We start from the raw sequence: 57,671 nt of genomic DNA, 5'->3' as shown, positions 1-57,671 counted from the left end.
TTTGGGTTCCACAAAAACGCATCAGCCAGCCGCTTGATTTCGGGCGCCATCGTCGCCGAGAAAAACAGCGTCTGGCGCGGCTTGGGCAGAAGCGACACGATCCGCTCGACATCCGGGATAAAGCCCATGTCGAGCATCCGGTCCGCCTCGTCGATCACCAGCACCCGCACATCGGACAGCAGCAGGCCGCCGCGATCAAAAATATCGATCAGCCGCCCCGGTGTCGCGATCAGCACATCGACGCCGCGGGTCAGCACATCGCGCTGCTCACCCATGCTCTCGCCGCCGATCAGCAAGGCATGGGTCAACTTCAGGTGTTTCCCATACTGAACGAAGTTCTCGGCAACCTGCAGAGCAAGCTCGCGCGTCGGCTCCAGGATCAAGGACCGGGGCATCCGCGCCCGTGCCCGCGAACCCGATAAAATATCGAGCATCGGCAAAGTGAAACTCGCCGTCTTGCCGGTGCCGGTCTGGGCGCAGCCCAGCACATCGCGCCCCATCAGCACCATGGGAATCGCCTGCGCCTGGATCGGCGTCGGCGAGAGATACCCTTTCTCGACCAGCGCCTTCAGCACCGGCTCGGACAGGCCGAGTGCTGCGAAACCGGCCGCTTCAACAACAGCGTCGCTCTCAGGCGTTTCGTTCGCATCATCGGGTGCTGCCGCATGCTCATCAGCATCCGCAGGCTGCGAAATCGAGGCTTCGAAATGTTCAGATTCGGGCAAATGGACGACCAGTTCGGATAAGAGGGCTGCGACCGGCCTCATGAAACGACCGGATCAGGCATGAATGAGTCGGCGCGTTTTGCCTCGCCAACGTTTACTTATATCTCGATAAATCATGAAAAAGTCAAGAGATCGCGGCCCGTGCCGGGCGCTCGGAAGGACGGTGAAGGGGCAAAGCGGAAAGCATGTCCCCCTTTGCTACGCGCAAAAAACAGCGTGTCCGTCACCCGATCGCTCCACTGTCCGACAGTGCCATATCCAGCGCGCCGATATCCACCTCGGTCCGCAGCATGTGACGCGTCCCGAGCGGCAACCTCGCTTTTACCGGATACCGCGGCGGGCCGGCGGCAATCAATCGCCATTCCAGGCCGAACAGGCGGGCAACCGCGCCGATCGCGGTGTCGGTCCAGCCATCGATCCCAAGCTCAAGCACCAATGCGCCCGGATCACAGAAACCGAGCAACGCCGCCTGCGCCGGATCATCGATCACGATGATCCGCGCCGCCGCCAACACCGCGATCAGATCCACCAGACCCAGCTGATCCGTGCCCAGTTTCATCGCCCAGGCATCGAGCGTAGCGAACGATTGCGCCCGCAGCCAGCCGTGCAGACTGCCCTGGTTGATCCTGCCGAACCGTGTCCGATCCGGCGAGGCCAGCATCGCGATACGTGTGCTGACCTCATAGGGTTCGACACCGAAGCGCAACGCCTCGATCGCGGGACGGATCATGCGTGACAAGCCGCGGCCAACCGGCCGGGTGAGTTGAAGCCGCGGCACCCGCACCGGTTCCGCGATCGGCGTGTAGCGCCCCAGCAGGCCGAGCGTGACCAGCGCGTCGATCTGGCACGGCACCAAAGGCGCGCCGATCAACCCGATATCCGCGTCCACGGCACCGTGCATCGAGGCAATGGCCAGGCTTTCGCTCACGAACCGGCCGAGTGGTACGGTCGAGCCGGCGGCAAGCGGCACCAGCACACCGCCATCCCCCGGCATCGGCGCGGGCGCCGCAATTGCCGCCGGCATCGCCCCCTGTTGCAGACGGCCTGCGGCGTCGAACACGGCAAACGGTGCCGGAACGACAATCCCATCCTCGAGCACCACCGTCTCGATCCCTTGCATCGGGGCCTGCACCGCCGCGGGCCCGCGCGGTGCCACGTCGAACCACCCCGACCGGGCATGGCGGAATGGATCGGGCACACTCATGGCGCGCCGAACACCCGCGCGAGTGCTGCCCGGAACGCAAGCGGATCGACCCGATAGTCAAACGCGCGCGCCGCCCCATCATCGGGCTGGTCCCGGCAGATCGCAAAAAATACCTGCCAGCGCAGCCCGAACAAATGGCACGCGGCCCGGGTCCAGCCATCGGAAAAACACGACGGCTGGATTTCCAGCACACTGGCGCCTGGATCGCAGAACCCGAGGTTGGCAAGCGCCGCGCCCGATTCACCGATCACGCAACGCGCGCCGGCGAACCGGCGCGCCTGCGCGGCGACGCTCAGCCCCCCCGGCCGGATCGGCTCGAAGCCGAACGCCGAAGCAATCGCCAAAATCTCGTCGCGATTGACCATCACCCGGCGATTGCCCGGTTCATCCCGCACGATGAACAGCCGGCTCCCCTCATCAGGGCCGGCCCCAAACCGGAACCGCAGACGATCGAACGCGGCACGGACGAAGCGGTTGGGATAGGACACCGTCCACGACACCATCGTGCTCGTCACCAGCTTGCGAAACCGGGTCGGCCGCTCGATCGCACGATAGCTGCCGAGCAACCCGAGCGCATCGAGAATCTCCGCCTGCCACGCTAGCAGCGGCCGGCCGACCACGAACGCGCGCGTACCCAACAACTGCCGATGGTGCAGCGCGGCGGCCAGCCCGTCATACAGAAAATGACCGTAGTTGACACAACCGACACCGCCGACCGGCAGGGCGATCATCCCATCATCGACGGTATCCTCGATCGGATCGCACAGGCGCCAGCCGCCACCAGTTTCACTGAACGCTCGATCAACCGTCGGCAGATGGTGGTTCCACATCGCCAGATTATCCACCGACGGACCAAAGAACCGCTCATGCGCATCGATCACCGCCATCGAATCCGGCGCCAGCACCGCATCGTTGAGCAGCACGCTCGACACGCCGGCAAGCCGATGAACCGGGTCACTCCGCAGCGCAGCAATCGCGGGCACGCCCTCGCCGAACACCGCAACACCTTCGATCAACCCATGCGGCACCACATCGACAAATCGATCCGGCGCATGGCTGAACCGGCCGTCCGCACCATCCGGATCGAGCGCCGCGCGCCGAAACGCTGCGAATCCCGGCGTTGGCGCGAGCGCATCTGCTTCGAAGCGCCCGAAGGCACCGGCCGTGATCCCTGGTCCGTCCATGACTCCCCATCGTTATTCGCCAAACCGCGCCGATGAACCAAGCAGATTGACCCAATCCAATCGACTAAGGTTTTTGTACCGGATGTCTAATTTGCAAGATCAGCGCGCGGCCTATGGCATTCCACGGCAGGATCGGCAATTCTCTTGCCATGTCATTGCGAAGCTTGATGTCCCGATCCGCCATCGCAGCACTCATCGCCGCAGGCGCCGCGGCGTGCGGCCAGCTCCCGCGTGCTCAGGCCGCCGGCCCTAGTGCCACCACCGAACTCACCCTGTCCGTCACCGGTCAGGCCAGCCACGCGCCGGATGCCGTGGTGGCCACAATGGCGGCGCAGGCATCCGCGAAAACCGCCGCCGCCGCGCAATCGGCGGTCAACCGCACCATGGCCGCCGCGCTCGCCGCCGCGAAACCGATCAAGGCGCTGCACGCCACCACCGGCGCGTACGAGGTCTATCCCGCCGACCCGAAACAGGCCGCCTGGCATGCCAGCCAGACAATCGATCTGCGTCTCACCGCGCCACCCGGCTCCGATCAGGCGAAGCAACTGCGCCAGCTGGTCGGCATGTTTCAGGCCAAGGGCATGGTTCTCGAGTCGATCGGCGCGACATTGAGCCAAAGCGCCGCACGCGAAACCCGCGCCGAAGCGATCAAGGATGCGGTGAACCAGATGCGCGCCGAAGCCGATGCAACGGCCGAATCGCTCGGCGATCACGTGATCGCGATCACCAAACTCGCCTTGACCACGCAATCGCCGTTCCGCCCGGTCATGATGGCGGCTCGCATGACCGCCGCCGCACCGCAAATGCAATCAGGCCCGATGACCGAACGGATCAATCTGTCCGCGACAGTGACGCTACGCGCGGCACCGCCATAGCATCGACCGGTTGGGCGGCGCCCGACTCCACCGCGGCGATAATCGCCGCAGCACTATCGGCCCATGACGGCGGATAAAATTCGTGGGCGATCCTGGCTTCCAGCACCGCAACCCGCTCGGGTTCCAGAATGAGTTGGGTGATCACACGATACGCATCGCTCATGTCTTCAGGATCGAAATAGACGCAGAAATCCCCACCCGCTTCCGGAACCGATGCCCGGTTCGATGCCGCCACCGTCTTGCCAAAAGTAAGGCTCTCGGTGACCGGCAGGCCCCAACCCTCATAAAACGAGGGAAACACCGTAAACAGGCAATGCTGATACAGCGAGGCCAGATCCCGATCGCTCGGGCTTTCGACAATCTTGAGCTTTCCCTCGAGATACGATGAATTCTCGATCTGCGCCATCAAATCCTGAGTCAGCCAGCCAATCTTGCCGGCGAACACCAGATTCGGCACCTGGTCGCGTGGCAGGCTGTTCAGCATGCGTCGCCACAGGCGAAACATCAGGATGTGGTTCTTGCGCGTCTCGATGGTGGAGACGAACAACACGTAGGGCTGGAACTGAATCGGCGGCAGCGGCGTGCGATCGGGGAACGTCACGCCGATCGGCACGATCTGCGGCACATTGATCGTTATTTCCTCCCGCGCCGCAAATGCGATGATATCGACCGCCGTAGCGTTGGAAATCGTGAACAAATTATCCGCGAGCCCGATGATCGGGCCCAGCCAGTCGATAAACTGGCGCCGCAACTCTTTCACCGCCCATTCCGGCCAGTTCAGCGGGATCAGATCATAGATCATGACCGCGAACCGCACGCCGTACTGCTCTTTCGCCGCCGCGATCATCGCCGCGTAATAGCCGCCGGGCCAGGATGCACCGATCGACAGAATGACATCCCCCGGTTCGGGCTGGATCGGCCTCCCGTTCACGATCTTCGAAGGTACCGTGACTGCCGCCGATTGATCATCGTTGGCAGGCTGCAGCATGGGCGATGGCACAGGCGCGGCGGCCGGCATCAGCGCGCCCCCGCCACCGAGCCCGGCACACCGGCGCCCGCCCTTTAGAATATCAAGTAACGCGCGCGCCGCGTGCCGCTGGGCGCGCAGCGCCATACGCGCCATCCGCACGCTGGCCCGCAGCGCCTGACCACTGTTGGTCTGCGCCCGCACGAAGGCGGCAACCGGCGCACGCACATCGGCCGGCAATTGCCTGCCCCACTGCCGCAAGGATGACACCGGCGGGGTGCTGGGAGGTTCCGGTGCCGAAGTGTCGCTCGCCACTGGCGGCGGAGCTGGTTCAACCGCGGCATGCTGGCTCGCCACCGCGCTCGAAATATGCTGTTCGACGTCCGGCCAGTAAATCTCCTCGAAGTCGCGCCCGTTCGGCAAGTGGCGGATGAACCGGATCGGTTGTTCATCAGTATGGCTCCGCCACAACTCGCGATAAATCTCAAAACAAAGACGCTGAATGCCGCTCGGCCTGCTGGTAGAGTAGAAGTGAACCAGCAGATCTTCGATGTCGATCCAAATTGTCATTTCAATAGTTTCGATTCACTCAAATTAAGCCCTCGGTTATTAACTATGCGTTACGGTATCCTACCGTAGCACATCCCTCTAGCCAGCGTGACCAATTCCGTCCAGAACGGCACCGGATTTTAAACTGAGTTCAATACATAGGATCGAGTGGAGCCAATATGAAGACAGCCTTGATCACCGGCATCACGGGCCAGGACGGCGCCTATCTGAGTGAATTTCTGCTCGGCAAGGGCTATCGAGTGATTGGCCTGATGCGTCGCTCGGCATCGTCGGATGTGATCGGCGAGCGGCTACGCTGGCTGGGCGTGATCGACCGGGTCCAACTGGTCGAAGGCAACCTGACCGATCTTGGCAGCCTGATCCGCACGGTGCAGACCTACGAACCTGACGAGGTTTATCATCTCGCCGCGCAGAGTTTCGTCGCCACCTCCTGGCAGCAACCCTCCCTCACCGGTCTGGTGACCGGCCTCGGCGCCGTCACCATGCTCGAGGCGGTGCGCATCGCGCGGCCGCAGGCCCGCTTCTATCAGGCATCCTCCTCGGAAATGTTCGGCAAGGTCCAGGCGATCCCGCAGTCCGAGACCACGCCGTTCTATCCCCGCAGCCCCTACGCCGCCGCCAAGCTCTATGCCCATTGGATGACGGTGAACTACCGCGAGAGCTTCGGGATGCATGCGTCTTCAGGCATATTGTTCAACCACGAAAGCCCGCTGCGCGGCATCGAATTCGTCACCCGCCGCATCACCGACGCTGTCGCCCGCATCAAGCTCGGCCTCACCGACCACCTCACGCTCGGCAATGTCGAAGCCAAGCGCGACTGGGGTCACGCGCGCGATTATGTCCAGGCGATGTGGATGATGCTCCAGCAGGACGAGGCGGACGATTACGTCATCGCAACCGGCCGCACCATGCGCGTCGCCGATTTCTGCGAAATGGCGTTTGCCGCGGCCGGACTTTCGATGGCCGATCATATCCGTACCGATCAGGCCCTGATGCGGCCGGCCGAGGTCGAACTGCTGCTGGGCGATCCGTCCAAGGCCGAGCGCAAACTCGGCTGGAAAGCGACCGTCACCCTCGAGCAACTCGCCGCCGAAATGGTCGAGGCAGACCTCGCCCGCCTGTCGCGCTGACACGGGCATGACGCCCGATCGCATCCTCATCACCGGCAGCACCGGCTTCGTCGGCGGCTACCTCCGGTCGGCACTAGCGGCCGAGTGGCCGGCTGCGGCACTGATCCCAGGCGATGCGGACGTGACCGATATCGCCGCGGTTCGCCGCATGATCGAGCAGGCGCGGCCGGATGCCGTGGTGCATCTGGCCGGCATCGCCTCGGTGCCGGCCGCGCGCCTCGCACCGGACCGGGCGTTCGCCGTCAATCTGGGCGGCAGCATCGCGGTCGCCCGCGCAATCATCGAAACGGCGCCGAACTGCCTGATGGTGCATGTCGGCAGTGCCGAATGCTACGGCGGCAGTTTCCGCGCCGGCACCGCGCTCGATGAAAGCGCCGCCTTGGCACCGCTGAACACCTACGCCGCGACCAAGGCCGCCGCCGACCTCTCCCTGGGTGCAATGGCGGCGGAATCCGGCCTGCGGCTGGTCCGGTTCCGCCCGTTCAACCACACCGGTCCGGGCCAGTCCGATGCCTTCGTCATCCCAGCCTTTGCCGCCCAGATCGCAGCGATCATGGCCGGCAGCCAGCCGCCGGTCATCAAGGTCGGTAATCTGGATGCGGCGCGCGATTTCCTCGACGTGCGCGATATCGTTCGCGCCTACACCCTCGCCATCGCACATGCGAACGACCTGATGCCCGGTGCCATCTTCAACCTCGCCTCCGGCACCCCCCGCCGGATCGGCGATATCCTGCACACCATGATCAGTGCTGCCGACCGCCCGATCACGGTCGAGATCGACCCCGCCCGCCTACGCCCCGTCGATATCCCCAGCGCCTTCGGCGACGCCACGGCAGCGGACCGGATCCTCGGATGGCGGCCGACCATCGACCTGACGACCACGCTGCAGGACATGTTGACGGCAAATACACGCCCGGAACGGACGCAAATTCCATAACGAACAGCGCCTTCCGGGATCAGCGATCCGCTCAGCCGCACCTCACCCGATGCCGGCGGCGGCGATCATGATGACGCCGAGGCCGACCATGACAAGTCCGGTGATTTCGCCGGGTTTGGTGCGCTCTTTCAAATAGAAATGGCCGACCGCCAGGGTGAACAGGATTTCGATCTGGCCGAAGCCGCGCACGAGAGCGACGTTGGTGAGCGCGAAGCCGATGAACCAGCAGCCGGAACCAAGCGCCGATAGCACGCCGATCGGCGCAGCGCGGCGCCAGATGAGCAAGGTCTTGCGCAGCTCCGCAGGGCTGCGGATCGCCATGAAACTGCCCTGGGCCAGGGTTTGCAGCGTGTTGGCCAAGGCAAGGACGAGCATGGCTTTGAGCAGGATGGGCGTGGTCGGGGGCAGCACCAGGGTCGCATTGCGCAGCACGATGGCGGTGATGGCGAAGGCGAAGCCGGACCCGAGGCCACACAGGGCGGCGGGTTGGACGGAGGCGCGCAGCAGCGCGCGCGGCGCCATCGACTGACCGGCGAGCGAGAGCGCGAGAACCCCGGCCACCGCAAGCATGATGCCGATGATGGCGATAGCCGGGATGTGGGCACCGAACAGCAGCACCGAGACGATGACGAGCTGGGCAGCCTCGGTCTTCGCGTAGGCGGTACCGACCACGAAGTTCCGGTGCGCGAAAGCCATGATGAGCAGGTTGGTGCCAAAAATCTGAGCGATCCCGCCGACCAGGCAGAGAGCGGTAAAGCCCCAACCGAACGATGGCAAGCCAGCCCCCAGCGCGGCGAGGGTTGCGGCGAGTAGGGCGTAATCGACCGGCAGCGCATACAGGTACCGCACGAAACCGGCACCGCCGGGGCTGAGCGTGCCGCGCAACCGGGCTTGCAAGGCGGTGCGCCAGACCTGAAACAGCGCGGCTGCAATCGTGACTGGAATCCAGGCGGGTATGAGGCTCATGGCTGGGCGGCGGCGTGATCGCAAAAACGCGCGACCAGGGCGACGAGATCTTCAACCACGGCGGCACCGAGCGCGGCGGTGGCCCTTGTGGCGTCGGCGGTGGCCGAATTGGGTGCGATTTCAGGGTATTCGAGCGGCGCGTCGATCTCGATATCCTCGAAGCCGATGGCACCGAACCCGGCAACCGGGCAGCCGAACGCCTGTGCCGCGGCGGCGGGCGACACAGCGCGGTCGGGCCTCGCGTGATCGGGACGCAACGCCAGGGTGATCGAGGCCAGGGGCTCGCCGCCGTGCCCGAACCTTTCGCCAGCCGGGCCGATGCGGCGTTCCATCAGGCGGCGGGCGATTTTCCAGAGATAGACCGAGGGAATGATCGGCCCGCCAGCGCGGCGGATGGCGAGGGTGACTTCGTGGATCAGCGGCACGTTGCCGCCGTGGCCGTTGAGAATGATGACGCGGGTAAGTCCGTTGCGGCGGAGATCCGCCAGCAGATCGGACAAGACGGCGCGGAAGGTGGCAGGGGCGAGCGCGAGACCACCGGGGATCGCGCCGAAATGATCGGCGGCGCCGAACGGCAGGGTGGGCGCGATGAGGGTGAGCGTGCCTGCATCGGTGGCGCGGCGGGCGATGTGTCCGGCGATGATTGAGGCAAGCCGGAAATCACCCATCGGCGCGTGGGCACCCTGGTCTTCCTGGCTGCCGAGGGGGAGCAGGACAAGCGGGCGTTGGGCAAGCAGGCCGAGCAGGCTGGCGCTGGTCAGGTCATCGAGCTGCAGAGTTTGTTGTGGTGCGGTCATGAAATCCCCCTCGCCATGCTGGACGCAAAGCGTATCCGCTGGCAATGAAGCGCGCGTGATCGATGGGGATATGCATGGCTGATGAGACTGTGACGCGGAACGAAACGATCGTGCCGGTGATTTTGTCGGGTGGCACGGGGACACGGCTGTGGCCGGTTTCGCGCAAGGCGTATCCCAAGCAGTTCTGGCCGCTGATTTCGGCGCGCACGATGTTGCAGGAGACTGCCGGCCGCGCGACCGGTTCCGGGTTCGCCCCGCCGGTGGTCGTGGCGAACGAGGAGCATCGGTTCATCGTGGCTGAACAGTTGCGCGAGGCGGGGGCGGTCGGGGCGCGGATTCTGCTCGAACCGATGGGGCGCAACAGCGCGCCGGCGATTACCGCCGCGGCGTTTCTGGTGGCCGAGGTCGATCCCGACCAGGTCATGTGGATCATGGCGGCGGATGCCGCGATTTCGGATGGGGATGCGTTGCAGGCGGCGCTGGCGATTGCCGCGAGGGCCGCGCGGGAGGGGTTCATCCTGACATTCGGCATGCATCCGACGGCGCCGGAAACCGGCTATGGCTATATCGAGCAGGGCGCGGCCCTGGCCGGGCATGACGGGGCGTTCCGGATTGCGCGGTTCATCGAGAAGCCGGATGCAGTGACGGCGACGAGCCTGTTGGCGGATGGGCGGCATTTCTGGAATTCGGGGATGTTCGTGGCGACCGCGCGGACACTGCTTTCCGAGATCGAACTGCATGCACCGGAGGTGGCGCGGGCGGTGCGGGTGGCGTTCGATGCGCGCCGGCCAGACCTGGATTTCATCAGACTGGATGCGGCGGGTTTCAGCGCGGCGCCGGATATCAGCATCGATTACGCAATTGCCGAGAAGACCGATCATGCAGCTGTGGTGCCGGCGGCGATCGGGTGGTCGGATGTGGGCTCGTGGGCCGCGATCTGGGAGGTTGCGGAGAAGGATGCGCGCGGCAATGCGGTGATGGGCGATGCCGTGATTGAAGAATCCGACGGTTGTTACGTGCGCAGCGAGGGTGCGGTTACTGCGGTGCTGGGGCTGAAGGACGTGGTGGTTGTGACCACCAACGACGCGGTGCTGGTGACGCATCGGAGCCAGACGCAGAACGTGAAACGGGTGGTCGAGCGGTTGAAGCGCAACAAGCGACCGGAGGCCGAGGCGCATACCAGGGTTTACCGGCCCTGGGGCTTTTATGAGAGCTTGATCGAGGGCGACCGGTTCCAGGTCAAGCGGATCGTGGTGCTGCCGGGTGCCAAATTATCGCTGCAGAAGCACTTTCATCGGGCGGAGCACTGGGTGGTAGTGGCGGGATCGGCGCTGGTGACGCGGGATTCCGAGACGCATCTGGTGCGGGAAAATGAAAGCCTCTACCTACCGCTCGGCTGCATTCATCGGATGGAAAATCCTGGAAAGATCCCCTTGACGCTGATCGAGGTGCAGTCGGGGGCCTATCTCGGTGAAGACGATATCGTTCGCTATGAGGATACGTACGGTCGCAGTTGAGCCGGCGGCCGCACGACCCGATTGAATGCCGCATGAGTTGGGATTATGCGACATATATGATATTCCTCTGGGCTTTTAATTATTTATCAATTTATTGCGCGCATTGTCCACCTCAATGGAAGGGGCTGGACAATGCTGGGTTGCTTTCTCGGGCTTAAAAGGCTGGGCGCCCAATGAACTCGAGCGTCATCATGTTCTGCATCGATGCGGCACTGATCGCGATCGTCTGGCCGTTCGCTGCGTGGTACGCGCTACCGCAGCGACTGCCGCAGGTCGATCTAGAGATCGTGGTCATTCTCGCGCTGTATCCCGCCGCCAATCTGATCGCGCTTTATGCACTCGGCCTTTACCGCCGGGACGTGATTCTGACGGTTCGGCGATCGATCCGGCGATTGCCGCTGGTGGTCGGCATCGGAACTCTGGCAGCGTCGGCAGTGTTTCTGCTGCTGCCGTTCGTGCTGGCGACGAACCATCACGGCTGGCCGCGGCATCTGCCGGACCCGCTGTTCGTGGCCGCGTCGATCTGTTTTACCGGCTGCGGTGTCACAGCGCGGCTGGCATTTCTGCGATTGCGCAAATCCGGGCTTCTGAAACGGCGTTTGCTGGTGATCGGTGCGGGGAAACGCGCCTGGGACCTGGTTTGGATGCTGCAAAGCGAGGGGCGCAACCTGCATTACGACGTTACGTTCGTGCATGATCCGAGTTTCGGCCCGATCGATCCGCGACTGGAACATGAAAATACGCTGCGGGTGATACAGGCGCCGGACGGGATATTGCAGACGGCGCGGCGCCTGCGCGCGGAGCAGATCGTCATTGCGCCGGACGAGCGTCGCGGCATGGCGCTGGACCGACTGATCGACTGCAAAATGGCCGGATACCCGGTTTATCAGTACATGAGCTTTCTGGAGACCGAGATCAGGCGGATCGATATCAAGCGCCTCGACCTCTCATGGTTACTATATTCTGACGGATTTTCCTTCAACATGTTCGACCGGGCGCTGAAGCGTGCGCTGGATGTTTCGGTCAGCCTGATTCTGCTGGTCGGCACATCTCCCTTTCTACTCGGCGGCATGCTGGCGGTCTGGCTGCAGGATCGGGGTTCACCCTTCTACTCGCAGATGCGCGTGACCAAGGGCGCGCGTCATTTCAAGATCCTGAAGCTGCGAACCATGCGACTGAACGCTGAATCGGCGGGCGCGGTATGGGCCGATGCCAAAGACCCAAGAATCACGCGGGCCGGCAATTTTCTCCGCCGCACCCGGATCGATGAGATTCCGCAATTGTTCAATATTCTGCGGGGCGACATGTCGTTTGTCGGACCGCGGCCGGAACGGCCTGAGTTCACCGCCAAACTGGCCGCCCAACTGCCGCTGTACAACGAACGGCACATCGTGAAAGCCGGGCTGACCGGCTGGGCGCAGATCAATTACCCCTATGGCGCCTCGCTCGACGATGCGCGCTCCAAGCTGAGCTATGATCTGTATTATGTGAAAAATGCCTCGATCGCGTTCGATCTGCTGATCATTCTACAGACCTTGCGCGTGGTGCTCTGGCCGTCCGGAGTTCGATAGCCGCGAAACAGATTTGTTCGTATTTTGTTCTTGACTTTCGATACTGTTCCAATGGTATGATCCGAACATATCATGAACGCACGCACAATCATTCCCCGGCATACCACATTCGAGAAACGCGGCATCGCGCAGGACCCGGCCAACCGGTTTGAGTCCAGCCATCGCGATTCATTCGATGACGGGTGGGAAACCCTGGCCGAGGCAGGACCCGCCACACCGACCGTTCTGATCCGCGACGCCACCCGGTCGATCATCAGCCGTAACGACAGCCCGGATCTGGGCTTCGACCGCGGGCTCAACCCGTACCGAGGCTGCGAACACGGCTGCATCTATTGTTACGCAAGGCCGACCCACGCCTATCTCGGCTTCTCGCCGGGCCTCGATTTCGAAACCAAGCTGATTTTCAAGCCGGATGCCGCATCGCTGCTGGAACGGGAGTTGTCGCGCAAATCCTATATCCCCTCCCCCATCGTGCTCGGCTCCAACACCGACCCGTATCAGCCGGTCGAACGCCAGTTGAAACTGACCCGCGCGGTGCTCGAAGTCCTGGACCGGTTCAATCACCCGGTGAGCGTGATCACCAAATCCGCCGGCGTGCTGCGCGATGTCGATATTCTACAACGCATGGCATCACGCAATCTGGCCCGCGTGCATCTTTCGATCACCACACTCGATCCGCGACTCGCCCGCGCCATGGAACCCCGCGCCGCCAGCCCGGCCCGGCGGCTGGACGCCGTTGCCGGATTGGCGGGCGCCGGCATTCCCGTCGGCGTTCTCGCCGCACCGATGATCCCCGGTCTGAACGACGCCGAACTCGAAGCCATCCTTGAATCATCCGCCAACGCCGGCGCCACCTCCGCCAACGCGATCCTGCTGCGCCTGCCTCACGAAGTCGGCGCGCTATTTGAAAAGTGGCTGAACCGCACCATGCCGGATCGGGCCGCACGCATCCTGAGCCTGATCCGCCAGACCCGCGGCGGCGCGCTCAATGACCCCAATTTCACCAGCCGTTTTAAGGGAACCGGCCCCTACGCCAATTTGCTCACCGCACGATTCAAGCGCGCCGCCCGACAGTTCAACCTCAGCGAAACACCGCCCCCACTCGACTGCGCGCGCTTCGCCCGCCCCCTCCCCGCGCAAGGCCCAGGCACGCAGATGTCGCTGTTCTGATCGGGCGGATCGCGCCGATGTCGAAAAAGGCCAAGGGCGTCGCGGCCCCTGGCTTTGCTCGAGCACCGACACAACTCTACGACGCTGTGGCAGGAGCCGCCGTGGTGCGGGTCGGGCGGAAGAAAATGATACCCGCGACGAGCCCACCAATGCCGACCAGATTGGTCACCAGATTGAACGTGGTGATGGCGTAGAGGCCCATGGCGAACAGAAAAATGGCGCTAAGGGCGGGGAACAGACACAGGCCGATCCATAACGGGATCGATTCACGGTAAATATCGCGCATCACCCAGGCCGCCACGAGCCCGGCAAGACCGTAATAGTAGGCCACCTGGATTCCAATGGCATTGACCGAGTCGGTGATGATCGCGTTGATCGAGGGCATCAGCGAAGAGACCCACAGCACGACGAGGCCGACGCCGATCAGCAGATACATGGCACGAACCGGAGTTTCGGTACGTTCGTCGACCATGCCGAAGTGGCGCGAGAGGGCGCCGTCCCGGCCCATGGCGAACAGGGTACGCGAGAATTGCAGCATCGTCGTCTCGAGTGTTGCAATCGACGAGAGGATGACGGCAATCGAGGCAATCAGACCGCCGGTACGCCCGAGGCCCGAGGCCACCGCGATGTTGTAGATGATGTTGTCGCTGTACCCTTGCGCCGCCTTGGTCGTGAACAGCAGCAGCGCGGCGAGGGTGAAGGCGACATAGTAGGTAATGGTAACGAACACGCTGCCAAAGCCGCCGTTGCCGGCGTTGATTTCGGCGTCCTTGGTCTCTTCGGCGAGGTTGGCTGTCACGTCCCACCCCCAGTAGAAAAACACCACGACCAGAGCGGTCGCGGCGAACCCGCCGGCGGTATAGTGAAAGCCGAACCACGACCACGAAAACGGATTGACCGCGCCGTGGGCAGCAACGTGGACGAACGCAGCGATCGCCACGACCGCGAGGATGACCAGTTCAATCGTGCTCATCACCAGCTGGATTTTGCTGGTCAGTTTGATGCCGGCGATCAACACGACGGCGATCAGCAGAAACCAGAGCGTTGCGACGCTGGTGGTAGCGAGCACGCTTTTGGTCAGCGCGGGGGCGATGAAATTCAAGGTGGAGGTCGCAATCGGCAGGCTGCCGGTGACCATGAACACCATCGAGGCGACCAGCAGTGCCCACCCCGAGAAGAAGCCGAACAGCCGACCGAACACGCGGGTGGTCCATTCATAGGCGGCCCCGGCGTTGGCCATTCGCTTGGTCAGCGCCTTGTAGGCGACGGCGATGCCCAGCATGGGTACCGCGAAGATGATCAGGCTGCCCGGCGATAAAAATCCGGCGGTGCCGATCAGCGCCGCGGTGGTCACGGCGATGGTATAGCCCGGCGCACTGCCGGCGATACCCATGACGATCGACTCGATAAACGACAATGAATTCGCTCTCAACTCCGTTCGCATCGTTGCTCTCCTGTACGGTTGAAGTCCCTGGCGTCGTTTTGGTTTCTTGTTATGTCATGTCGTGACAATGGCTGGCATTATCAGGCATTTTTCAGATAGGCATCGTACTCGACATCCGATATACGCCGGCGGAACTCATCGATTTCCTGGCGTTTGCAGGCAGCAAAAATGCCCTGGAACGCGGCGCCAAAAATGGCGGCGCTGCGGGCCGATCCGGCGAAGCGATCGGTGGCGGCACTCCAGGCAATCGGCAGCCTCGGCGCGGCCGCACCGGTTTTATCGCCGATCGATTCCGGACCAGGGTCGGCTCGGTCCGCAATTCCATCGAGCATGGCCCCAAGCATCCCGGCGAAGGCGAGATAAGGGTTGCAATCGGCACCGGCGACACGGTGCTCAATCCGGGCGGCGCGGGGCTCAGCATTGATCACGCGAACGGCCGAAAGCCGGTTGTCGTGCCCCCAGTCGCCGAATACGGGGGCGTGCGTGCCCGGCGCGAAGCGGCGGAACGAGTTGGCGTGGGGGGCAAGCACCAGCATGGTATCGGGCATCGCAGCGACCAGCCCGCCGAGCGCATGATACAGAACAGGGCTGGGCTTTTCGGCATCGCCGGTAAAGATGTTCAAACCCTTTCGATCAAGCACCGACATATGCACATGCATACCGCTGCCCGCCCAGTTGCCGAACGGTTTGGCCATGAAGGTGGCGGCGAGCCCGTGCTTGCGGGCAATCTGCTTGACCGCGCGCTTGAACAGCACCGCATCGTCGGCAATGCGCATGGCATCCGGTGCGTAGCGCAGGGTGACTTCGAACTGGCCCGGGCCGTTTTCGCTGATCAACGTGTCGAGCGCGATACTCTGGCTGGAGGCGGCACGCAGCAGGTCGCGCAGGATCGGCTCATAATCGTGGATTTCCCACAGGCCCATCGTATCGGTCTGCCAGCCGCGCCAAGCACTTTCATCGGCGCCGCGCGGGGCGATGCGCTGGCCGCCGGTGCGGTTGGGATCGACCAGATAGAATTCGAGCTCGACCCCGACCGACGGCGTAAGCCCCTGGGCGGCGTAACGGTCGAGCACACGGGCCAGAACGCCGCGTGGGTCCGCATAGAACAGCGAGCCATCGGCTTCACGCATGGTCAGCAGCGCCTGGGTCGCATGACCTTCGGCCCATTGCATGCGGGTGACGCTGTGCGGCACGGCGATACAGGTGCCATCGGGGTCGCCGGTATCGAACGCGATGCCGCCTTCGACAATATCCCGGCCCCAGATGTCGAGCAGATAGGCCGAGCGCGGGATCGCGATGCCCTCGCCTAACAGCGCGCCAGCCTTGTCACGTTGCAGCCATTTGCCGCGCGGCACGCCGTTGACATCGATAATGAAGGCTTCGATCAGCTCGCTCTGCCCCAGCAGCGCGAGCCTGTCTTCATGCGATGACACGATATCCACTGCGCCCGTCACAGGATTTCGGAACGGATATCGGCCTGGGTCGCCATGATGGCGGTCGTCGCCCGATCGACCAGATCGTCCATCTCGGCATCCGTGATGGTCAGCGGCGGTGAGAACACCATGGTATCGCGCACCGCACGCATCACCAGATTGTTAGAAAAACAATGATCGCGACAGAGCGCACCGACGCGGCCGCGCTTCTCGAAGAACCGCCGTGTGCGCCGATCAGCGGTGAGTTCGATCGCGCCGATCAACCCGGTGCCACGAATTTCGCCGATGATCGGCTGGTCGCCCAGCGCCGCGATAAGTTTGGCACGCAGCTTGATGCCGCTGGCCTCGGCGCGAGCGGCAAGGTGCTCGGATTCCAGAATATCAAGATTGGCAAGCGCAACCGCGCAGGCGACCGGATGGCCCGAATACGTGAAGCCATGATAGAATTCACCCGTATCATTGATCAGCACATCCGCCACGCGGTCCCCCACGAGGACCGCGGAGAGCGGAATGTAACCCGAGGTGATCCCTTTCGCGAGGGTCATGAGGTCGGGCGTAATGCCGAAGGTTTCGCTGCCGAACATGCGCCCGGTGCGCCCGAACCCGCAGATGACCTCATCGGCGATCAGCAGAATATCGTGCGCGCGGCAGATCCGCTGGATTTCCGGCCAGTAGGTCTCTGGCGGGATGATGACGCCGCCGGCCCCCTGGATCGGCTCGCCGATGAAGGCGGCAACATTCTCGGCACCGATTTCGCGGATTTTGTCCTCGACCTGGCGTGCGGCAAAAAGGCCGAATTCCTCCGGACTCATCTGACCGCCATAACCATACCAATACGGCGGCATGACATGGGCGAAATCGGGCAGGGCCGCGCCTTGGCGATGCATGTCGACCATGCCGCCCGCAGCGGCACCCAGCGTGGTCGAACCGTGGTAGCCGAATTCGCGGCCGATGATGACGCGCTTGGACGGCTGGCCCTTGGTGATCCAGAAGGTGCGGGCCATGCGCAGCGCGGTATCGACCGCTTCAGACCCCGAACACGCAAAAAAAGCGTGGTTGAGATCGCCGGGGGCCATCGCCGTAAGGCGTTCGGCAAGGCTGATGACCGGGCGGGTCGCGGTTTTGAAAAACGTATTGTAAAACGGCAGAGTTTTCATCTGCGCGGCCGCGGCATCGACCAGTTCCTGGCGGCCGTAGCCGATCGCAACACACCAGAGGCCGGCCATGCCATCGAGAATGCGGTTACCCACATCATCGGTCAGATAAACGCCCTCGGCGCTCGTGATGATCCGAACTCTACCCTGGTGGAGGGATTTATGGTCGGAAAACGGGTGAAGATGATGCGCGGCATCGGCCGCCTGCCAGTTGAAATCACTGTCCGAGACGGTAGAAGCGAGATGATCAAGCATGAAATAACTCCGATGTTAGAGCTGAACAAGCGGCACAACGGCCGCCGGGCTGAAACGATCAGGAGCGGTGCGGGCTGTAGCCGATGCGCGCGCAAAGCCGAAGAAGCTCAGCATGCGCGTCGCGGTCATATTTGTTCGGAAAACACAGCATTATTACTGTTTTATCAACATATCGGTTCTGGTTCAAGCAATTTCGTATTTAAGGCAAAGCAAGCGCTTCTTTTTTGAAAAAAACCAGCAAAAAACTTTCTGTGATCTGGGGCACGGGCGTTTGAACCGGCACAGGCCCAGATCAACAAAGTTTTGTTTGCTTCTTTTTTGTTCACAAAAAAGAAGTGCTTGCCCTCTCTACCCTTCCCTTTTCAAAAGCTGGGCGGTGTATTCGCACTGATGACTTCACATAATTCATCGAACGGATTGCGAAACCGGTGCGGAATGCGGCTTTTGAAGTAATAGGCATCGCCCGCGCCAAGCGCTTGTTCCTGATCCCCCACGGTGACCAACAAGCGGCCACGCACGATCACGCCCGCTTCCTCGCCATCGTGGCGAAGCATCACTTCGCCGGTGTCGGCACCGGGGCGGTAGGTTTCGTGCAGCATCTGCAGCGCGCGCTCCTTCAGGCGGCGGCCCACCATCCGGAACGAGATCTGATCCTCGAACGCAATTTCAGTAAGGTCCGACGCCCGGAAAAACACGTCTTCGGGCGCTGCGAGATCGATCGTGAAAAATTCCGCGAGCGACATCGGAATACCGTCGAGAATTTTCTTGAGCGAAGAGATCGAAGGGCTGACCCGCGCCTGTTCGATCAGCGAGATGGCGCCGTTGGTGACGCCGGCGCGCCGTGCGAGTTCGCGCTGCGTCAAGCCGAACACCTGACGCATCCGTTTCAACCGCGCGCCCACCCCCACTTCCTCGGAACCGGCTTCCATGGACCCCGCGATGCGTGCGTCCACGGCCCGATCAGGCCGCCGCGAGCACGAGATCCGCCGTCAGAACCACTTCACCCAGTGCTGTGGCAACGGCCGGATGCACGATACGGCCTTCCGCCACGTTAAGCCCCGCGCGAAGATGCGGATCGCTGCGCAGCGCCGCTTTCCAGCCGTGATCGGCCAGTTTCAGCGCGTAGGGCAGGGTCGCCTGCGCGAGGGCGAAGGTGGAGGTGCGGGGCACCGCGCCAGGCATGTTGGCGACGCAATAATGCACGATCCCGTCAACAATATAGGTCGGATCATCATGCGTGGTGGGCTTGCTGGTCTCGAAACAGCCGCCCTGGTCGATCGCGACATCGACCAGCACGGCACCCCGGCGCATCTGGCCGAGCATGTCGCGCGTCACCAGCTTCGGCGCGGATGCACCGGGTACGAGCACGGCGCCGATGACAAGATCGGCGTGGAACACCGCATCCTCGATCGCCTCTGCCGTGGCGAACAGAGTTTTCAGGTGCGGGCCATACAGATCGTCGAGTTGGGCGAGGCGGCCGATCGATTTATCGATGATGGTGACATCCGCCCCCATGCCCAAAGCGATGCGCGCAGCGTTGGTGCCGACCACGCCGCCGCCCAGCACTGCCACGCGCGCGGGCGGCACACCGGGCACGCCGGCGAGCAGCACGCCGAGGCCACCGTTGGCCTTTTGAAGCGACACCGCTCCAACCTGCACGGCCATGCGGCCGGCAACTTCACTCATCGGCGCCAGCAGCGGCAGGCGGCCGCGTTCATCCGTCACGGTTTCATAGGCGATCGCAATGACACCGGACTGCATCAGCAGCTTAGCCTGCTCGGGGTCCGGCGCGAGGTGGAGATAGGTGAACAGGATCTGGCCGGGGCGCAATTGTCTGCATTCGGCCGGCTGGGGTTCCTTGACCTTCACGATCATTTCGGCGCGGGCGAAAACGCTCGCTGCGTCGGGCACGATTTCAGCACCAGCCTTGGCGTAAGCGGCATCGTCCATGCCGATGCCCTCGCCCGCACCGGTTTCGATCAGGATTTGATGACCATGGGTGCGGAGTTCGCGCACCGAGGCAGGCGTCAGGCCAACCCGGTATTCATGATTCTTGATTTCCTTCGGAACGCCGATCAGCATGCAGAACTCTCCTCGTCACCAGGATGCCGTTTAGAATAATCAACAGCTTTACTAAGGCTGACGCGGCGGCGCAATATCATTTCGCCGGCCTGGGGGCGTCAGGCGCGATAAGACGGCGATCACGAAACGGTCATTCGCGTATTGTTGATTATTCTTGACGATGCGGAAAACTTTGGCGATGCTTCGCGCTAGGGAGCGACCTCAGCACGAGAACAACGCCACCTACCCGCGAGACGCGGCACGTGGCCAGGGAGATTTGATGCGCGTGCCACCTGATCCGAACCGGCCCGAGCCGCCCCGGCAGCCCCCCGGAAGCCCGCATGGCTGAGCCCGCCATGCTGCCGCGAATCGCAGGACAGGCCGATGCCGCAACGTCATCGGCCCCAACGTCAGGTATCGCGCCGCGCGGCGCGATCCGCCTCGAAGGCATCAGCCGGGTATTCGGCGGCGGCGTGGTCGCGGTGGATCGGATCGATCTGGACATTCAGGCGGGTGAATTTTTCACACTGCTGGGGCCATCCGGTTGCGGCAAGACGACCCTGCTTCGCATGATCGCCGGGTTCGAAACGCCGGATGCCGGACGCATTCTGATCTCCGGGCGCGAGATGCAAAGCGTTCCGCCGCACAAGCGGCCGGTGAACACGGTGTTTCAGTCCTACGCGCTGTTTCCGCATCTGTCGGTCGCCGAGAACATCGGATTTGGCCTGCGAATGCGCGGCGTGGCAAGGCCAGAACGCCTGGCGCGCACCGAGCAGATCATGGCGCTGTTGCAGATCGATGCGTTCGCCCGGCGCAACCCGGCACAGCTGTCCGGCGGCCAGCGCCAACGCGTAGCACTGGCGCGCGCGCTGGTGAACGAGCCCGAGGTCGTCCTGCTCGATGAGCCGCTCTCGGCACTCGATGCGAAATTGCGGGCGGAATTGCAGGTCGAACTGATGCGGATGCAAAAGCGCCTGGGCATGACGTTCATTTTCGTCACGCACGACCAGCATGAGGCGCTGGTGATGAGCGACCGCATTGCCGTCATGGAACAAGGCCGCATGTTGCAGGTCGGCCCCGTGCTCGATGTCTACGAACAGCCACGCTCGGTATTCGTTGCGGAGTTTCTCGGCCTGTCGAACATCTGGAAATTCACGCCGCGGCCCGGCAACATGGCCGAAACCGCGATCGGCGCACTCTCGATCGCAACACCGATCACCACGCAGCGGACGGCGATGATCCGCCCCGAGAAAATCTGGCTCTACCCCGAGGCCGACGCGCCGCGCGACCGCCCGAACATGTTTGCCGGCGTCGTGCGCGAGGCGATCTACATGGGCGCGTCCACGCAATACAATGTCGCTCTGGCCGGCGGCGCGATCGTTCTGGCGCTCGACACCAATAACCAGGCCGCCGAGCGCAGTTGGGGGCCGGGAGAGCGGGTGGTGCTGGAACTCAAGCCCGCCAACATCATGCTGATCGACGGATGAAGCAAGGCTGGCCATGTCCGCGATAACCGGCGGCGCATCGATCCAGGGCAGCGCCGAGCGGGCGGAACGGCTGGCACGGGCCTGGCGACTCTGGATGACCGCCGGGCCCGGATTGTTCTGGATCGTGGTGTTCTTGCTGCTGCCGAGCCTGATCCTGCTCGGGATCGGTTTTTTCTCGATCGGCAATTACGGCAATCCGCATCTGCCGCTGTCGCTCGAGCCAATGCGCGAAGTCGCCGGGTATTCGATTCTGGGCTGGAGCCCGGATAACCTCGCAACGATCCTGCGCTCGCTGTTGCAGGCGATATCGGCGGCGGGGTTGACGATTCTGCTGGCCTATCCGGTGGTGTTCTTCATCATCACGCGCCCGCCGGCGCTGCGTCCGCTGCTGCTGCTGTTCGTCATCCTGCCGTCATGGACCAATCAGGTCGTGCGCACCTATGCGTGGATGGAGTTGCTCGGGCCGGGTTCCACGCTGTCGCATCTGGCGCAAGGCGCGGGGCTGATTCCGCCGCATCTCGGCCTGATGCCCGGGATTTTGGCAATGCAGATCGGCCTGACCTACAATTATCTGCCCTACATGGTCGTCCCGCTCTATGCCGCGGCAGAAAAACTCGATTGGAGCCTGGTCGAGGCCGGGCGGGATCTCTACGCCTCGGGGCGGCGATTGTTCTGGAGTGCGGTATTCCCGCAGACGATCCCCGGACTGCTGTCGGGGATCATCCTGGTCGCGATTCCAGCGTTCGGCGATTACGTCGTGCCGACGCTGCTGGGCGGCGGCAAATCGATGATGATCGGCTCGCTGATCGCCTCGCAGTTTCTCGACACACCAAACTGGCCCTACGGCGCGGCGCTGACGATTTTCATGCTGATTTTCACCTGTGCGGGGCTGATCGTATTCCGCGTGATGAGCAAGCGCCTCGGCAGTTCCGAAGGCAGCATGATATGAGCCAGAACCTGGCGCCGCCGATCCGCCGCGCGCTATTGCTGACCAGCCTGCCCGTGTACGGACTGTTATATGCGCCGCTCGCGCTCATCGCGGTCTTTTCCTTTGCACCAGCACCGGGCAGCACCACGGCGGGTCTGCACTGGTACAACGATCTGCTGCACGCGCCCGATGTGCTGGCGGCACTGCGCCGGTCACTCACGCTGGCGTTGGGATCATCGATCCTGGGTACCGCGCTCGGAACGTTGATGGGGTTCGGCCTCAGCCGCTTTCGCAGCCGCGCCCGATCGGGGTTTGCCGCGGCATTGCCGAGCCTGATCATCTATACGCCGATCATCATGCCCAGTCTGGTTTTCGGCATATCCGAGCTGATCTTTTTCAATTTGATGCATAAGGCGACCGGGCTGTTCGCGGCAGGGCTACTGACCATGGGCATCGCCCATGTGACGTTCCAGGCCCCCTATGTCGCACTCGTCGTATTCGCGCGCATGGCGGGGCTGGACCCGAATTTGTTCGAGGCGTCGCACGATCTCTACGCCAATGGCCGGCAATCGTTCCTGTATCTGACGGTGCCGGTGATCCGCCCCGCGATCATCGGCGGCTTCCTGCTCGCGTTCACATTGTCGATCGATGATTTCACCATCAGCTACTTCACCGCGGGGCCGGGCAGCACGACGCTGCCGATCTATATCTACAGCGCCGTGGCCCGCAAAGGCATCTCGCCCGACATCAATGCGCTCGCAACGCTGATGATTGCCACGGTGATCGGCATCGGCCTATTGCAATATGGTTTCACCCGGCAAAAAGATCGGCAAACTGTGCCACGCACCGGCGACTGAGCGACCAGATCAACAGGAGGTTAACAATGAAATACCGTAGCGACATCATCAAAAGAATCGTAGGGTCGGTGGCCCTGATCGGCAGTGTGATCGCCGGCACGATGGCAATGGCCCCGCCGGCACAGGCGGCGGGCAAAACGCTCTACCTGTTCAACTGGCAGGACTATATCGGCAAGGGGCTGATCAAGAAATACGAGGCGCATTGCGGCTGCACCGTGGTGCAGACTTATTACGATTCCAATTCGGCGCTGGCGGCGAAGCTGAAGGCGGGTGGCGATTCGCAATACGATGTCATCGTGCCGTCGAGCTATTACGTGCCGCAGCTGATCCATGAAGGTCTGATCGCCAAACTCGACAAGAAGGAAATCCCGAACTTCCGCAACCTCGCTGCTAAATTTCAGAACCCTTCCTATGACCCGAACGATGAATACACAATGCCCTATCAATGGGGCACGACCGGCATCGGCTATTTGAAAACCAAGGTGACCTCGCTGCCGGAAAGCTGGGCGGTCCTGTTCGACCCGAAGCTGAACCCGAGCTATCCGTTCGCGCTGATGGGTGGGTCCGGTCGTGATACCATCGGCGCCGCCTGTGCCTATCTGGGCTACCGGTTTACCTGCAACAAGAAAAGCGAGTGGATCAAGGCGGCGAAGCTGATCGAAAAGACCGAAAAGCGCAAGAACTTCACCGGCTTTGTCGACGGCGACCCCGCGATGGGCCAGATCAAGAAGGGTACGATCGCAATCGGCATGACGTTCAATGGTGCGGTTGCCGAATGTTACGATGACAAATCATGCCTGAATTCGGGCTATCTGCTGCCAAAACAGGGCAGCGAAATCTGGGTCGATACCATGGCGATTCCAAAGAGTGCGCCGGACCCGAAACTCGCCTATGATTTCATCAACTTCATTCTCTCAGCCAAGGCGGGCGCCGAACTTTCCAACTACAATCTCTATGGCAGTCCGAACGCGGCGGCCGGCCCGATGCTGAGCGATGCACTCAAGAAACCGCTGATCAAGCCGAACGCCATGCAAATGAAGTATCTGCATTTCCTGCCGGCGCTGGCAGGGACGAAATTGCAGACGTTCAACGCAATCTGGACCGCGGTGCGCCAACACTGACAGCGATTACGACGGCGCGCCCATTCCGGGCGCGTCGCTTCTATCCGAGGCTGATATGATCGATCTGATCGAATGGTTCAACGAACATCGCATTACCGAGGTCGAGTGCCTGGTGCCCGATATCACGGGCATTCCGCGTGGCAAGATCATGCCGGCCCAGAAATTCCACCAGGGCGGCGCACCGCGCCTGCCCGAGAGTGTTTTCATCCAGTCGGTCACCGGCGAATATCCCGACGATCCGGATGATATTCTGAGCGATCCCGCGATCATCGACATCAAACTGATCGCCGATCCTTCGACGGTTCGTCTGGTCCCCTGGGCGCATGAGCCGACCGCGCAGATCATCCATGATTGCCATTATGCCAACGGCAAACCAGTGCCGATCGCGCCGCGCCAAGTCCTACGTCAAGTGATGTCGCTCTACGCCGAGCGCGGCTGGAAACCGGTACTGGCACCGGAGCTTGAGTTCTATCTGGTCGGGCGCAACACCGACCCCGACTATCCGTTAGTGCCGCCGATCGGGCGGTCCGGCCGCCAGGAAACCGGTCGGCAGGCCTATTCGATCGATGCAGTCAATGAATTCGATCCGCTGTTCGAAGAGATGTATGATTTCTGCGAGATCCAGGAACTCGACCTCGATACGCTGATCCACGAGGAAGGTGCCGCACAGGTCGAGATCAATTTTCTGCACGGCGATCCATTGAACCGCGCCGATCAGGTATTTCTGTTCAAGCGCACGGTGCGCGAAGTGGCACTGCGCCACGATATCTACGCGACATTCATGGCCAAGCCGATGGGCCAAGAGCCCGGCAGTGCGATGCATGTGCATCAAAGCGTGGTCGATGCCGAAACCGGTGAGAACCTGTTCGCCGACCGCGATGGCAAACCGAGCGCGCTGTTCTTGTCCTTCATCGGCGGATTGCAGAAATATATTCCAGCAATCATGCCGATTTTCGCACCGAACGTGAATTCCTATCGCCGGCTCACGCGATTTTCCAACGCGCCGATCAATCTGCAATGGGGGCACGACAACCGCACCTGCGGCTTGCGCGTGCCGTTCGGCGAACCCTCAGCCATGCGGGTCGAAAACCGGGTACCCGGCGCGGATGCCAACCCCTATCTCGCATTCGCCGCCTCGCTCGCCTGCGGCTTTCTCGGCATGACCGAGGGATTGGGTGCGACACCGCCGTTCAAGGGATCGGCCTATTCGCAACCTTACAGCCTGCCGCGCGAACTTTCGCACGCGCTGGAAATGATGGAGCAGTCCCGCCCGTTGAACGATATTCTGGGCGAAAAGCTGGTACAGGTGTTCGTTGCGGTTAAACGTCTTGAATACGAAACATATTTGCGGGTTATCAGCTCTTGGGAGCGTGAACATCTGCTGCTGAACGTCTGAACGCCATGGCGCTGGCGAATTACTACGAGGCGACGGCTCGCTTTCCAACCACGACCGCACCATTATCCGGCGATCTGCGTTGCGACGTCGCAATCATCGGCGCCGGCATGACAGGATGTTCGGCAGCGTTGCATCTCGCCGAGCGCGGCTACCGCGTCGCGGTACTCGAAGCGCAGCACATCGGATTTGGTGCCTCCGGGCGCAACGGCGGGCAGGCGCTGCCGGGCTTCGCCGCCGGCCAGACCACCGTGCGCCGGCTGATGGGCGCGGGTGCCGCACGATCGCTGTGGGACATGACGGTGGAAGCGGTCGATCTGCTGCACGCGCAGATCGCGCGCTTCGCCATCCCGTGCGAGCCGCAGCGCGGCTACCTGCATGCCGCCGTCAAACCGCGCCAGATCCGCGAACTTCAAGACTGGCAGCAAGAACTTCACGAACTCGGCGCCGAGGGTTTCACCCTGCTGCAAGGGTCAGCGTTGCAGGCCCGGCTCGCCAGCCCGCGCTACAAGGCCGCGTTGCACGACCCGATCGCCGGACACATCCATCCGCTGAACTACACGCTCGGGCTTGGCCATGCGGCGGTGGCGGCTGGGGCGCAGATTTTCACCGGCACACGCGTCAGCACAATCGGCCAAGGTGAGCGCGTGACGCTGACAACACCGCAAGGCGTGGTGAGTGCCGATTACCTGCTGCTGTGCGGCAATGCCTATCTGGGCACGCTCTCGCGGCCGATCGCGGGCCATGTGATGCCGGTGGGCACCTACATCATTGCAACCGAATCACGGCCGGACATAAAGTCGCTGATCCCGAACAACGAAGCCGTGGCCGATCTGAATTTCGTGCTCGATTATTTTCGCCGCAGTACGGATGACCGGATGCTGTTCGGCGGCCGCGTATCGTATTCGACGCTGCCGCCCCCCAATCTCGCCGCCTCGATGCTGGGCCGCGCGAGGCGGGCATTTCCGCAACTCGCCGATGCGCGGGTCGATTACGTGTGGGGCGGCAATGTCGCGATCACGCGCAACCGGCTGCCGCATTTCGGGCGGCTCGGACGAAACATTCTCTTCGCGCAAGGATTTTCAGGCCACGGCGTCGCGTTGACCGGGCTGGCCGGCAAGCTGCTCGGCGAGGCCGTGGCAGGCCAGGCCGAGCGGTTCGACGTATTCGCACAAATCCCCCACGCGCGCTTTCCAGGCGGCCCGATGCTGCGAATGCCGAGCCTGGTGCTCGCCACCAGCTGGTTTCGTCTGCGCGACATGCTATGAAAACCGCCCGATCCGGTGCGCGGGTTCCGCTCGCCACGGCGATCGGCATTGCTGCAATCATTCTCCTGGTTATCGCCTGGTGCCGTGGCGGCGAGTACGACGAATATTACAGCATCTTTCTCATCGCGGGTCATGCCAGGCCGGACTGGCCGATTGTGCCGGTGCGCGTTGCGGCACTGCGCGGATGGTATCACGGCCATGCTAGTCTGCTCGAAATCGTCCGCGCACTGCGCCGGGGTGACGTTCATCCACCGCTCTATTTCTGGCTTTTGTCGTTCTGGCGCGATCTGGTCGGAATGGATCTGTTTCGACTTCGCATCTTATCGATACTCCTGACGCTGCTGGCCTTGGCAACTCTGGCGCGGGTCGCCCGCCACCTCGGCGTGGCGCCATCCCTCGTAATCGTTCTGACCGTGCTGTGCTACTGTTTTGCCTATACCGGCGTGGTTGCGCGCAATTTCGCGCTGACCGATGCGCTGTCACTCACCGGCGTCATGCTGCTGCTGGAAGCCGCGGCACAGCCAACCCGCCCGATCGCGCTGCTCGGCGGAATCGCGCTCGGCGCCGCCTGTTTTTCGAATTATCTCGCCAGTTTCACAACGATTGCGGCCCTCGGATGGTTCGCCATCATCAACCGCCGCCGTCCCGGCATGGCGCTGCTGCCCGCACTCGGCGCCGGCTTGTTCATCCCCGCCGGTGCGTGGTTCTTTCTGGCGCAGGCGGAGAGCCGCAAGGGGCAGTTTCACGCGTTCAAACCGTTACGCGCCCTGATCGATCTCGGTCGTGATCAGGCAGGTGCCGTGCTCGGTGCGTTGCCGCGCTACGCCCCGCCGCCGTGGTCGGTCGCGCTCGCGGTGGCGCTCGGCTTGCTTACTTTGCTGCTATCGATCATCGTGATCCGCGATGGCCTGCCACGGCTGGCACCGCGCCATCGTGAATTGGTGGTGAGCCTGATCCTCGCACCGCCCCTGGGCCTGCTGGCACTCGGCGCCGCCTTCAATAACACGCCGATCGAGGTGCGCTACGTCTGGCTCGGCCTGCCCTATATCGGCCTCGCCCTGGCGGCGGGTTTGCGCAACCGGCCCCGGCTCGCTTCACTGGTCATTGCGGTCCAAGCCGCCGCGATCATCGGGCTGGCGATCGCGCCGCAGACCATGCAGCCGGCGGCGCGCACCGCACGCGATGCGGCGGCGCTGGCGGCTGCCGGCACGCTGGTTCTGGTGCCGTTCGGCAACGACGGGGTCGGGATTCCCGGCCCCTTCATCGCCGCCGCCCCTTCGAGCCTCATGGTGCAGATCGTGCGCGCAGCCACCCCTACCCTGCCCGCCGACAGCGCGCGATTCCATCGCGTCATCATCGCGAATATCGAAGTGGATGCCGCAAGCCGCGCCCTCGTTCCACGGCTGGTCGCGCTGTTCACCGCCGCCCCCTGCCGCACGTTGCAGGACTCTCCGGCCGATGTCATCGTGTTCGACAATAACTGCCAGGGGCCGCAATGACCGATCCGTTCGATGCCTTCACGCTCCGCCACATCACGCTCGATGATGGCCGAACCTTCCGCCTGCGAACCCACGGCAGCGGACCGGCCCTGGTCATGCTGCACGGCATGCCGCAGACCCATTACATCTGGCACAAGATCGCCCCGGCTCTGGCCGAGCATTTCACCGTGATCTGCCCAGACATCACCGGCTACGGCGAGACCTTCAAGCCGCCGGCCACCACCGATCATGCGCCCTACGCGAAGCGGGCGATGGCCGGCGATATCATCGCCCTGCTCGATCATCTGGGGGTCAGCGATTTCGCGCTGGTCGGGCACGATCGCGGCGCGCGCGTCGCGCATCGGCTCACGCTCGATCATCCGGCCCGGGTCCGGTATCTGGCCATGCTGGATATCATTCCGACCATAGAACATTTCGAGCGCACCGACATGCGCTTCGCGATGGGGTATTATCACTGGTTTTTTCTCGCCCAGCCCCATCCGTTTCCGGAGGAGTTGATCAACCTCGATGCCGGCGCCTGGCTGCTGGCGCAGAGCGCCCGGCACAAAACGGCAGGTGCGGTATTCGCTGCACCGGCCATGGCGGATTATCAGCGCTGCATCGCCAACCCGGCGACGGTGGTGGCGATCTGCGAGGATTATCGCGCCGCCGCCACGATCGATCTGGAGCACGATCTCACGAGCCGCGCGAATGGTTTGAAAATCGCCTGCCCCACGCTGGTTCTTTGGGGAGAGCGCGGGTTGGTCGGGGCACTGTACGAGCCGCTGGCGATCTGGCGCGACTACTGCGCAAGCTCGCTCAGCGGTGCCGCCATGCCCTCCGGCCACTACCTTGCCGAGGAAGCGCCGGAGGAAACATTGGCCGCCCTACGCGCGTTTTTGTCAGGCGGATAGCGCCGCGGGCTCGGTCCGCGCGCGCTTGACCATGAGCTTGTTCAACGCATGCACATAGGCGCGCGCGGCCGCCACGATCGTGTCGGTATCCGCACCCTGGCCATCGACCAGCTTGCCGCCCTCCTCAAGCCGCACACCGCAGCGCGCCTGCGCATCGGTGCCCTCAGTCACCGCGCCCACCGTGAACAGGCGCAACTCCGCCTCGTGCGGCGCAATCGCGCGGATCGCGTTGAACGTGGCATCGACCGGCCCGTCCCCCAGCGACTCGTGTTCATGCAGCACGCCATCGACCTCGAGTTCGAGCACCGCGCGCGGCTGAGCCTTCGAGCCTGACCACACCTGCAACGAAATGAATTTGATCCGGCTCTGCTCGCGCACCACGGTTTCATCGAACAGCGCCGTGATGTCTTCGTCATAAACCAGCTTCTTGCGATCCGCGAGATCCTTGAACCGGCGGAACGCATCGTTCAGCGCATTGTCGCCAACTTCGCCATAGCCAAGGCTGCGCAGCTTGTCGCGGAACGCGGCACGGCCGGAGTGTTTGCCCAGCACCAGGCTGGTCTTTTGCCAACCGACCGATTCCGGCGTCATGATTTCATAGGTCGCGGCGTTTTTCAGCACGCCGTCCTGGTGAATGCCGCTTTCATGCGCAAAGGCGTTGCGCCCAACGATCGCCTTGTTCGGCTGCACATCAAACCCGGTGATTGCAGCAAGGAGTTTCGACGTTCGCAGAATTTTAGGACTATCGATCCCGTTGTTGAACGGCACCGCATCATGCCGGGTGCGGATCGCCATAACCACTTCTTCGAGTGCCGCATTGCCGGCGCGCTCGCCGATCCCGTTGATCGTGCATTCGATCTGCCGGGCACCGGCGCCCACCGCGGCCAATGTGTTAGCAACAGCGAGGCCAAGATCGTTATGATTATGCGTCGAAAAAATCACGCCATCGGCGCCCGGCACGCGCGTACGCAGCATGGTGAAAATGCGCGCGATATCCTCGGGCACCGAATACCCGACCGTGTCGGGAATATTGATCGTGGTCGCCCCCGCCTTGATGGCGGCTTCGACGCAGCGGCACAGAAAATCGGGCTCGGTCCGGCTGCCGTCCTCGGCCGACCATTCGACATCGTCGGTAAAGTCCCGCGCCAGCGCAACCGATCGGCCGACCGCTTCGAGCACGGCGTCCGGTTCCATCCGCAGCTTATACTTCATATGCAGCGGCGAGGTGGAAATGAAGGTATGGATGCGCTTGCGCTCCGCAGGCTTCACCGCCTCGGCCGCGCGCAGAATATCATCGCGGCCGGAGCGCGCGAGGCCGGTAATCACCGGGCCACGAATGCTCTGCGCAATGTGCTGCACGCTCTCGAAATCGCCAATGCTCGCAATCGGAAAGCCGGCTTCAATGACATCGACCCCAAGCTCGGCCAATGCCTCGGCCATGCGCAGTTTTTCATCGAGATTCATCGAAAAACCGGGCGATTGCTCGCCATCACGCAAAGTGGTGTCGAATATGATAACGCGATTGTCGGCAATCATGCCGAAATTAGGATGGTTGATGCTCATGGCGGGTCTCGCTTCGGTGCTGGTTTTCAGGCGTTCGAACTCTGGCTCCCCTGTGCGCGCCGGGTTTCAGCCCGGAATTACGCCCAGGGGTGAATAAGTCGAAGCGCGATCGCGGCACGCAGCGACAAAGCCGCGTGGCGGATGCAAATCTCGGAACGGAAGACCGTTTCGCTCATGTTCCAGCGATAACACCGTTACCGAGCGGGTGCAACTTGGGGGTTGGGCAGTAGGAAGGAAGTCCTTCTTTTTTGTAAAAAAGAAGCAAAAAACTTTTTGACTCTGGGGCACGGGCGTTTTCACCGCCACCGGCCCAGATGAACAAAGTTTTTTTGCTTCCTTTTTGTTCACAAAAAAGAAGACTCTTCCTCACGCCAGCGCGAACACCACCACAGCCTCCAGATGAACCGACCCCGCAAACTGATCGATCGGGCTGGCCGCCAGCACCTCGTACCCAGCCTGGCGCAGCCATTTCGCCTCACGCGCCAGCGCTTCGGGATTGCAACTGACATAGATCACCCGCGGAATTTTCGCTTCGATGATCGCGCGCATCTGCGGCCCCGCGCCATCGAACGGCGGGTCGAGCACAATCCCGGCGGCGTCGGCGAATTCCTTGGCGGTCACCGGCCGGCGCGCCAGATCGCGGGTTTCGACGGTGATTTTACCGCTCAGCCCGGCAAGTCGCGCACCGGCTTCAAGGACCGCGCAGGCCGGTTTGCTGCCCTCGACCGCGTGAACCCGCGCGTGCGCGGCGATCGCACCGGTCAGCGTGCCGATGCCGGCATAGAGCTCCACGATGCGGGATTTACGGGTCAGCCTGCCCGGCAGACCGGCGATCACGGCGGCGCGGATCGCAGCCTCACCCTCGCGGGTCGGTTGCAGAAAGGCGCCCGGCGGCGGTGCCACGGTCAACCCGCCCACATCGAGCGTAATCGCATGCACCACGAGCACGGGTTCATCGCCCAGGCTGATGCGCGCAAGGCCGTGGGCGCGGGCGAAAGCGACCAGCCAGGAGCGATCCGCCGCCGTCGCCTCGCCATCCAGCACCACCGACACATCGAGCCCGGTATCGATCGCGTTGATCAGCACACTGCCGGTCTTGCGAAATCCGGCGAGCTTGCCGAGCAACTCGCGCAGCGGGCCGATCAGGGCCGCAATCTCCGGCCGCGCCAGGGGGCATTCGGTGATATCGACCACATCGCGCGAGCGCGCCGCGTGAAACCCGAGCCGAACCGCGCCCGCAACCCGCATCGCCGCGAAATCGACTCGGCGTCGCGTGCCCATCGGAATGAGCAGGAGCGGTGCGATCGGCGCATCGGGGTAGCCGGCATGCGCCAGCGCCTCCACCAGCGCCGCCCGCTTGGCCGCGGCGTAGCGCGCCGGTGGCACATCCTGCTCGGTACAGCCGCCGCAAACGTCGAAATGCCGGCAAACCGCCGGCACCGTTTCATACTCGATCATAGGTTCAGGTACCTTCCCGTGCCTCGATGATCACATGCGCATAGGCGTAGGGATATTCATCGGTCAGCGACACGTGGATAAACGGCGTCTTTCCCGGCAAAATCAAGCGCGCCAGCTGCACCGCAGCCCCGCCGGTGAGCGCCATGGTGGGTTGGCCGGAGGGCAGATTGATCACGCCGAGGTCGGAGAAAAACACGCCGCGCCGAAACCCGGTGCCAAGCGCCTTCGCGCAAGCTTCCTTGGCGGCAAACCGCTTGGCGTAGCTCGATGCGCGCTGATGCGGCCGGCGTTCGGCGCGCCGTTGCTCGATTGCGGTGAAGATACGCCCGGTGAACCGATCGCCGAAGCGGGCCAGCGTCTCCTCGATGCGCCGGATATCACAAAGGTCGGAACCAATGCCGACAATCATGGCAACAACGCCACAAAGCCCGACACCAAACAAACAAAAGTTTTTTGCGTCTTTTTTACAAAAAAGAAGTCGTCTTGCCTTCCCCTCACGTCCGCGCCCGATCCACCTGCGCCACCCCGCCCGCCGCCCGCAACCCCGCAATCACCTGCGACAGGTGCCGCAGGTCGCGCACTTCGACATCCATGAGGCATTCGAAAAAATCCTGCTGACGATGCACGATCTTCAAATTCGCGATGGCACCGTCCTGTTTGGAGACAGCGTTGGCGAGGTTGGCGACCGCATTGGCGGCGTTGGCGGCAATCACGCTGATCCGCCCGGTGAACGGCCGGTCGCGCCCAGCACCATCCTTGCCGCCGTCCTTCGCCTGGCCGAGCTGCGCGTAATCCCAATCGACATCGATGAAGCGTTCCGGCGTGGTGGCGAAGGTTTCCAGCGTCATGCAGTCGCGGGCGTGGATCGTCACACCCTTGCCGGTCGCGATGATGCCAACGATCTTATCGCCCGGCAGCGGATGGCAGCAGCCGGCGTAATGAACCTCCATGCCGGAGATCAACCCGGTCAGCGGCAGTTCGTTCGAGCGTGCCGGCGGCCGGGCCGGGCGCGCAAGCATACCAGGGACAATGCGCGAGGGCCGGGTTTCCCGCAGTTCGGGGTAGATCGCCTGCACCACGTCCTTCGCGCCCAGATTACCGGTGCCGACCGCGACGTAGAGATCATCGAGGCTGGCCTGTTTCAGCGCTTTCAAAGCGCCGTCCAGCACTTTTTCCGAACCATCCACCCCGTCCTGGCGAAACGCCTTGGCCAGCGCCGCCTTGCCCTGATCGCGGTTCTGTTCGCGGACCTGGCTGGCCAGAAAGCGGCGGATGCGCGCGCGCGCTTTGCCGGTGACGACGAAGCGCTCCCACGATGGCGAAGGCGTGCCGCCGCGCGCGGTGAGAATCTCGACCTGATCGCCGTTCTGCAATTCATAGCGCAGCGGCATCAACCTTCCGTTGATCCGCGCGCCGACGCAGGTATCGCCGATCTGCGAGTGAACCGCGTAAGCGAAATCGACCGCGGTGGCCCCGCGCGGCAACTGGATCAGCTGGCCCTTCGGCGTGAAGCAGAAGACCTGGTCCTGATAGAGTTCGAGCTTGGTGTTTTCCAGGAATTCATCGGGGGCCGCCGAGTTCTCCAGAATCTCGAGCAAATCCTGCACCCAGCGGAATTGCTTCACGTCGGCGGGTGATGCGTCTTCCTGCTTATAGACCCAATGCGCGGCGACGCCGTTTTCCGCAATGGCGTGCATGTCCGGCGTGCGGATCTGCAATTCGATCTTCTGATTGCGCGGGTGGCGCAAGGTGACGCCGGTATGCAGCGACTGGTAATGGTTCGCCTTGGGCGTCGAGATATAGTCCTTGAACCGGCCCGCGATCACCGGGAACGCGGCGTGAATCGCACCGAGCGCCACATAACATTGCTCGCGCGACGGCACCAGAATGCGGAACGCCATGATGTCGGACAATTGCTCGAACGCGACATTGCGCCGCTGCATCTTCTCCCAGATCGAAAAGATCGATTTCTCACGGCCGGAAATATCGATCACCTCGACACCGGCGGCCGCAAAAATCCGCAGCAATTCGGCACGCACCTCGTCGATCACGTCCGCACCCTGACCGCGCAGGAAATTCATCCGCGCCTGGATCGAATCATAAGCCTCCGGGTCGAGCACGGCGAACGACAGGTTCTGCAGTTCGGTCTTCACACGGTCCATGCCGATGCGTTCGGCGAGCGGCGCATAGATTTCCATGGTCTCGCGCGCAATGCGCGCCCGGCGCTCCGGCTCGCGCATGAAATGGATGGTGCGCATATTGTGCAGCCGATCCGCCAGTTTGACGAGCAGGACCCTGATGTCCTTGCTCATCGCAAGCACCAGCTTGCGGAAATTTTCCGCCTGCTTCGTGCGGTCCGATTGCAATTCCAGCCGCGTGAGCTTGGTCACGCCATCGACCAGCCCGGCCACCTCGGCACCGAACCGCGATTGCAGCGCCGGCAGCGTGACCTTGGTATCCTCGATCACATCGTGCAGCAGGGCGGTGATAATGCTGTCGCCATCGAGTCGGTAGCCGGCCAGAATATCGGCGACGGCGAGCGGATGGGTAATATAAGGATCGCCGTTTTCCCGGGTCTGGGCGGCGTGCGCCTCGGCGGCGATCGTATAGGCCTGATCGATCAAGACGGGATCGATCTTGGCATCATAACTGCCAATCCGGCTCAGCAGGGGCAGGACGGCGTCGTGAAACACGCCCGGTCCGGTCGCAATGCCATCCGGCGCGGCGGCGGGCTGGTTCAACCCCATCCCGGCGCGCCGCACGGCCATTGAGTGCGGGCTCGGATCAGCGGCGCGGACGCCCGCCGCCAAGCTCCGCTTCGATCGCGGCCGCGATATCCTCGGACGTCATCTCCTCGGATTCGGCGGCAAGCGCTGCGGCTTCCTCCTCGGCGGAGACGTCCTGCAAGCCAAAAATATTCTGATCGGTCGGAATAAGATCCTGCACTTCCTCGTCGATCGGTTCCGGATCGGGCACGCGCGAGAGCGATTTGATCAAATCCTGCTCCAGCCCGCCGAAATCGACCGAAACATCGGCAATCTCGCGCAGCGCGACCACAGGGTTTTTATCGTTGTCACGATCGATCGTAATGGCGGCACCGCGCGCGAGGTTGCGGGCGCGCTGGGCGGCCAGCAAAACCAATTCGAACCGGTTCGGGATCTGCTCGATGCAATCTTCGACGGTAACGCGTGCCATGACAACTAACTCCATTTATCATGCGCTCAGCGGCGCATAACCCAATACTTCAACCAAAATATCTAGCAGACGGCACGCTGCAGCGCAACCGAAGTTCATGCGCAGCAACAATTACCACGGCATCATGGACCCCGCAGCGGGCTGGGGCAGCGCCGCTAGCAGCGCGGCTGCCGTCAAATCGAACCCAGGATGCACCCAATCGGGCGCGATATCAAGAATAGGTTGCAGCACGAACGGCCGCAGCTGAGCACGCGGGTGCGGCAACACCAAGGACGCCCCCGTGCTGACGATGCCATTGCAGTCGATCAAGTCCAGATCGAGCGTGCGGGCCGCATTGGCAACACTGCGCGTGCGGCCGAATTTCGCCTCGATCTTGTGGAGCGATGCCAGCAGCCAGGCGGGATCGGGCTCGCCCTCAAACCGAACGACGCCGTTGCAATAATCAGGCTGGCCATCGTCGCGTGGCACCGGCGCGCTGCGGTACCACGCCGAGAGAGCGACGAACCGAATGTCCGGCAGGTTTCGCAGCGCATGCACCGCCTGATCGCAGGTCGTGCGCGGCGAACCGCCCTCAGCGCCCGGCAGATTCGCACCGATGGCGATCAGCAGCATTATTTCTACCCTGTACCTTCAAGACAATTTCGCGTAAACGAATGGCCACCATATCGATATTCAACTTGAATATTTAAATTTTCTGCGATTCGGAAGGTTCCGCCCATGCGTCTACTCCCTCACGAAAAGACCGCTCTGTTTATCGATGGTGCCAATCTATACGCAGCCTCTCGTGCCGTGGGATTTGACGTCGATTACCGTCGACTTCTCGATTTTTTTGGTAACGTCAACCTGATTCGCGCGTATTACTACTCCGCACTGCTCGACACCGAAGAATATTCGCCGCTCAAACCTTTGACCGACTGGCTGGCCTATAACGGCTATACATTGGTGACCAAGCCCGCCAAGGAATTCACCGATGGTGCAGGCCGGCGCCGGGTCAAAGGCAACATGGATATCGAACTCGCGATCGATATGCTCGAAATGGCGCCGCACATCGACCACGCGATCCTGTTTTCCGGCGATTCGGACTTCCGCCGCCTGGTCGAAGCGGTCCAACGGCGCGGCGTGCGCGTATCGGTGGTCTCGACCATCAAGACCGCACCGCCGATGATCGCCGATGAACTGCGTCGGCAGGCAGACCAATTTGTTGAACTATCCGACATCGCCGGCGATTTCACCCGCCGCCAGACCGAGCCCCGCCAACGCCCGCAGCGCGCTGAGGTCGAAGTCGAATAATCCCGCCATGCCCGCCGCGGCCGGCGCAGAACCGGCAAAAAACTGCCCGCTCTGCCCGCGCCTCGCCGCGTTTCGCACCGAAAACCGCCAAAAATTCCCCGATTGGCATAACGCGCCGGTACCATGCTTCGGCGATACCGATGCGCGCCTGCTCATCGTCGGGCTCGCACCAGGCGTGCGCGGCGCCAACCGCACCGGCCGGCCCTTCACCGGCGATTTCGCCGGCAAACTCCTCTACGAAACCCTCCTGAAATACGGCTTCGCCACCGGCCAGTACCACGAGCGGCCCGATGACGGGCTCACCCTGCACAACTGCCGCATCATCAACGCCGTCCGCTGCGTGCCGCCGGAAAACAAACCGCTACCCGCCGAAATCGCCACCTGCAACCAATTCCTCCAGGCCGAAATCGCCCGCATGCCGAACCTGCGCGCAATCCTCGCCCTGGGCGGCATCGCACACCAGGCCAGCCTGCGCGCGTTCGGACTGAAGCCAGGCTTCGCAAAATTCGCCCACGGCACCACAACAATCCTGCCAAACGGCATAACCCTCACCGATAGCTTCCACGTCTCACGACTCAATACCAACACCGGCCGGCTCACCACACCCATGTTCGAAGCCATCATCGCCTCACTGCAACACTGATCCCCGCGTCCCCCACACGCCGGTTGGTATTATCACGCGAGACCGTTAAACCCGGCGTATGAACGTCCCGCCGCGATTGTTGCTGCCCGATGCGCCGTCGCTGGTGACGGCCCATGGCCGTGCCGCCATCCTGACGGCCGAGGGCGAGTTGCTTACGCTCGATGCCGAAGCGGCGCGGGCCGCCTTGCGCGGATTGCCACCACCGATCGTGATCCATGCGCCGGCGACGCTCAAGCGTCTCGGCACCACGCTGCGCACACTCGATCTGCTGGAACTGTTCGCCTTCGTCATGCCCGCACAGCCCTTGGCCCCCACCCCCGCGGCCCTCGCCCGCGCGCTCGACATGGAACCGCCGCAGACCATCGAGGCCGCCGCGGCGATGCTGCCCGATTTCGCCAGCGCCTTATTGACCAGGCTGGCCCAGGGCAGAACCCTGCGCATGAACCGTCACGCCGCCGGGCTTGCGGCGCTGATGGGCAGCGCCGGATGGCCCTGGGCCAAAGCGGTAGCGGCGGCGCTCGACGATGCAGCGGCCCGGCCCGACCGGGCGTTGTTGCGCCTGTGGTCGATCCTGCCGGAATGGGAGGATGAGGCACCCCGCCCGCCGCCATCCTCGTTCGCGGTGGCGCCGGATGCGGCCCGCGCCCGGCTGGCCGATCTGCTGGGCGATCAAGCGGAGCAGCGCCCGGCGCAATCGGATTATGCATCCGCCGCAACCGCCGCGTTCGCCCCGGCCGCGACCGAGGGCGCGCCGCATTGCGTGCTGGCCGAGGCGGGTACCGGCACGGGCAAGACGCTCGGCTACCTCGCACCGGCCTCGCTCTGGGCCGAGCGCAACCAGGGTGCCGTCTGGATTTCGACCTACACGCGCCATTTGCAGCGCCAGATCGAGCAGGAACTGGCGCGGCTGGAGCCGGACCCGGTCAAGCTGCGCAACCGCGTGGTGCTGCGCAAGGGGCGCGAAAATTACCTCTGCCTGCTCAATTACGAGGACGCGGTGAACAATGCCGGGGCGAATCTGGTCGCCCTCGGGCTGATCGCCCGCTGGGCGCTGGTGTCAAACGATCACGACGTCGCGGGCGGCGACCTGCCGGGCTGGTTTGCCGAATTGTTCGGCACCGCGCTGCTGCCCCAGATTGCCGACCGGCGCGGCGAATGCATCCACGGTGCCTGCCCGCATTTCAAGCGCTGCACGATCGAGCACGTGATCCGCCGCGCGCGCGGCGCCGACCTCGTGATCGCCAACCATGCCCTGGTGATGGCGCAGGCGGTGTGGGGCGGGCTCGATGATAACAGCGTGCCGACCCGCTACGTGTTCGATGAGGGGCATCATCTGTTCGATGCCGCCGATTCCGCCTTTTCGGCCGAATTATCCGGCATCGAAATGGCGGAGTTGCGGCGCTGGCTGCTGGGGGCCGAGGGTGGCCGCTCACGCGCGCGCGGCATCGCGCCGCGGATCGCCGATCTGGTCGAGGCCGATGAAACCCTGGCAGCACCGCTGGAGGCGGCGCTGATCGCAGCACGCGTGTTGCCCGGATCGGCGTTTTTCGCCCGCCTCGGCGCCGCCGGCGGCGTCGAACTCGACAGTATCGGCACCGGCACGGCCGAGGCGTTCCTCAGCGCACTGGTCACCCAGGCGCGCGCCCGCGCCAAACCGGCCGACCGCGAATCCAGCCTCGATTTCGAGGTCGATCTGCACCCGGTCGAACCCGCCTTGGCCGATGCGGCGGCGGCGCTGGAACGCGCCCTCGCCCGGCTCGAAACACCCCTCAAGGCCATCCGCGAGCGGTTGCTGGCACGCCTCGATGAGGAAGCCGCCACAATCGAAGAGCGCGACCGCCAGCGGATCGAGGCGATGGCGCGCAGCCTGCGCCGCCGCGCGCTCGATCAACTGGCCGCCTGGCGGCGCATGCTGGCCGCGACCAGCGCTGCACCGCCCGCGCCCGGCGAGCGGCCGCGCAACGTGCTGTTCATCCGCCTGGGGCGCGATGCGGCGCTGCTCTCGCATCTGCTCGACCCCACCGAAGCGTTCGCCGAAATCGTCGCCACACCCGCCCATGGCCTGCTGATCACATCCGCCACGCTGCGCGACAACGCGAGCGAGGCCGCGCCCGAAGCCGGCTGGCGCGGCGCCGAAGCGCGCAGCGGTGCCCGTTATCTGCCCAACCCCGCAATCCGCGCCGGCTTCGCCTCGCCGTTCGACTATCCGGCCCAGACCCGCATTTTCGTGGTGCGCGATGCCCCGCGCGACAATATCGAAGGTCTGGCCGCCGCCTTCCGCGCCCTGTTCCTGGCATCGGGCGGCGGCGCGCTGGGTCTGTTCACCGCGATTTCGCGCCTGCGCGCCGTCCAGTCCCGCATCGCGCCGGCGCTGGAGGCGGAAAACATTCCGCTCTATGCCCAGCATGTCGATGTCATGAACAATGCCACGCTGGTCGATGTGTTCCGGGCCGAGCAGAATGCCTGTCTGTTAGGCACGGATGCGATGCGCGATGGCGTCGATGTCCCCGGCAACGCCCTGCGCCTGGTGGTGTTCGAGCGCACACCCTGGCCGCGGCCGGATATTCTGCACCGGGTCCGCCGCGCCCATCTCGCGGATGGCGATGCCAAAGCCTATGACGACGCCATCGTCCGCCTCCGCCTGCGCCAGGGATTCGGCCGGCTGATCCGCCGCGCGAGCGACCGCGGCGTGTTCGTCCTGCTCGACCGGGCGTTTCCCTCGCGCCTGGAGTCAGCATTTCCGCCGGACGTGATCGTGCAGCGGATCGGCCTCGCCGAAACGGTAGCCTCGGTCGCCGCGTTCTTTGCGCCGCCGAATTTGTAGCAAAACTGCAACAGTCTGAGCCAATCGGGCATTCCAGCGCGTCTTGCGGTCGCACATGTCGCGTTTGGCATATTGTTTGCTGATATACGACGCGACGTGTCGGAAACTTACGACATGCCGCCATGGTTTCATCGGTCGGCGATGAAAATAACGGCATGTGGCGTAATAAAAGATCAAACAGGAGCGATTATGTTTGCTGAAATCACAACCGGGCCGCGAAAGTCGAAACGTGCGGCGCTACTGGGCCTTGGCTTTGGCGCTGCCGCTTCGTTGCTGGCTCTCCAATCCGCCCAGGCCTTCAACGGCCCGACCGCGATCAACATTGATGGCGGACCCCTCGGACCGCTCGCGCTGACCGGCGGGGCGGATGGATATCTCTACGGCCTGTCGGGTACCGGTAATTCCGCCAATTACGGCCTGCTCGGCACCGACAAGGCGACCGGCGCCGAATTCCTCAACGGGTTGATCCAGGTTCAGAAGGCCAGCGGCTTGCTGCAATTCACCATCGAGGTCGGCGCCACCAACGCCTTGATCCTGGGCGGCAAGCCGAACTCAACCTCAGTGCAGACGTTCTCGACCGGCCCACTCTATGCTGGCTACCTCACGCTGGCGCCAACCAAGAGCCTGTCGATTTCGGCCGGGCAGCTCGGCTCGCAGGAAGGCTATGAATCAGGCGTCGACTGGAACAACGCCAATTTGTTGACCACCGATATCTTCGCGGTCGAAAATTCGCAGAGCCGCGGCATCGAAGCGACCTACACGGTCGGCCCGGTCGCCGCGACGATCGAATACGGCGATGGGTTCGATACCGGCGTGTGGAACTTCGTCCAGGCGCTCGCGACCTACACGATCAACAGCAACAACGTGCTCAACGTTTTCGGCGCCACCAACCTGGGCCGCACCGGCCCGAATGCCCATATCTATGGCTCGGCGACCACACCGTACAACCAGTCGTTCGTCGGCGGATACGGCCCCTATTACGTCAATTCGACCATGCTGGGTGCCTACTACAGCTACACCATGGGCAATCTGAACCTCGTGCCCGAAGTGCAGTATGTGTACGCCAAGCCGGATGCGATTCTCGCGCGGGCGTCAGGCGATCTGCCCGGTAAGGGCCTTTACAAATTCTCCAGCAATTTCGGCGCGGCACTGTTCGCCGACTACCAGTTCGGCAAATCGGACTACTCGCTTGGCGGTTGGGGCGAATACTTCACCAGCAACGGCTCTGATAATTGGTTCATCAACCAGGGTGCCCAGGGCGTGGGCATCTCCGTCTCCCCCACCTGGCAGGACAAGAACCTGTTCGTGCGCGGCGATGTCGGGCTGCTGCATCTGACCAAATTCAGCAACAACGGATCACGCGGCTACGGCAACGACGGCGGCAGCCGCAACCAGGCCGATTTCGTGGTCGAAGCCGGCGTGCTGTTCTGATCGAGGCGGCGCGCGGCAAGCCCCGCGCGCCTACCCGGCTGGTTTCCGATCAAAACCCATCGAACCCATCGCCACCGGCGATGCTTCAGCCATGATCGGCGCAAACGCCCGTTCGACGCTTTCCGGGTCATGCGATATGGCGCGCAGATAGCTCGTGGCAGCGGTATCGGGCTGGCGTTTGCCGATCTCCCAGTTGCGCAGCGCCTCGATCTCGAACCCGTAGCGGGCGGCAAACTGCGCACGGGTCACGCCGAGGCGTCGCCGGAGCTGCCTTATATCGATCGGCGCGGTATCCAGCATCGCGGCCGCAAACCCGGTCGAGCGAAGCACACCGAGCAGACCGGCCGGATCATCGACATGCGGCAACGCGACCACGGCGCGACCCTGCGTGATGACCTCCTCGATCACCCGCTTGGCCCGCAGCAGGCTCAACCCACCACCGACCAGCGCGATGGCGGCATCGACGCGCGCCGGCGCGCCCCGATCATCCACCCGATCATCCACCCGATCATCCAATCGTCGCAACACCACGGCGGCGGGCGAACCGGAGGATGCGGGGGGCATGTCCCGGATGGGCCCCAGTCGTTCGAACCGCGCCTTCAACGATGATCTCATCGCAATCCAACCTTTCCATCATCACCTGCGCCAGCGCCATCAAATTACCGGCGCCGACCAGGTTTGCCCGCGGCCCCTGCATATGCGTCCGGCGCAGAACCAACGACCGATCATGAAAGTCCGGCTCAGCCAGGATCTTGATCACACCGGACGGGGTCTCGACCACGATAGCGACAACCGCATCCTGCGACAGATCATCGATGATCGCGAAGCTGATGCCACCGCGCCACCCTCCTGGCTTACTATGGTCCAATGGCCCACCACTTTCAAGAACCCCTGCCCGCTTCGGCAAGACACGCGCGCCACGCCACACCGCACGAACCGGAGTCCAAAAGTTTTTTGGTTCCTTTTTCCAAAAAAGATCGCCTTCCTACCCCACCGCCTCCAGCGCCGCCTCAACCTCCAGCCACACCGCTTCCGCCGCCTCGATCTCGCCGCCGATCACGCCGAGCCGCTGCTGGATCGCGGTAATCTCGTCGGATTTCGCCCGCGCGTAGAAATCGGCATCCGCGAGTTTCGCCTCCAGCTTGCGCTTCTCGGCCTCCAGCGTGCGGATCGTCTTCTCGGCATCGCGGCCGCGCTTGCGCAGCGGTGCCGTGGCTTCGCGCGCTTCGGCGCGGGCCTTGCGGTCTTCCTTGGTCTGGGGCGCGGATTTACGCTCCTGCGGCGCGGCGGATGATTTCTGCGTAATCAGGCGCCGGTACGCCTCAAGATCATCGTCATACGCCTCGACCTTGCCACCCGAAACCAGCATCAGCCGGTCCGCCACCAGATCGATCAAATGCGTATCATGCGTCACCAGAATGACCGCACCCGGGAAATCGGTCAGCGCGCGCACCAGCGCCTCGCGCGCATCGATATCGAGGTGATTGGTCGGTTCATCGAGAATGAGCACCTGCGGCGCATCCCGCGTCGCCAGCGCCAGCAGCAGCCGCGCCTTCTCGCCGCCCGAAAGCTGACCCACCTTGGTATCGACCCGCGCGGCATCCAGCCCGAACCGCGCCGCCTGCGCGCGCACCTGGGTCGGTGTTGCGTTCGGCAGCACGCGCGACAGATGCAGCAACGGCGTGTCATCCAGGTGCAGATCATCCTCCTGATGCTGCGCGAAATACCCCACCGTGATGCCGCGGGTGCGAAAACTGCTGCCGCTCATCGGGTCGAGCCGTCCGGCCAGCGCCTTGGCCAAGGTCGACTTGCCGTTGCCGTTCGCCCCCAGCAGCGCGATGCGGTCCTCCATATCGATCCGCAGCGACACGCCCGATAGCACGGTCCGCTCCCCATACCCCAGCGAAACCCGGTCGAGCGAAAGCAACGGCGGCGCCAATTCGCGCGGTTCGGGAAAATTGAACCGCGTCGGGCTGTCTTCCACAATGGTATCGATCATCGGCATTTTCTGCAGCGCCTTCAGGCGGGACTGCGCCTGCCGCGCCTTGCTCGCCTTGGCGCGGAACCGGTCGACATAGCTCTGCATATGCGCGCGCTGCTCGGCAATCTTGGCCGCCGCCCGGTTCTGCTGCTCGGCCCGCTCGGTGCGAATGCGCACGAACTCCGCAAACCCGCCGGGCGTGAGCGTAATCTTGCCGCGATCGAGATGCGCAATGCTGTCGACCGCGCGATCGAGCAGGTCACGATCATGCGACACCATCAACACCGCACCGGTAAACCGGGCGAGCCAGTTTTCGAGCCAGAGCGTCGCCTCAAGGTCCAGATGATTGGTCGGCTCGTCGAGCAGCAACAGATCGGGTGCCGCGAACAGCGCGGCCGCGAGGGCAACACGCATGCGCCACCCGCCGGAAAAACTCGACATCGCACGGTTCTGGGCAGCATCATCGAAACCAAGGCCGGCAAGAATCGCCCCGGCCCGCGCGGTCGCACTGTCGGCATCGATGGTGATCAACCGGTCATGAATCTCGCCCAACCGCTCGGGCGCAGCGTGTTCCGCCTCGGTGAGCAGCGCCGCCCGCTCGACATCGGCGGCCAGCACCACCTCGATCGGCGTGATCGGCCCGGCCGGCGCTTCCTGCGCGACCGAACCCATTTTGGCCCGGTTGGCCAGGCGGATGGTACCGCCATCGAGCGTATGAATGCCCTGGATCAGCTTGAGCAGGGTCGATTTGCCCGCCCCGTTGCGCCCGATCAACCCGATCTTGCGGCCAGGATCGACCGTGAGTGCCGCATTTTCGAGCAGCGCACGGCCGGCGATGCTGAACGACAGATTTTCGATGCGAAGGAGGCTCATGCCCGCTTGCTAACCCAGCACGCGGGGCTTGCCCATACCGGACAGGGCGGCTATGGCCGCCCCGACTCTCGAACCTTCCGACAAAAACCCTGAAAAGAGACCCCAATGGCCATCGAACACACGCTCTCGATCATCAAACCCGACGCGACCCGCCGCAACCTGACCGGCGCCATCAACGCCAAATTCGAGGCCGCCGGCCTGCGCATCGTCGCCCAGAAGCGCATCCACCTCACCAAAGCACAAGCCGAAACCTTCTACGGCGTCCACAAGGAACGCCCGTTCTTCGGCGGTCTGGTCACTTTCATGACCTCCGGCCCGGTGGTCGCCCAGGTGCTCGAAGGTGAAGGCGCGGTCGCCAAGAACCGCGAGATCATGGGTGCAACCGACCCGAAAAAGGCCGCCGCCGGCACCATTCGCGCCGAATTCGCCGAAGATATCGAAGCCAATTCCGTGCATGGCTCGGATGCGGCTGATACCGCAGCGCACGAGATTGCCTTCTTCTTCGCCGGCATCGAAATCGTCGGCTGACATCGTCAAAAGGGGGCGCAAGCCCCCTTGTTCGCGCCGGTTCAGCCCTGATGCAGCGGCCAGACCAGCATGATCAACGGCACCGCAACCACCAGACTGACCAACGTCAGCGGCAGGCCCAGCCGCCAGTAATCGCCAAACCGGTAGCCGCCCGGCCCCATCACCAATATGTTGCATTGATGCCCGGTAGGCACCACCATCGGCAGGGCCGCACCGACCGCGACGGCCATCAGCAGCGGGTCGATCCCGACATGCAGCCCATGCGCCACACCCACCGCGACCGGCGCCATCAGCACCGCCGTCGCGGCATGATTGACGACATTCGATAAAATCATCGTCACCAGCAGCATCAGCGCGACCACGCCGAAGCTCGGCAAATGATGCGCCACATCAATGAACAGCGCAGCGATGGTCTTCGCCCCGCCGGTCTGCTGCAACGCCTGCCCGACAGGGATGATCGCGCCGAGCAGCACGATAACCGGCCACTCCACCGCATCATAAACCGCGCGCGGCGAGATCAGGCGCGCCAGCACCATCGCCAGCGCACCGCTGGCAAACGCCACGTCCGATGGCAGCACGCGCGTCGCGGCCAGCGTGATCGCGACGGCGAAAATCCCGAGCGCGGTGGCAATCCGCGCCGGCTTGCCAACGCGGATGGCGCGCTCAGCCAGCGGCAGGCAGCCCAGCTGCGTCATCACCTCGTCCAGGGTTTCGGCATCGCCCTGCAGCAACAGAATGTCGCTCGCCTGCAGCGGTATGGCCGAGTGCCGCCCCTTGATCCGCTCGCCCTGCCGCGCCACCGCCAGCAGGTTGACACCATACCACCGGCGCAACCCGAGTGACGCCGCCGATTTACCGATCAGCCGCGATTCCGGCTGCACCACACATTCGACGATGTCGATATCGTTCGATTTCAGAAAATCGTCCTCGATGTCCTTGTCCGATGCCAGGGTGAGCTTCGCGGTATCGAGCAGGATCGTCAGATTATCGGCATCCGCCTCGATCACTAAATGATCATCCGCCTGCATCCGATGATGCCGGCGCGGGGCCACCCGGCGGTCAGCGCCGTGCACGAGCCCGACCACCGCGAAACTCGCCTCCACCGCCTCTTCGAGATCACCGATCGTCTTGCCGTCGAACGGGCTGCCTGCGGGCACCTGCACCTCGGTCAGGTATTTCGCCATGCCGTAATGATCGTCCTGGCCTTGACCGCTCTGGCGTTCGGGCACCAGGAACCGGCTGAACAGCGCCATGAAAACAAGCCCCGCAACCGCGACACCGGCGCCGACCGGGGTGAACGAAAACATCGTGAAGCCGCCGTTGCCCAGTTGGCCCCGATACGCCGCGATGATGATGTTCGGCGACGTGCCGATCAACGTGGTCATGCCGCCCAGAAACGCGCTGAAGCCGAGCGGCATCAGAAACCGCGAAACGCTGGTGCCGCTGCGCCGCGCAAGCTGGATCGCAACCGGCATAAACACGCCGATCGAGCCGGTATCGTTGATCAGCGCCGAACTGACCGCCTCCGCCCCGGTCAGCGCGATCAATTGTCCGGACGGCGTTTTCGCGGCGCGGCCCAGCCATTTGGCCAGCAGATCGACCACACCGGACTGCCACATGGCGTGTCCCATGATCAGCACCGAAGCGACCGTGACCACCGCCGGGTTGGCGAAGCCGGCGAATACCGCATCGGGCTTCAGCACATGGGTCATCGCCAGAACCATCAGCGCCAGCACCGCGACCAGATCGTAGCGGATGATATTGGTCAAAAACAGCACCAGCGTGGCACCGATCACCGCAAAAACGATCATCTGGTCGAGCGGCATCGTGGCTCCATCGTGGGCGACGTATTCGGTTGCAGGGGTCGGTCAGGCTGCTCGGGGGGCCATGAAAAAGGGGAGCCGAGGCTCCCCTTTCAAGTCAGAATCATGTGCCGCCGCTTACGGTGCATGACCCAGATTGACGGTGTTGGGGCTGGTCACGGCACCGCCGATGGCACCGACGCCGCCGCCGATCAACGCGCCCGTGGCGGCCGATCCGCCGGTCGCCGCACCGATGATCGCACCGGTACCGGCCCCGATCGCACCGCCCGAAAGCGCGCGCGAGCCCGGCGTGTAGCCGCAGGCGGCAAGGCTGAGGGCCAGGGCTGCGAGCAGCGCCGGCGTCGCGAAGTGTCGGATCGTCAGGGTCCGTTTGGTTGACTGGGTCATGGTTGTTCTCCTTGTTACTCGGTCTGAATGAGTCGAGTTGATAACGTCTCATTCTTTGCAACGCCGTTACCGGGTGATGTCGGCAATGTAACGGCGCTGCTGTGGCAGCATCATGGCAGGCCCCGGCCTTGTTATGCATCCCCGCAGAGGGTAATCGGTCGGCGTTCTGGATAATTGGTTCGCATCCTCGCCAGACAACACCTCTGGCTGACGCTCCGCGGAAAGGGTTCCATGTTTTCTCGGCTTCTCGGGCTCATGTCTGCCGACATGGCCATCGATCTCGGCACCGCCAACACTCTGGTCTACGTAAAGGGGCGCGGCATCGTGCTCGATGAACCCTCGGTCGTCGCGATCGCCGAGGTCAAGGGGCGCAAGCAGGTTCTCGCGGTCGGCGAGGAAGCCAAGCACATGCTCGGCCGCACCCCCGGCAACATCCAGGCGATCCGCCCCCTGCGCGACGGCGTGATCGCCGATTTCGAGGTGGCGGAGGAAATGATCAAGCATTTCATCCGCAAGGTGCACAACCGCAAATGGGGCGCCTCGCCGCTCATCATCGTGTGCGTCCCCTCCGGTTCCACCGCGGTCGAACGCCGCGCCATCCAGGAATCCGCCGAAAGCGCCGGCGCGCGCAAGGTCCTGCTGATCGAGGAGCCGATGGCCGCGGCAATCGGCGCCGGCCTGCCGGTCACCGAACCCTCCGGCTCGATGGTGGTCGATATCGGCGGCGGCACCACCGAGGTTGCGGTGATCTCGCTCGGCGGCATCGTCTATGCCCGCTCCGTCCGCGTCGGCGGCGACAAGATGGACGAAGCCATCATCTCCTACATCCGGCGCAATCATAACCTGCTGATCGGCGAATCCTCGGCCGAAAAGATCAAGCTCGAAATCGGTGCCGCCTGGTCCGATCCCTCGGCCCCCGGCGTGTGGCGCGAGGTGAAGGGGCGCGACCTGATCAACGGCGTGCCGCGTGAAGTGCGGGTCAGCCAGGCGCAGATCGCGGAAAGCCTGGCCGAGCCGGTCAGCCAGATCGTCGAGACCGTCAAGGTCGCCCTGGAAAACACCCCGCCCGAACTCGCCGGCGACATCGTCGACAAAGGCATCGTGCTCACCGGCGGCGGCGCGCTGCTGCACCGGCTGGACGATGTCCTGCGCGAAGCGACCGGCCTGCCCGTGGTGGTGGCCGAGGAACCGCTGCAATGCGTCGCACTCGGCACCGGCCGCGCGCTGGAGGAGTTGAAACGCCTGCGCACCGTGCTTTCATCCATGTATTGATACGGCATACTGATACGGCATCATCTCGATCGGGGGACAGACGCATGGCGATCCGTAAAATCCTGCTGCCGCTGGCCGGCATTGCCTCCGCCCGCGGCGCGCTCACCACGGCCCTGATGTTGTCGGAGCGCTGGCGCGCCCATCTGCACGCGCTGCACGTCCGCACCGATACCCGCGATGTCGCACCGTTGGCCGGCGAAGGCCTGTCCGGCGCGATGATCGAGGAAATGATGGCGAGCACCGAAAAAGAGGGCAACAGCGAAGCCACCGCCCTCAGCGCCCTGTTCACCCAGGAAACCGCCGCGCGCGGCATTGCGGTCGGCGCGCCGGTGCGCGCGGCGGATGGCGCGGTGCGCGCCGCCTCCGCCCGGTTCTCCTCGGTGGTCGGACGTGAGGAAGAACTCGTCGCCGGCGAAGCCCGCCTGTCGGACCTGATCGTGGTGCCGCACCCGAAATCGGCCGAGGAAGTCGCATCGGCCGACGCGCTCCACGCCGTGCTGTTCGATTCCGGCCGCCCTGCCCTGATCGCCCCGGTTGGCGTGCCCACCACCATCGGCACCCGCATCGCGATCGCCTGGAACGGCACCGCCGAAAGCGCCTCGGCCGTCGCCTCGGTGCTGCCCTGGCTGGCCGATGCCACGGCGGTCCGGATCTTCCATTCGCCCGACTACCAGCGCCAGGGCCCGGGCGCCGACAAACTCGCCGCCTTCCTCGAACTCCACGGCATCACCGCCGATGCCACCGAATTCCGCGCGATCGATCGCAACGCGGGCACCGGCCTGCTCAGCGCGGTCGAAGCCTATGGCGCGGATCTGCTGGCGATGGGTGCCTATTCCCACTCGCGCCTGCGCCAGCTCATCCTCGGCGGCGTCACCCGCCATGTGCTGGAGCACGCCAAACTCGCCGTGCTGATGAACCGGTGAGCATGTTCGGCGTCGAGGACGCTGCGACCGAAGCCGCGATCCGCGCCTACGTGAAGCTGATGCGGGCGAGCCATGCGGTCAGCGCACGCACCGCCCCCCGCCTGATCGCCGCCGGCCTGACCCACACCCAGCTCGGCGTGCTCGAAGCCCTGCTGCATCGCGGCCCCCTCACCCAGCGCGACCTGTCGCGCAAAATCCTGACCAGCCCCGGCAATCTGACCGATGTGATCGACAAGCTCGCCAAACGCGACCTGGTCGCCCGCGTCGCCTGCAAGGAGGACCGCCGCAGCGTCCGCGTGGTCCTGACCGAGGCTGGCCGCGCCTTTATCGAATCCCTGTTCCCCGGCCATGCCGCCGATATCGGGGCAGCCATGTCCGGCGTGACGGGCGAGGATCTCGCAACGCTGGATCGGCTGCTGCGCCGCCTCGGCATCGCGGCCGGCGACGATTGACCTGACGTCGAGCGACCCTATATCATTCGATATCGAACTATAACCCACGCCCCGCCGCATCAGGAGATCATCGATGATCGAGCTACGCCCCTTCGACAGTATCGGCCGCTTCCGCAACGAGTGGCTCAACGCCCACCATCATTTCAGCTTCGGCGGCTATCACGACCGCGCGCGGATGGGCTGGGGTGCCCTGCGCGTCTGGAACGATGACGAGGTCGCCCCCCACACCGGGTTCGACCCGCACCCCCACCGGGACATGGAAATCATCACCTTCATCCGCCAGGGCGCCATCACCCACAAGGACAATCTCGGCAACGAGGGCGTCACCCGCGCGGGCGATGTGCAGGTGATGCACGCCGGCACCGGCATCACCCATGCCGAATACAATCAGGAAGACGAACCCACCCGCCTGTTTCAAATCTGGGTGATGCCGGACCGCACGGGCGTCGAACCCGGCTGGGCCAGCCGCGAATTCCCCCGCGCCACCGGCACCGGCCTGCACATTCTGGCCGGCGGCCGCCCGGGCGATGCCGCAAGCGGCGCCCTGCCCTTATACGCCGACGCCGCGGTTCTGGCCGGCAGGTTAGCCCCCGGCGAGCGCACAACCTACACGATGGAGCCCGGCCGCGCCGCCTATCTGGTTGCACCGCAAGGTAATTTCACCGTCAACGGCGTCGCCGCTTCAGCACGCGACGGCGTCGCAATCAGCGATGAACGCGCGATCGTGATCGAAGCCGGCGCCATCGAGACCGAACTGGTCCTTGTCGATGTGCGCTCATGAAACGAGTTTCATCTGCACAACCTGCCCACGTTTAGAATCGTCCCTATATCGCAGCCAAGGTCATCGATCCGTTACGCGAATAGTGTAGAAACACGAAACGAATGACGCGATCGAGCCACCGGTTCGCTGCGTTCCCGCGTTCCGACAATCTTCGTTTCGTCCTCCTGCGGCCAATCAACGGCCGGCCAACCATAAGGATAGCTTGTATGACATCGTTCCTCGCACGCCGCCGGCCGCATCGGATCGCGACACTCTCGGCCGTGCTCCTCGCCGGAACCTCGCTCGCAATCGCAACCCTGCGCCCCGCCATCGCGGACGACCAGTCCCTCAACGCCACCGCCAAGGTCCAGCAGGACTACAAACCCCTCCCCAGCTTCGCGCCGCTGGTCAAGGATGTCAGCCCCGCGGTCGTCTCGGTGACGGTTCACCTGAAAGTGCAGAATGCCGACTCGATGGGCGGCGGCGCACCCCACGGCATGCCGATGCCGTTTCCCTTCCCCTTCCCGCAACCCCAGCAGCCCCAGGCGGTCGAAGCCAAGGGCTCAGGCTTCTTCATCAGCTCCTCGGGCTATCTGATCACCAACAACCACGTCGTGAAAAACGCCAAATCGGTGTTCGTCACCCTGCTCGATGGTCAGCGCCTGGTCGCCCATGTCGTCGGCACCGACCCCGGCACCGATCTCGCCGTGCTGAAAGTCTCGCGCTCCAAGCCGTTCCCCTATCTCGAACTCGGCGATTCCGCGAAAGTCACACCCGGCCAATGGGTGATCGCGATCGGTAACCCGTTCGGCCTGGCCGAAACCGTCACCACCGGCGTGGTCTCCGCCCTCGGCCGCGATATCGGCGATGGCGAGTACGACAGCTTCATCCAGGTCGATGCCCCGATCAACGAAGGCAATTCCGGCGGCCCGCTGCTCAACCAGCAAGGCCAGGTGATCGGCGTCAACACCGCCATCCTCACCCCCACCGGCGGCTCGGTCGGCATCGGCTTCTCGATCCCGTCCGACATGGTCAAGCGGATCAGCACCGAACTGATCAAACAGGGCCACATCACCCGCGGCTTCATCGGCGTGCAGGTCCAGCTGATCAGCCCGGAAATGGCGACCGCCATGGGGCTGAAAAGCGAAAACGGCAAGGCCGATGGCGCGCTCGTCGCCGAAACCGTGCCGAACGGCCCCGCCGCCAAGGCCGGGCTCAAGCCGGGCGATGTCATCACCCAGGTCGATGGCAAACCGGTCACCAACCCGCGCGACCTCGCGCTGGCGATCTCCGAGATCAAGCCCGGCGATCCCGCGCACGTGCAGTATCTGCGTGACGGCAAGGCCGACACCACCGCGGTCACCGTCGAAAAAATGCCCGCCAACGCCCAGGCCGCCTTCAACGAAGGCCCCGGCAGCAAGGGCCATGGCGCCGCCAACAAGCCCGAACTCGGGCTCACCCTGGCGCCGCTCACCGAGTCCGATCGCCAGCAGCTCGACCTGCCGATGTCGAGCAAAGGTGCCGTGGTCGCCGGCGTCCTGCCGAACTCCCCCGCCGATGAGGCCGGGCTCCGTTCGGGCGATGTCGTCGTCGGCGTCGGCAGCACGCCGGTCGAGAATCCCGGCGACGCCATCAACGCGATCCACAAGGCCGAGGCCCAGAAAGCCAAGGCGATCGCGCTGCGCGTCATGCGCGGCAGCCAGGCCATCTTCGTCGCCGTGCCGCTGCCCAAGCCGGGTGCCAAAAAATAACCGGGCACGCCGTTCTCCCACCACCGCGCGCGGCGGAATCTCGCTCTACCAACCGCCGCACGCTCAACCGGATCATAGCAAACACGCCCCCGACCCTTGCAGGTCGGGGGCGTTTCTGATCTGACCACCCGAGAATTGCCCGTTTATTTGAGGTCCGCCGCATGCGTCCCGACCAATCCGCCCCGCCGAACACCGCGCCCGCCACCGCCGGCCGCGCCGCCAACGGCCTCGCCGCCCTCGAAGCCGAAAGCATCGAAATCATCCGCGAAGCCGCCGCCGGCTTTCGCACCCCGGTGATGCTCTATTCGATTGGCAAGGACAGTTCGGTGATGCTGCATCTCGCGATGAAGGCGTTCTACCCCGGCAAGCCGCCGTTCCCCTTGCTGCATGTCGATACCGGCTGGAAATTCCGCGAAATGATCAGCTTTCGCGACCGGATCGCCGCAACCCACGGGCTCGACCTGATCGTCCGCACCAATGCCGAAGCCGCCGCCCGCGGCATCAACCCGTTCGACCAGACCGCCTCGACCTACACGACCATCATGAAGACCGAAACGCTCAAAGCCGCGCTCGATGAATTCGGCTTCGATGCCGCATTCGGCGGCGCCCGGCGCGATGAGGAAAAATCCCGCGCCAAGGAACGCATCTTCTCGGTCCGCACCGCCACCCACGGCTGGGACCCGAAAGCCCAGCGGCCCGAATTATGGACCCTGTTCAACACCCGCCTCGCCCCCGGCCAGTCGATGCGGGTGTTCCCGCTGTCGAACTGGACCGAGGCCGATATCTGGAACTACATCGCCGCCGAGGCAATCCCGGTGGTGCCGCTCTATTTCGCCAAGCCCCGCCCGGTGGTGCAGCGCGGCAGCCAATGGATCATGGTCGATGACGACCGCCTGCCGCTCCGCCCCGGCGAAACACCCGAACTGCGCAACGTGCGCTTTCGCACCCTCGGCTGCTACCCGCTCACCGCCGCGGTCGAATCCACCGCGACCACGCTCGATGCTGTCATCGCCGAAATGCGCGCCTCGCGCGTCTCCGAGCGCGAAGGCCGCCTGATCGACCACGACGATTCCGCCGCGATGGAAAAAAAGAAGCGGGAAGGGTATTTCTGATGAACGACATGACCGCGCTCGAACCCCGCACCCTGCTCCGCCTGCTTACCTGCGGCTCGGTCGATGACGGCAAATCCACCCTGATCGGCCGGCTGCTGTTCGATACCGACAACATCCCCGACGATCAGCGCGCCAGCCTCGAACGCGATTCCCGCAAATTCGGCACCGACGGTGCCAATATCGACTATGCCCTGCTGGTCGATGGGCTGGAGGCCGAGCGCGAACAAGGCATCACCATCGATGTCGCCTACCGGTTCATGGCAACCCCCCGCCGCAAATTCATCATCGCCGACACGCCGGGCCACGAGCAATACACCCGCAACATGGCCACCGGCGCCTCGACCGCGCAGCTCGCCATCCTACTGGTCGATGCCAGCCAGGGCCTGCTGACGCAAACCCGCCGCCACGCCTTCATCGCCGATCTGCTCGGCATCCGCCACGTCGTCCTCGCCGTCAACAAGATCGATCTGATCGGCCACGACCAGGCCCGCTTCGATGCGATCGCGCATGATTTCGCAACCCTCGCCGCCCGCTTTCACTTCCACACCATCACCACCATTCCCGTCTCCGCCCGCCATGGCGACAATGTGGTCCACCGCAGCGCCGCAATGCCCTGGTACCAGGGCCCGACCCTGCTCGAACATCTGGAGACGATCGAACCCGCCACCGCGCAGACCGGCCCGTTCCGCTTTCCGGTGCAATGGGTCAGCCGGCCGGATGCCGATTTCCGCGGCTATGCCGGCACGGTCGCCGGCGGCGCGATCCACCCCGGCGATGCCGTCATCGTCGCGGCATCCGGCCGCACCAGCACCATCGCCCGCATCGTCACCGCCGATGGCGACCGCAGCATCGCCAACGCCGGCGACGCCATCACACTCACTTTGGCCGATGAGCTCGACATCTCGCGCGGCGACATCCTCGCCACCCCCGATAGCCGCCCGGACGTCGCCGCCCAATTCGCCGCCGATCTCGTCTGGATGAGCACGGCACCCCTGCTGCCCGGCCGCCCCTATATCGTGCGGATCGGCACGGCCAGTGTCTCCGGCGTGGTCTCGAAAATCCGCCACAAGGTGAACGTCAATAATTTCGACGAGCTCGCGGCCGACCAGCTCACCTTGAACGAGGTCGCCCTGGTCAACCTGGCCCTCGCCGCCCCGGTCGCGTTCGATGCCTATCAGGACAACCGCCGCACCGGCGCCTTCATCCTGATCGACCGCGTGACCAACGAAACCGTCGCCGCCGGCATGATCCGCCACGCGCTGCGCCGCGCCAGCAACATCCACACCCAGGCCCTCACGATCGACCGCACAGCGCGCGAGGCACGCAACGGCCACCGCCCGGCGATCCTGTGGTTCACCGGCCTGTCCGGCTCGGGCAAATCGACCATCGCCAATCTGCTGGAAACCAGGTTGCACCTGCTCGGCGCGCACACCTACCTGCTCGATGGCGACAACATCCGCCACGGCCTGAACCGCGACCTCGGCTTCACCGATGCGGACCGGGTGGAAAACATCCGCCGGGTGGGCGAGGTTGCCAAATTATTCGCCGATGCCGGCATGATCGTGCTGGTCAGCTTCATCTCGCCGTTCCGCGCCGAACGGCAGATGGCGCGCGAACTGGTCGAACCCGGCCTGTTCCACGAAGTCTTCGTCGACACCCCGATCGATATCTGCCGCCAGCGCGACCCCAAAGGCCTCTACCGCAAGGCGGACGCCGGCCAGATCCGCAATTTCACCGGCATCGACAGCCCCTACGAACCCCCCGAAGCGCCGGAGTTTCATCTGCAGACCGCCACATCGACGGCCGATGATCTCGCGGAAGGTTTGATCGCGGCGCTCCGTGTCCGTCTTGGATTTCCGATCTGAGCGCAATTCTGTCGGAAAACTTTACACTTCATCATATAAGCCATGGGACAAAATCGATAACCATCTGATATTCTTTTGTGAATTGAATTGGCACTCGTTTCGCTAACGGCATATACGCTGTTTGTTCAAGGTTGTTCAAGCACAGCCTGCCATCATGAAGCTTAAATCATTCAGTCTCATCGGCGCTGCCATAGCGGCGTTCGGAACGAACTCCGCGCAGGCTGACACGATCAATCCCCTAACCGCCCATATTTCACGGTTGCACCAGGTGCGGATTTCGGCACCCTGCCGATCGACGGTGTTTATACCAACATGGTGCAACCAAAGCCCGGTCCCGACGGTCTGACCGCCTACAATTCCAGCTATGGCGGAACGGCAGTCAATGACGTCAATAGCCATCGCAAATTGACGTGGTGGACCCCCTCGACGACAACCGGGGTCACCGCGACCGGCACCAACACCGTATCGCTGCGTGACCACAACACGCCTTTCTTCCCGCCCAACGGTACGCGGTCTAATGACACCACTTCATTCCAAGCAGCAGTCTTTACCGGCCGATTCTCCCTCGCATCCGCCGAGACGCTGACTTTTGATCGCGGTGCGGACGACGACGCAGCCGCAATTATTTCAGGCAAATCTCGTGGCTGATGCGGCGCAAACTGGGCTGAATTGACAACGGGTAACGCGAATTGGACGAAGAGCAGACGGCCGGCTTACCGGCCGCACTGGGGACCGCCAGCTCCGCAGACGAAGTCCGCACCTGATTTTTGTCAGGAAATTTTACACCTTAATCGAATTGCTGGACGATCCAATGTCTAACCCCCTGAAACAAAACGCTTTTGTAATTTGGCACGACAATTGCAAGACATTCAGCGCAAAACTTAAACGCGATTGTTTCCGAATACGGATGCCCCTCATTCTCGAATTATCTGGAGTTACCAATGTTTAATAAATTGGCTCTTCTTACCGGCGCCGCTGCCCTGGCATCTTTCTTTGGTGCCGTCACTGCGCAGGCCGACCCATCCTTGACCTTTGACGTTACCGTCTGGACTGCCGCAACTCCGAACGCGCAGATCGGCGATGCCAGCCAACAGGCCCTGCCGACCAACCCGATCATCGGGGCTGGCAACCTGATGGCAACCGCAACCTACACCGGCATCCCGAACTGGTTCGACAGCGCACAGTCCAGCAACACGTTCGCCGGCTTCACCAATAACGAAGCAGGCTTCTCGAATATCAACTATTACAACGGTGGTTCAGGAAGCAGCGTTCTCAGCACCGGAAATTTCGGCAGTGTCGCGCTGTTTGAACTGACGTTCACGACGACCCACGCCTTCTCCGGCACCGTGACCCATGACGATGGGTTCAGCCTTTACGACGGCACCAATCAGCTGGTGAACAGCGCTTACCCGACCAACGCAACTCCGACCAACTTCAGTGTCACCCCGGGGACCTATAATATCTGGTATCTCGAAGCTAACGGCGCGCCGGCAGAGCTGCAGTTCAGCAACGTGAATGTGCCGGAACCTGGCTCGCTGGCCGTTCTCGGCACCGCCCTGGTCGGCCTCGGCCTCGTTCTGCGTCGCCGCAAGCGCGCCTGACGATCAAACACGGCAAAACCACCCGAACGCGCCCAGTCAAATGGGCGCGTTTTCTTTGCTCATGCCGATGCAACCACCCCACGGCGCCACGCCGTCAGCACGCGGAGGATCCCTACCCCTCGATACCCATCACCCAAGCCCCCAACCCCACAACGTCATTGCGAGCGCAGCGCGGCAATCCAGCCCCGCGACACCCCCAAACCAAAAATTCTAACACACTCCTAACAAACCCCTTTCTCACCCCCCAACCCCACCACGTCATTGCGAGCGCAGCGCGGCAATCCAGCCCCGCCACACCCCTAAACCAAAAATTCTAACGCACCCCTAACAAACCCCTTTCTCACCCCCCACCCTCTATGTTTATCTCCCCCCATGATCTCGAACGCGCCCTTCATGCCCTCCGACCCGTCCGAGCGCTTCGCGATGATCTTCCGCGCCCTGCAGCGATCGGTGGCCGACAACGGCTACCGCCTCAAAATCCACGGCCCGCTCCTCGTCCTGATCTGGAACTACCTCAGCCGCCAGATCGCCCG

General features: G+C 63.5%; 51 protein-coding genes (1 of these 51 cut by a window edge). 29 read left to right on the top strand and 22 right to left on the bottom strand.

From position 1 onward, the window contains the following. From BW994_RS06550 to BW994_RS06540, 3 genes are all read right to left on the bottom strand, one after another. Positions 1-767, bottom strand: the 5' portion of a protein-coding gene (locus BW994_RS06550) for a DEAD/DEAH box helicase (RefSeq protein WP_081849036.1). The gene continues 925 nt to the left of window position 1, outside the view; 767 of the gene's 1,692 nt are visible here — the first part of the coding sequence; it begins with the start codon at positions 765-767; its stop codon lies beyond the left edge, outside the window. 181 nt (positions 768-948) lie between these two features. Then, positions 949-1,929 (bottom strand): glycosyltransferase family 61 protein, encoded by a 981-nt coding sequence (locus tag BW994_RS06545; RefSeq protein ID WP_029311298.1) that lies wholly within the window; start codon positions 1,927-1,929, stop codon positions 949-951. Next, positions 1,926-3,113, bottom strand: coding sequence for a glycosyltransferase family 61 protein (locus BW994_RS06540; RefSeq protein ID WP_029311299.1), 1,188 nt, complete (start codon positions 3,111-3,113; stop codon positions 1,926-1,928). Before BW994_RS06540 ends, BW994_RS06545 begins: the two co-directional genes overlap by 4 nt. A gap of 167 nt (positions 3,114-3,280) precedes the next feature. Here BW994_RS06540 and BW994_RS06535 point away from each other — a divergent pair, with 167 nt between their 5' ends. After that, positions 3,281-3,988, top strand: coding sequence for an SIMPL domain-containing protein (locus tag BW994_RS06535; RefSeq protein WP_051657247.1), 708 nt, complete (start codon positions 3,281-3,283; stop codon positions 3,986-3,988). Here the strand turns inward: BW994_RS06535 and BW994_RS06530 are convergent. Further along, on the bottom strand, positions 3,945-5,525 hold the full coding sequence (locus tag BW994_RS06530; protein ID WP_029311301.1) for a glycosyltransferase family 4 protein: 1,581 nt from the start codon (positions 5,523-5,525) through the stop codon (positions 3,945-3,947). The two genes, BW994_RS06535 and BW994_RS06530, sit on opposite strands and share 44 nt — an antisense overlap. Before the next feature lie 158 nt (positions 5,526-5,683). Here BW994_RS06530 and BW994_RS06525 point away from each other — a divergent pair, with 158 nt between their 5' ends. Continuing rightward, a complete protein-coding gene (locus tag BW994_RS06525) occupies positions 5,684-6,655 on the top strand; it encodes a GDP-mannose 4,6-dehydratase (protein WP_029311302.1) in 972 nt (323 codons plus the stop codon). Between the two features lie 7 nt (positions 6,656-6,662). Further along, on the top strand, positions 6,663-7,592 hold the full coding sequence (locus BW994_RS06520; protein ID WP_035228485.1) for a GDP-mannose 4,6-dehydratase: 930 nt from the start codon (positions 6,663-6,665) through the stop codon (positions 7,590-7,592). A 42-nt stretch (positions 7,593-7,634) separates the two neighbouring features. Here BW994_RS06520 and BW994_RS06515 read toward each other — a convergent pair whose 3' ends face one another. Next, positions 7,635-8,558: a DMT family transporter gene (locus tag BW994_RS06515; RefSeq protein WP_029311304.1), complete on the bottom strand. Its 924-nt coding sequence runs from the start codon at positions 8,556-8,558 to the stop codon at positions 7,635-7,637. Further along, a complete protein-coding gene (locus BW994_RS06510) occupies positions 8,555-9,355 on the bottom strand; it encodes a creatininase family protein (protein WP_029311305.1) in 801 nt (266 codons plus the stop codon). Before BW994_RS06510 ends, BW994_RS06515 begins: the two co-directional genes overlap by 4 nt. 74 nt (positions 9,356-9,429) lie before the next feature. On the opposite strand from BW994_RS06510, the gene BW994_RS06505 reads away from it, so the two are divergent. From BW994_RS06505 to BW994_RS06495, 3 genes are all read left to right on the top strand, one after another. Further along, positions 9,430-10,872: a mannose-1-phosphate guanylyltransferase/mannose-6-phosphate isomerase gene (locus BW994_RS06505; protein ID WP_029311306.1), complete on the top strand. Its 1,443-nt coding sequence runs from the start codon at positions 9,430-9,432 to the stop codon at positions 10,870-10,872. Positions 10,873-11,045: 173 nt separating this feature from the next. Further along, a complete protein-coding gene (locus tag BW994_RS06500) occupies positions 11,046-12,443 on the top strand; it encodes a TIGR03013 family XrtA/PEP-CTERM system glycosyltransferase (RefSeq protein WP_051657248.1) in 1,398 nt (465 codons plus the stop codon). A gap of 72 nt (positions 12,444-12,515) precedes the next feature. Further along, positions 12,516-13,613 (top strand): PA0069 family radical SAM protein, encoded by a 1,098-nt coding sequence (locus BW994_RS06495; RefSeq protein WP_029311308.1) that lies wholly within the window; start codon positions 12,516-12,518, stop codon positions 13,611-13,613. Between the two features lie 76 nt (positions 13,614-13,689). Here the strand turns inward: BW994_RS06495 and BW994_RS06490 are convergent, their stop codons facing one another. The 3 genes from BW994_RS06490 to BW994_RS06480 form a co-directional block, all read right to left on the bottom strand. Next, positions 13,690-15,057: an APC family permease gene (locus BW994_RS06490; RefSeq protein WP_029311309.1), complete on the bottom strand. Its 1,368-nt coding sequence runs from the start codon at positions 15,055-15,057 to the stop codon at positions 13,690-13,692. Between the two features lie 80 nt (positions 15,058-15,137). Further along, positions 15,138-16,511 carry a glutamine synthetase family protein gene (locus BW994_RS06485; RefSeq protein WP_245801529.1) on the bottom strand — a complete coding sequence of 458 codons (1,374 nt, stop codon included), beginning with the start codon at positions 16,509-16,511 and terminating at the stop codon, positions 15,138-15,140. Next, positions 16,508-17,899: an aspartate aminotransferase family protein gene (locus tag BW994_RS06480; protein ID WP_029311311.1), complete on the bottom strand. Its 1,392-nt coding sequence runs from the start codon at positions 17,897-17,899 to the stop codon at positions 16,508-16,510. The genes BW994_RS06485 and BW994_RS06480 overlap by 4 nt, the downstream gene beginning before the upstream one ends. Here BW994_RS06480 and BW994_RS19115 point away from each other — a divergent pair. Beyond that, the gene (locus BW994_RS19115) at positions 17,888-18,127 is read left to right on the top strand and encodes a hypothetical protein (protein ID WP_139334012.1); all 240 of its coding nucleotides are present in this window, start codon (positions 17,888-17,890) and stop codon (positions 18,125-18,127) included. The genes BW994_RS06480 and BW994_RS19115 overlap by 12 nt on opposite strands. A 134-nt stretch (positions 18,128-18,261) precedes the next feature. Here the strand turns inward: BW994_RS19115 and BW994_RS06475 are convergent, their stop codons facing one another. Both BW994_RS06475 and ald read right to left on the bottom strand, forming a co-directional pair. Then, positions 18,262-18,828 (bottom strand): cupin domain-containing protein, encoded by a 567-nt coding sequence (locus BW994_RS06475; RefSeq protein WP_029311312.1) that lies wholly within the window; start codon positions 18,826-18,828, stop codon positions 18,262-18,264. A 31-nt stretch (positions 18,829-18,859) separates the two neighbouring features. Further along, positions 18,860-19,981 carry an alanine dehydrogenase gene (gene ald, locus BW994_RS06470; protein WP_029311313.1) on the bottom strand — a complete coding sequence of 374 codons (1,122 nt, stop codon included), beginning with the start codon at positions 19,979-19,981 and terminating at the stop codon, positions 18,860-18,862. A 320-nt stretch (positions 19,982-20,301) separates the two neighbouring features. Here ald and BW994_RS06465 point away from each other — a divergent pair, with 320 nt between their 5' ends. From BW994_RS06465 to BW994_RS06430, 8 genes are read left to right on the top strand one after another with little or no spacing between them, the layout of a single operon-like run. After that, complete coding sequence (locus BW994_RS06465; RefSeq protein WP_245594082.1) at positions 20,302-21,447, top strand: ABC transporter ATP-binding protein; 1,146 nt, start codon at positions 20,302-20,304, stop codon at positions 21,445-21,447. Positions 21,448-21,460: 13 nt separating this feature from the next. Further along, positions 21,461-22,396, top strand: a complete 936-nt coding sequence (locus tag BW994_RS06460; RefSeq protein WP_029311315.1) for an ABC transporter permease — start codon at positions 21,461-21,463, stop codon at positions 22,394-22,396. Beyond that, positions 22,393-23,232, top strand: coding sequence for an ABC transporter permease (locus BW994_RS06455; protein WP_029311316.1), 840 nt, complete (start codon positions 22,393-22,395; stop codon positions 23,230-23,232). The genes BW994_RS06460 and BW994_RS06455 overlap by 4 nt, the downstream gene beginning before the upstream one ends. A gap of 26 nt (positions 23,233-23,258) precedes the next feature. Further along, positions 23,259-24,353: a polyamine ABC transporter substrate-binding protein gene (locus tag BW994_RS06450; protein WP_245594083.1), complete on the top strand. Its 1,095-nt coding sequence runs from the start codon at positions 23,259-23,261 to the stop codon at positions 24,351-24,353. Positions 24,354-24,408: 55 nt separating this feature from the next. Then, positions 24,409-25,749 carry a glutamine synthetase family protein gene (locus tag BW994_RS06445; protein ID WP_029311318.1) on the top strand — a complete coding sequence of 447 codons (1,341 nt, stop codon included), beginning with the start codon at positions 24,409-24,411 and terminating at the stop codon, positions 25,747-25,749. A gap of 5 nt (positions 25,750-25,754) precedes the next feature. Then, positions 25,755-27,014 carry an NAD(P)/FAD-dependent oxidoreductase gene (locus tag BW994_RS06440; RefSeq protein WP_029311319.1) on the top strand — a complete coding sequence of 420 codons (1,260 nt, stop codon included), beginning with the start codon at positions 25,755-25,757 and terminating at the stop codon, positions 27,012-27,014. Continuing rightward, on the top strand, positions 27,011-28,513 hold the full coding sequence (locus BW994_RS06435) for a glycosyltransferase family 39 protein (protein ID WP_029311320.1): 1,503 nt from the start codon (positions 27,011-27,013) through the stop codon (positions 28,511-28,513). The genes BW994_RS06440 and BW994_RS06435 overlap by 4 nt, the downstream gene beginning before the upstream one ends. Further along, complete coding sequence (locus BW994_RS06430) at positions 28,510-29,406, top strand: alpha/beta fold hydrolase (protein ID WP_029311321.1); 897 nt, start codon at positions 28,510-28,512, stop codon at positions 29,404-29,406. Before BW994_RS06435 ends, BW994_RS06430 begins: the two co-directional genes overlap by 4 nt. Here the strand turns inward: BW994_RS06430 and BW994_RS06425 are convergent. The 6 genes from BW994_RS06425 to folK form a co-directional block, all read right to left on the bottom strand. Next, a complete protein-coding gene (locus BW994_RS06425) occupies positions 29,395-30,969 on the bottom strand; it encodes a 2-isopropylmalate synthase (RefSeq protein WP_029311322.1) in 1,575 nt (524 codons plus the stop codon). The two genes, BW994_RS06430 and BW994_RS06425, sit on opposite strands and share 12 nt — an antisense overlap. A gap of 366 nt (positions 30,970-31,335) precedes the next feature. Continuing rightward, positions 31,336-32,427 carry a class I SAM-dependent RNA methyltransferase gene (locus tag BW994_RS06420; protein ID WP_029311323.1) on the bottom strand — a complete coding sequence of 364 codons (1,092 nt, stop codon included), beginning with the start codon at positions 32,425-32,427 and terminating at the stop codon, positions 31,336-31,338. Positions 32,428-32,431: 4 nt separating this feature from the next. Continuing rightward, positions 32,432-32,836, bottom strand: a complete 405-nt coding sequence (acpS, locus tag BW994_RS06415) for a holo-ACP synthase (protein ID WP_029311324.1) — start codon at positions 32,834-32,836, stop codon at positions 32,432-32,434. Positions 32,837-32,921: 85 nt separating this feature from the next. Continuing rightward, positions 32,922-35,174, bottom strand: coding sequence for a RelA/SpoT family protein (locus BW994_RS06410; protein WP_029311325.1), 2,253 nt, complete (start codon positions 35,172-35,174; stop codon positions 32,922-32,924). A 37-nt stretch (positions 35,175-35,211) separates the two neighbouring features. Next, the gene (gene rpoZ, locus BW994_RS06405; protein WP_029311326.1) at positions 35,212-35,622 is read right to left on the bottom strand and encodes a DNA-directed RNA polymerase subunit omega; all 411 of its coding nucleotides are present in this window, start codon (positions 35,620-35,622) and stop codon (positions 35,212-35,214) included. A gap of 111 nt (positions 35,623-35,733) precedes the next feature. After that, on the bottom strand, positions 35,734-36,234 hold the full coding sequence (folK, locus tag BW994_RS06400; RefSeq protein WP_029311327.1) for a 2-amino-4-hydroxy-6-hydroxymethyldihydropteridine diphosphokinase: 501 nt from the start codon (positions 36,232-36,234) through the stop codon (positions 35,734-35,736). A gap of 105 nt (positions 36,235-36,339) precedes the next feature. Here folK and BW994_RS06395 point away from each other — a divergent pair, with 105 nt between their 5' ends. The 4 genes from BW994_RS06395 to BW994_RS06380 all read left to right on the top strand — a co-directional run bounded on the left by BW994_RS06395 (position 36,340) and on the right by BW994_RS06380 (position 41,810). Next, the gene (locus BW994_RS06395; protein WP_029311328.1) at positions 36,340-36,912 is read left to right on the top strand and encodes a LabA-like NYN domain-containing protein; all 573 of its coding nucleotides are present in this window, start codon (positions 36,340-36,342) and stop codon (positions 36,910-36,912) included. A gap of 7 nt (positions 36,913-36,919) precedes the next feature. Next, positions 36,920-37,555, top strand: a complete 636-nt coding sequence (locus tag BW994_RS06390; RefSeq protein ID WP_029311329.1) for a uracil-DNA glycosylase — start codon at positions 36,920-36,922, stop codon at positions 37,553-37,555. A 58-nt stretch (positions 37,556-37,613) separates the two neighbouring features. After that, the gene (locus BW994_RS06385) at positions 37,614-40,379 is read left to right on the top strand and encodes an ATP-dependent DNA helicase (protein WP_029311330.1); all 2,766 of its coding nucleotides are present in this window, start codon (positions 37,614-37,616) and stop codon (positions 40,377-40,379) included. Between the two features lie 189 nt (positions 40,380-40,568). Next, on the top strand, positions 40,569-41,810 hold the full coding sequence (locus tag BW994_RS06380) for an outer membrane beta-barrel protein (protein WP_029311331.1): 1,242 nt from the start codon (positions 40,569-40,571) through the stop codon (positions 41,808-41,810). Positions 41,811-41,840: 30 nt separating this feature from the next. Here the strand turns inward: BW994_RS06380 and BW994_RS06375 are convergent, their stop codons facing one another. From BW994_RS06375 to BW994_RS06365, 3 genes are all read right to left on the bottom strand, one after another. Then, a complete protein-coding gene (locus BW994_RS06375; protein ID WP_139334011.1) occupies positions 41,841-42,374 on the bottom strand; it encodes a helix-turn-helix domain-containing protein in 534 nt (177 codons plus the stop codon). Further along, entirely contained in the window at positions 42,319-42,678 is a 360-nt protein-coding gene (locus tag BW994_RS06370; protein ID WP_029311333.1) for a hypothetical protein, read from the bottom strand. Before BW994_RS06370 ends, BW994_RS06375 begins: the two co-directional genes overlap by 56 nt. Before the next feature lie 117 nt (positions 42,679-42,795). After that, positions 42,796-44,664 (bottom strand): ABC-F family ATP-binding cassette domain-containing protein, encoded by a 1,869-nt coding sequence (locus tag BW994_RS06365; protein ID WP_029311334.1) that lies wholly within the window; start codon positions 44,662-44,664, stop codon positions 42,796-42,798. Positions 44,665-44,769: 105 nt separating this feature from the next. On the opposite strand from BW994_RS06365, the gene ndk reads away from it, so the two are divergent. Next, positions 44,770-45,192 (top strand): nucleoside-diphosphate kinase, encoded by a 423-nt coding sequence (ndk, locus tag BW994_RS06360; RefSeq protein WP_029311335.1) that lies wholly within the window; start codon positions 44,770-44,772, stop codon positions 45,190-45,192. Positions 45,193-45,233: 41 nt separating this feature from the next. Here the strand turns inward: ndk and BW994_RS06355 are convergent, their stop codons facing one another. Together BW994_RS06355 and BW994_RS06350 are read right to left on the bottom strand one after the other, a co-directional pair. Next, on the bottom strand, positions 45,234-47,018 hold the full coding sequence (locus tag BW994_RS06355; protein ID WP_029311336.1) for an SLC13 family permease: 1,785 nt from the start codon (positions 47,016-47,018) through the stop codon (positions 45,234-45,236). A gap of 114 nt (positions 47,019-47,132) precedes the next feature. Further along, entirely contained in the window at positions 47,133-47,402 is a 270-nt protein-coding gene (locus BW994_RS06350; protein WP_029311337.1) for a YMGG-like glycine zipper-containing protein, read from the bottom strand. Positions 47,403-47,633: 231 nt separating this feature from the next. Between BW994_RS06350 and BW994_RS06345 the strand changes: the two genes are divergently transcribed. The 9 genes from BW994_RS06345 to BW994_RS06310 all read left to right on the top strand — a co-directional run bounded on the left by BW994_RS06345 (position 47,634) and on the right by BW994_RS06310 (position 57,138). Next, positions 47,634-48,674 (top strand): rod shape-determining protein, encoded by a 1,041-nt coding sequence (locus BW994_RS06345; RefSeq protein ID WP_029311338.1) that lies wholly within the window; start codon positions 47,634-47,636, stop codon positions 48,672-48,674. Between the two features lie 44 nt (positions 48,675-48,718). After that, positions 48,719-49,597, top strand: coding sequence for a universal stress protein (locus BW994_RS06340; RefSeq protein WP_029311339.1), 879 nt, complete (start codon positions 48,719-48,721; stop codon positions 49,595-49,597). A gap of 2 nt (positions 49,598-49,599) precedes the next feature. Then, a complete protein-coding gene (locus BW994_RS06335; RefSeq protein WP_029311340.1) occupies positions 49,600-50,049 on the top strand; it encodes a MarR family winged helix-turn-helix transcriptional regulator in 450 nt (149 codons plus the stop codon). Between the two features lie 73 nt (positions 50,050-50,122). Continuing rightward, positions 50,123-50,830, top strand: coding sequence for a pirin family protein (locus BW994_RS06330; protein ID WP_029311341.1), 708 nt, complete (start codon positions 50,123-50,125; stop codon positions 50,828-50,830). Between the two features lie 206 nt (positions 50,831-51,036). Continuing rightward, entirely contained in the window at positions 51,037-52,560 is a 1,524-nt protein-coding gene (locus BW994_RS06325; protein WP_029311342.1) for a Do family serine endopeptidase, read from the top strand. A 161-nt stretch (positions 52,561-52,721) separates the two neighbouring features. After that, positions 52,722-53,672 (top strand): sulfate adenylyltransferase subunit CysD, encoded by a 951-nt coding sequence (cysD, locus tag BW994_RS06320; RefSeq protein ID WP_076454417.1) that lies wholly within the window; start codon positions 52,722-52,724, stop codon positions 53,670-53,672. Then, positions 53,672-55,537 carry a sulfate adenylyltransferase subunit CysN gene (cysN, locus tag BW994_RS06315; protein ID WP_029311344.1) on the top strand — a complete coding sequence of 622 codons (1,866 nt, stop codon included), beginning with the start codon at positions 53,672-53,674 and terminating at the stop codon, positions 55,535-55,537. Before cysD ends, cysN begins: the two co-directional genes overlap by 1 nt. Positions 55,538-55,849: 312 nt before the next feature. Further along, positions 55,850-56,185, top strand: a complete 336-nt coding sequence (locus BW994_RS19110) for a hypothetical protein (RefSeq protein ID WP_139334010.1) — start codon at positions 55,850-55,852, stop codon at positions 56,183-56,185. A 293-nt stretch (positions 56,186-56,478) separates the two neighbouring features. After that, the gene (locus tag BW994_RS06310; protein WP_051657251.1) at positions 56,479-57,138 is read left to right on the top strand and encodes a PEP-CTERM sorting domain-containing protein; all 660 of its coding nucleotides are present in this window, start codon (positions 56,479-56,481) and stop codon (positions 57,136-57,138) included. Positions 57,139-57,671 lie beyond the last annotated feature (533 nt).

This window comes from Acidiphilium rubrum (assembly GCF_900156265.1).
Classification (GTDB): Bacteria; Pseudomonadota; Alphaproteobacteria; order Acetobacterales; family Acetobacteraceae; genus Acidiphilium; species Acidiphilium rubrum.
Note: the sequence above shows the minus strand (reverse complement) of the source record. Positions and strands in the feature narration are given on the sequence as shown.

What these genes read in the sequence shown, in the direction of transcription:
- BW994_RS06545 (WP_029311298.1), bottom strand. Translation starts at nt 1,929, where the DNA reads ATGAGTGTGCCCGATCCATTCCGCCATGCCCGGTCGGGGTGGTTCGAC.
- BW994_RS06540 (WP_029311299.1), bottom strand. Translation starts at nt 3,113, where the DNA reads ATGGACGGACCAGGGATCACGGCCGGTGCCTTCGGGCGCTTCGAAGCA.
- BW994_RS06535 (WP_051657247.1), top strand. Translation starts at nt 3,281, where the DNA reads ATGTCCCGATCCGCCATCGCAGCACTCATCGCCGCAGGCGCCGCGGCG.
- BW994_RS06530 (WP_029311301.1), bottom strand. Translation starts at nt 5,525, where the DNA reads ATGACAATTTGGATCGACATCGAAGATCTGCTGGTTCACTTCTACTCT.
- BW994_RS06525 (WP_029311302.1), top strand. Translation starts at nt 5,684, where the DNA reads ATGAAGACAGCCTTGATCACCGGCATCACGGGCCAGGACGGCGCCTAT.
- BW994_RS06520 (WP_035228485.1), top strand. Translation starts at nt 6,663, where the DNA reads ATGACGCCCGATCGCATCCTCATCACCGGCAGCACCGGCTTCGTCGGC.
- BW994_RS06515 (WP_029311304.1), bottom strand. Translation starts at nt 8,558, where the DNA reads ATGAGCCTCATACCCGCCTGGATTCCAGTCACGATTGCAGCCGCGCTG.
- BW994_RS06510 (WP_029311305.1), bottom strand. Translation starts at nt 9,355, where the DNA reads ATGACCGCACCACAACAAACTCTGCAGCTCGATGACCTGACCAGCGCC.
- BW994_RS06505 (WP_029311306.1), top strand. Translation starts at nt 9,430, where the DNA reads ATGGCTGATGAGACTGTGACGCGGAACGAAACGATCGTGCCGGTGATT.
- BW994_RS06500 (WP_051657248.1), top strand. Translation starts at nt 11,046, where the DNA reads ATGAACTCGAGCGTCATCATGTTCTGCATCGATGCGGCACTGATCGCG.
- BW994_RS06495 (WP_029311308.1), top strand. Translation starts at nt 12,516, where the DNA reads ATGAACGCACGCACAATCATTCCCCGGCATACCACATTCGAGAAACGC.
- BW994_RS06490 (WP_029311309.1), bottom strand. Translation starts at nt 15,057, where the DNA reads ATGCGAACGGAGTTGAGAGCGAATTCATTGTCGTTTATCGAGTCGATC.
- BW994_RS19115 (WP_139334012.1), top strand. Translation starts at nt 17,888, where the DNA reads ATGATCAAGCATGAAATAACTCCGATGTTAGAGCTGAACAAGCGGCAC.
- BW994_RS06480 (WP_029311311.1), bottom strand. Translation starts at nt 17,899, where the DNA reads ATGCTTGATCATCTCGCTTCTACCGTCTCGGACAGTGATTTCAACTGG.
- BW994_RS06475 (WP_029311312.1), bottom strand. Translation starts at nt 18,828, where the DNA reads ATGGAAGCCGGTTCCGAGGAAGTGGGGGTGGGCGCGCGGTTGAAACGG.
- ald (WP_029311313.1), bottom strand. Translation starts at nt 19,981, where the DNA reads ATGCTGATCGGCGTTCCGAAGGAAATCAAGAATCATGAATACCGGGTT.
- BW994_RS06465 (WP_245594082.1), top strand. Translation starts at nt 20,302, where the DNA reads ATGGCTGAGCCCGCCATGCTGCCGCGAATCGCAGGACAGGCCGATGCC.
- BW994_RS06460 (WP_029311315.1), top strand. Translation starts at nt 21,461, where the DNA reads ATGTCCGCGATAACCGGCGGCGCATCGATCCAGGGCAGCGCCGAGCGG.
- BW994_RS06455 (WP_029311316.1), top strand. Translation starts at nt 22,393, where the DNA reads ATGAGCCAGAACCTGGCGCCGCCGATCCGCCGCGCGCTATTGCTGACC.
- BW994_RS06450 (WP_245594083.1), top strand. Translation starts at nt 23,259, where the DNA reads ATGAAATACCGTAGCGACATCATCAAAAGAATCGTAGGGTCGGTGGCC.
- BW994_RS06445 (WP_029311318.1), top strand. Translation starts at nt 24,409, where the DNA reads ATGATCGATCTGATCGAATGGTTCAACGAACATCGCATTACCGAGGTC.
- BW994_RS06440 (WP_029311319.1), top strand. Translation starts at nt 25,755, where the DNA reads ATGGCGCTGGCGAATTACTACGAGGCGACGGCTCGCTTTCCAACCACG.
- BW994_RS06435 (WP_029311320.1), top strand. Translation starts at nt 27,011, where the DNA reads ATGAAAACCGCCCGATCCGGTGCGCGGGTTCCGCTCGCCACGGCGATC.
- BW994_RS06430 (WP_029311321.1), top strand. Translation starts at nt 28,510, where the DNA reads ATGACCGATCCGTTCGATGCCTTCACGCTCCGCCACATCACGCTCGAT.
- BW994_RS06425 (WP_029311322.1), bottom strand. Translation starts at nt 30,969, where the DNA reads ATGAGCATCAACCATCCTAATTTCGGCATGATTGCCGACAATCGCGTT.
- BW994_RS06420 (WP_029311323.1), bottom strand. Translation starts at nt 32,427, where the DNA reads ATGATCGAGTATGAAACGGTGCCGGCGGTTTGCCGGCATTTCGACGTT.
- acpS (WP_029311324.1), bottom strand. Translation starts at nt 32,836, where the DNA reads ATGATTGTCGGCATTGGTTCCGACCTTTGTGATATCCGGCGCATCGAG.
- BW994_RS06410 (WP_029311325.1), bottom strand. Translation starts at nt 35,174, where the DNA reads ATGGGGTTGAACCAGCCCGCCGCCGCGCCGGATGGCATTGCGACCGGA.
- rpoZ (WP_029311326.1), bottom strand. Translation starts at nt 35,622, where the DNA reads ATGGCACGCGTTACCGTCGAAGATTGCATCGAGCAGATCCCGAACCGG.
- folK (WP_029311327.1), bottom strand. Translation starts at nt 36,234, where the DNA reads ATGCTGCTGATCGCCATCGGTGCGAATCTGCCGGGCGCTGAGGGCGGT.
- BW994_RS06395 (WP_029311328.1), top strand. Translation starts at nt 36,340, where the DNA reads ATGCGTCTACTCCCTCACGAAAAGACCGCTCTGTTTATCGATGGTGCC.
- BW994_RS06390 (WP_029311329.1), top strand. Translation starts at nt 36,920, where the DNA reads ATGCCCGCCGCGGCCGGCGCAGAACCGGCAAAAAACTGCCCGCTCTGC.
- BW994_RS06385 (WP_029311330.1), top strand. Translation starts at nt 37,614, where the DNA reads ATGAACGTCCCGCCGCGATTGTTGCTGCCCGATGCGCCGTCGCTGGTG.
- BW994_RS06380 (WP_029311331.1), top strand. Translation starts at nt 40,569, where the DNA reads ATGTTTGCTGAAATCACAACCGGGCCGCGAAAGTCGAAACGTGCGGCG.
- BW994_RS06375 (WP_139334011.1), bottom strand. Translation starts at nt 42,374, where the DNA reads ATGCCCCCCGCATCCTCCGGTTCGCCCGCCGCCGTGGTGTTGCGACGA.
- BW994_RS06365 (WP_029311334.1), bottom strand. Translation starts at nt 44,664, where the DNA reads ATGAGCCTCCTTCGCATCGAAAATCTGTCGTTCAGCATCGCCGGCCGT.
- ndk (WP_029311335.1), top strand. Translation starts at nt 44,770, where the DNA reads ATGGCCATCGAACACACGCTCTCGATCATCAAACCCGACGCGACCCGC.
- BW994_RS06355 (WP_029311336.1), bottom strand. Translation starts at nt 47,018, where the DNA reads ATGCCGCTCGACCAGATGATCGTTTTTGCGGTGATCGGTGCCACGCTG.
- BW994_RS06350 (WP_029311337.1), bottom strand. Translation starts at nt 47,402, where the DNA reads ATGACCCAGTCAACCAAACGGACCCTGACGATCCGACACTTCGCGACG.
- BW994_RS06345 (WP_029311338.1), top strand. Translation starts at nt 47,634, where the DNA reads ATGTTTTCTCGGCTTCTCGGGCTCATGTCTGCCGACATGGCCATCGAT.
- BW994_RS06340 (WP_029311339.1), top strand. Translation starts at nt 48,719, where the DNA reads ATGGCGATCCGTAAAATCCTGCTGCCGCTGGCCGGCATTGCCTCCGCC.
- BW994_RS06335 (WP_029311340.1), top strand. Translation starts at nt 49,600, where the DNA reads ATGTTCGGCGTCGAGGACGCTGCGACCGAAGCCGCGATCCGCGCCTAC.
- BW994_RS06330 (WP_029311341.1), top strand. Translation starts at nt 50,123, where the DNA reads ATGATCGAGCTACGCCCCTTCGACAGTATCGGCCGCTTCCGCAACGAG.
- BW994_RS06325 (WP_029311342.1), top strand. Translation starts at nt 51,037, where the DNA reads ATGACATCGTTCCTCGCACGCCGCCGGCCGCATCGGATCGCGACACTC.
- cysD (WP_076454417.1), top strand. Translation starts at nt 52,722, where the DNA reads ATGCGTCCCGACCAATCCGCCCCGCCGAACACCGCGCCCGCCACCGCC.
- cysN (WP_029311344.1), top strand. Translation starts at nt 53,672, where the DNA reads ATGAACGACATGACCGCGCTCGAACCCCGCACCCTGCTCCGCCTGCTT.
- BW994_RS19110 (WP_139334010.1), top strand. Translation starts at nt 55,850, where the DNA reads ATGGTGCAACCAAAGCCCGGTCCCGACGGTCTGACCGCCTACAATTCC.
- BW994_RS06310 (WP_051657251.1), top strand. Translation starts at nt 56,479, where the DNA reads ATGTTTAATAAATTGGCTCTTCTTACCGGCGCCGCTGCCCTGGCATCT.